Origin of the sequence: Mycobacterium sp. 852002-10029_SCH5224772 (assembly GCF_001667315.1) — a bacterium.
Classification (GTDB): Bacteria; Actinomycetota; Actinomycetes; order Mycobacteriales; family Mycobacteriaceae; genus Mycobacterium.
Genome location: NZ_LZHT01000015.1, coordinates 171,174 through 227,486, shown reverse-complemented (window position 1 = coordinate 227,486; position 56,313 = coordinate 171,174). Strand labels below are relative to the sequence as shown.

Here is a 56,313-nt window from a genome sequence, read left to right as displayed (position 1 = left end):
GCAGGCCCGCCAGTTGGCGTTGGTCCCTGCCGCTCGCTAGCGGGCGGTGTCTGCGATGCTGTCCGGCATGGCAAGAATCGCGATCATCGGTGGCGGCAGCATCGGGGAGGCACTGCTGTCGGGTCTGTTGCGCGCCGGCCGGCAGGTCAAAGACCTGGTGGTGGTCGAGCGGGTTCCCGAGCGCGCCAAGTATCTGGCCGACACCTATTCGGTGCTGATCACCTCGGTGACCGAGGCGGTGGAAAACGCGTCGTTCGTCGTGGTCGCCGTCAAGCCCGCCGACGTCGAGTCGGTGATGTCGGAGGTCGCGCGGGCCGCCGCCGCGGCCGAGAGCGATACCGCCGAGCAGGTGTTCGTCACGGTCGCGGCGGGCGTCACCATCACCTACTTCGAGTCCAAGCTGCCGGCCGGGACGCCGGTGGTGCGGGCCATGCCGAACACGGCGGCGCTGGTCGGCGCGGGGGTCACGGCCCTGGCCAAGGGCAGGTTCGTCACCCCGCCCCAGCTCGAGGGCGTCTCGGCCCTGTTCGACTCCGTCGGCGGCGTGCTGAGCGTCCCCGAGAGCCAAATGGACGCCGTCACCGCGCTGTCGGGCTCGGGTCCGGCGTATTTCTTCCTGATGGTGGAGGCGCTCATCGACGCCGGCGTCGCAGCGGGTCTGAGCCGCGAGGTGGCCGCCGAACTGACCGCGCAGACCATGGCCGGCTCGGCGGCGATGCTGCTGGAGCGGATGGACGCCGATCGCCGATCGGGCGAGGCCGAGGCGCCCGGGATGAGGGTGGACGCCACCGCCACGCAGCTGCGGGCGACGGTGACCTCGCCCGGCGGCACCACCGCGGCCGCCCTGCGCGAGCTGGAACGAGGCGGCCTGCGAGCGGCCGTTGATGCGGCGGTTCAGGCCGCCAAAATGCGCTCTGAGCAGCTAAGAATTACATCAGAGTAATCCAAGTTTTTTGAACTGATTGTCCCCCACCAGTACCAGTAACCCCATTAGTCCCGCTATTCTCCTCTTTGTAAGCACGTGTCGGTGCCAGCGGAGGGGAAGCCGCTGGCATGCGCGTGCCTGACACGATTGGGTTGCGATGACGTCTACGAATGGGCCATCAACGCGAGATTCTGCAGGTAAGCCGCGGGACACCAGTTCCGTCGATGGCCAACAGGGCAGGACGCAATTTCTCACCGTCGCCGAGGTGGCGGCGTTGATGCGGGTCTCCAAGATGACGGTCTACCGGTTGGTGCACAACGGCGAACTACCCGCGGTCCGCGTGGGCCGGTCCTTCCGGGTGCACGCCAAGGCCGTCCACGACATGCTGGAGACGTCGTACTTCGACGCCGGCTGACCTGACACCGGTGGCCGCTCACGGGCGGCGTCTGGCTGCGCGGTTGCGCGGCGGTCAGGCGATGCCGGTTTGGCGTTGGGTATGTCCGGCTGGGTAAAGTGTGCGGGTCCAAGCTTTGAAGCAGGTCTCGGTCAGATAGCGGAGTTCATGGGTTCAGTAATCAAGAAGCGGCGCAAGCGTATGTCGAAGAAGAAGCACCGCAAGCTGCTGCGTCGCACCCGGGTGCAGCGCAGAAAACTCGGCAAGTAACCCCCGCTGCGGCCCGCCTTAAGGCCGTCATAAGGCCGTCGTAAAAACGGCGTAACCGGTCGCGAAGTGCCCGCAAAGTACCCGCAAAGTACCCGCAAAGTACCCGCAAAGTACCGTAGTGCGGCCGTCTCGCCGACCGCTAGGCTGTTCGGGTGGATGCGTCGAATGGGGAGAACACCGGGCCGGACGACACCGCCGGCAACGCGGCGCATTACCCGAAAATCGTGCTGGTCACCGGGGCCTGCCGATTTCTGGGCGGCTACCTGACGGCTCGGCTCGCGCAGAACCCGATGATCAAGGGGGTCATCGCGGTGGACGCGATCGCCCCCAGCAAGGACATGCTGCGCCGGATGGGACGCGCCGAGTTCGTCCGCGCCGACATCCGAAATCCCTTTATTGCCAAGGTGATTCGGAACGGCGACGTCGACACGGTGGTGCATGCGGCGGCCGCGTCGTACGCGCCGCGGTCCGGCGGCACGGCGGCGCTCAAAGAGATCAACGTGATGGGCGCGATGCAGCTGTTCGCGGCCTGCCAAAAGGCGCCCTCGGTGCGCCGGGTGGTGCTCAAGTCGACGTCGGAGGTTTACGGTTCGAGCGCCCACGATCCGGTGATGTTCACCGAGGACAGCACCAGCCGTCGGCCCTTCCGCGACGGTTTTGCCAAGGACAGCCTCGACATCGAGGCCTATGCCCGCGGGTTGGGACGGCGCCGGCCCGACATCGCCGTGACGATCTTGCGGCTGGCCAACATGATCGGCCCGGCGATGGACACCACGCTGTCGCGTTATCTCGCCGGGCCTTTGGTGCCGACGATCTTCGGCCGCGACGCCCGCCTGCAGCTGCTGCACGAGCAGGATGCCCTCGGTGCGCTGGAGCGCGCGGCGATGGCCGGCAAGGCGGGAACGTTCAACATCGGCGCCGACGGCATCATCATGCTGTCGCAGGCGATCCGTCGGGCCGGCCGGATCCCTTTGCCCGTACCGGGTTTCGGTGTCTGGGCACTGGATTCGTTGCGCCGGGCCAACCGCTACAACGAGATCAGTCGCGATCAGTTTGATTATTTGAGCTATGGGCGCGTCATGGACACCAGCCGGATGCGCTCAGAACTCGACTACCAGCCGAAATGGACGACGGCGGAGGCCTTTGACGACTACGTTCGCGGCCGAGGCCTGACTCCCATAATCGACCCACATCGGGTACGCTCCTTGGAAGGTCGCGCCATATCCCTGGCCCAGCGCTGGGGTAGCCGAAATCCAATTCCGTGGGGTGGGGTCAGGTAGGTATCGTGGCGGGTGAAACCAGAGCGAATGTCATTCCGCTGCACACTAATCGGGGCCGGGTAGCAGCGCGCCGGAGAGCCGATCAGAGGGCAGAGGCTGCTCGCCAGCATCCCTCGATGATGTCCGATCCGCGCGGCTCCGCGTCCGCGGAGCAGATCGCCGCGGTGGTTCGCGAAATCGACGAGCACCGGCGTGCCGCGGGGGGATCGTCCGCCGAGGTGCCGCTGAATGAGCTGGCGCAGCGCGTCGCGTCGGTTGCCGGATTCCTCCGCCAGCGGCTGACGGGCGACTACACCGTCGACGAGTTCGGCTTCGATCCGCACTTCAACAGCGCGATCGTCCGGCCGTTGCTGCGGCTGTTCTTCCGGTCGTGGTTCCGCGTCGAGGTCAGCGGGATCGAGAACCTGCCCGCCGACGGCGCCGCGCTGGTGGTCGCCAATCACGCCGGGGTGCTGCCGTTCGACGGGTTGATGCTGTCGGTGGCCGTGCACGACGAACACGCCGCGCATCGCGAGCTGCGACTGCTCGCCGCCGACATGGTGTTCGACCTGCCCGTGGTCGGCGAAGCGGCCCGCAAGGCCGGCCACACCATGGCCTGCACGACGGACGCGCACCGGCTGCTCGCCGCCGGCGAGCTGACCGCCGTGTTCCCCGAGGGGTACAAGGGGCTGGGGAAGCGTTTCGAGGACCGCTACCGGCTGCAGCGGTTCGGCCGCGGCGGATTCGTCACCGCGGCGCTGCGGACCAAGGCGCCGATCATCCCCTGCTCGATCATCGGTTCCGAAGAGATCTACCCGATGCTGACCGACGTCAAGCTGCTGGCACGGCTGTTCGGGCTGCCGTACTTCCCGATCACGCCGCTCTTCCCGTTGGCCGGGCCGATGGGGCTGGTGCCGCTGCCATCCAAGTGGCACATCGCATTCGGTGAGCCGATTTACACCGACGACTACGCGGCGTCGGACGCCGACGACCCGATGGTCACCTTCGAGGTGACCGACCAGGTGCGAGAGACCATCCAGCAGACGCTGTACCGGTTGCTCGCCGGCCGCCGCAACATCTTCTTCGGCTAACGGGGCCTGCGCGGCCGCGCGTAGCACCCAGCGTGGGGGCGCTTTCCGAGCTTTCGGCGCAACAAGCCGACGCTCGGCCTGTGGCGGGCAAGCAAAGCGCCCCGGCGCCAATGGCACCGGGGCGCTAGTGCGCGCGAGCGGCTACTTGACCATGGTGAACTGGCAGACGTTCGTGTACCCGTCACGGAACAGGTCCGAGCAGCCCCGCAGATACTTCAAGTAGATGTCGTAGGTTTCCTGCCCCTTCAGGGCAATCGCCTCGTCCTTATGCGCCTCGAGGGCATCCGCCCAGGCGGTCAGCGTCGGAACGTAGTTCTTGCCGATGAAGTGGTGTCGCTCGATCTTGAAACCCGCGTCGGTGGAGTACTTGTCGACCAGGTCGACCTGGGGCAGCTTTCCGCCCGGGTAGATCTCCTTCAATATGAAGCTGATGAACCGCAGCAGGGTCATGTTCACCTTCAAGCCCATCGCGTTGCCCTCTTCGCGGCTGGGGACCACGATCGAGTGCAGCAGCATGCGGCCGTCGTCGGGCAGCAGGTCGTAATACTTCTTGAAGAAGGTGGCGTAACGCTCGTACCCCGCGTCACCCGCGCCGTCGGCGAAGTGCTCGAATGCGCCCAGCGACACGATCCGGTCGATCGGCTCGTCGTCGTATTCCTCCCAGCCCTGGATCCGCACCTCTTTACGGCGGGGGCTGTCCATCTTTTCGAACTCGGCCACGCAATGGGCGTACTGGTTCTCGCTCAGCGTCAAGCCGATCACGTTGACGTCGTACTCGGCCACCGCGTGGCGCATCGTCGAGCCCCAGCCGCTGCCGATGTCGAGCAGCGTCATGCCGGGCTCGAGGTTGAGCTTGTCCAGGGCAAGCTTGCGCTTGGCGTACTGAGCCTCTTCGAGCGTCTTGGTCAGATTCTGCGGATCCGGATTCTCGTCGAAGTAGCCGCAGCTGTAGGTCATTGACGGGTCAAGCCAAAGCTTGAAGAACTCGTTCGACTTGTCGTAGTGGGATCGCACGGCCTCGACCGGCGGATGCAGCTGCGTTCCCGTTTCCCCCTGTGGTGACATTTACGACGCCCCTAACTTCCCTGCGGATATTGATGCAACTGCCGCGGCCGTTGCTTCGGTCTCGGCCTGATTTGCGGCTTCCCCCAGCATTGTCACAACGCTGGTGACGATCGGCTCTCCATCGGCATCGGTCACTTCGCTGCGGATCTCCGCGAGCACGGTGCCGTGGGACTCAATCACCGAGTCTAGGTAGGTGTCGAAAAAAAGCCTATCGTGCGCCAGGATCGGCCGGTGGAACTTGAACTTCTGGTCGCGGTGGATGACCCTGGCGATGTTGATGGGGATGCTGAACTTGGTAAAGATCTCCAGCTGAACGCGGCGCCCGGCGATAGCGAGGAACGTCAGCGGAGCCACCATCGCGGGGTACCCCGCTTCCGTAGACTCATTCTCGTCGAAATGCGCCGGGTGGTCGTCTTTGATCGCCAGCGCGAACTCACGGATCTTTTCGCGACCGACCTCGAAGTAGTCCGGTGCGCGGTAGTGGCTGCCGATGAGTCCTTCGGCTTCTTTGGGGACTGTCATGCCGCTGTGCTCTCCGCTCGAAGGTGTCTGCGCGGCGCAGCTTATCAGCGTGATTGCCGGCGAGAGGCCACCGCGGCCAGCGCACCACCGGCAGCGCCGAGCGCCAACGCGGATGGCACCCCGATCCGGGCCGCTTTGCGGGCGGTGCGGAAGTCGCGAATCTCCCATCCGCGCTCCCGGGCCAGGGCGCGCAGGCGGGCGTCGGGATTGATGGCGACCGCGGTCCCGACCAGCGACAGCATGGGCACGTCGTTGTAGCTGTCGGAGTAGGCAGTGCAGCGTTTCAGGTTGAGCCCCTCGCGAATTGCCAGCGACCGCACCGCGTGTGCCTTGCCGGTGCCGTGCAGGATGTCGCCGACCAGCCTGCCGGTGAAGACGCCGTCGACCGATTCCGCAACGGTGCCCAGCGCGCCGGTCAGGCCGAGTCGCCGGGCAATGGTTGCGGCGAGTTCGTAGGGTGTGGCCGTGATCAGCCACACCTGCTGGCCGGCGTCCAGATGCATTTGGGTCAGCTCGCGGGTGCCGGGCCAGATCTTGTCGGCGATGATCTCGTCGTAGATTTCCTCGCCCAGGGCCACCAGCTGCTCGACCGATCGACCCTCGATGAACGCGAGCGCCTTGCGCCGGCCCGCGGCGACGTCGTCGCTGTTTTCCTTCCCGAGGACCTGAAACTTGGCCTGGGCGTAGATGAATCCGAGCACATCGCGATAGGTGAAGTAGTTGCGCGTGGCCAGCCCACGGCCGAAGTGGACCGCCGAGGAGCCCTGCACCAGGGTGTTGTCGACGTCGAAGAAGGCGGCGGCGGTGAGGTCGATCGGGGGTTGCGGACGGTCCGGGGCGGCGGCGGCATCTTCGTGCATGCCCTCGATCGCGCGGGCCGCGCTGGCGTCCGCGCCCAGCGACTCCAAGTCAACGTAACCGGTGTGGTCCGCGTTGACCGGGTCAAAGGAAGTCATCGCCCAACCTCCTAGATCGCTGTGCTGCCTGGTGACCCGGCGGGTGCCCGATCCCCAACCCTATCGGGCAGATGGCGTGGGGGCGTTGATGCGTGCCGGGCTGCGTCTCGGGCTGCCGAGTGCGACGCTGGCGTCACGTTCGACGCCGAGTGTGACGGCAGCGTCACAGTCGTGGCTGGACGGCCCGGTTCGAGCAATGCACTCGTCAATTCATCACACGCTAACGCAAGAATTTCCATCCTGGGTTGATATACGGAGGGATGAAAACCCGCAGCGGCTAGCGTCTTCTTCGAGCGGCATCTCGAAGCGTCGATGTTAATCGTTCAACGAGCTCAATCCGCTATGATGGTCTTTATTCGTAGGATCCACACTACTTAAGATCTCCGCCCTTTGAGTCCACTGATTACCTCAGCTGCGTAGTGTCAAAGAGAATACAAATGGCGATTTTCGAGTCGTGTCCGTCGTAAAATCCACGACGCGCGCGATTGACAAGCACAGTCGCGATTGACAAGCACAGTCCTCCGCTCTGGGGAGACCGGCGCGTTCACCCGATGATCTTCAGGCTAAACCAGTCCGGTGGAATTCCTTGACGAAGTATGTCATCGAGCTCTTCGAAACTGAGTACGATCAGATGTGATGCTGCGACGGCGTCGTGTTCCGGCATCCATCCTCTGTCTGTTGATTCGCGATCTACTGTGATGCTGACGCGTCCGGGATAATTTACGGGATCGGGCCTTGTGAGGCTTATCCTCGGGTCCACGCCTTCTTGGTACCAACGATAGCTGGGAGAATCGCTATATCTTCCTGGGCGCGCTTCTTGGCTTATTAAAAACAGCATGTACTTCTCGGCGTCCTCGAATCGCCTAAACATCCAGTAAGTTTTGCGTGAGCCGCGAGACTGCTTGTCGATATAGTATCGATTGTCGTCAATGATCAGATAGTAAGAAAGCTCGTAATCGTCAAGGAAGCGAAGGGTGATGCTATCGGTCATCGTAGGTGGTCTTGTTCCCCAGTCTAGATCCTGGATATTTTTTTGCGCCCCAGAGTCGCTTTGTGGCAGAGGCTTACCCATTTTGCGCAGATAAATTTCTTGCCAGGAGTACCACGACTTCACAATCCGGTGTAGCGGTGGGGGAAACTCGCTCAGGTTAATGTACAAATCGGTCATCCTGTGCTCCTAGCGATAGTATTCCTTTAAGAACCCTGTATCGATAAGTTGTTGGACGCTCGCCTCCGCGCCTTCCGGAGCCAGTATAAGGAGCTGAGGTTCACCGCCTGGGTGGCCAAACCATGGTGCTGCTTTCGAAAATTCGATCTTCCAACCCGCCGGAAGGCCGACAGTCGCATCTACTTTATAAGCGTGATACAGCTTATCGAGACTCGTGTGAGGCAGCGCACGTCCCTCGTACGGGGCACCTTCAAAAGCAAGCCAGTTTCCGGCTGGATGTCCAACACGATCTAGCCATTTTCCGTGCAATGATGCAATTTCGGAGGGCGTAAGGGTGCGGACTGTTCCCGGAATAGCATATGGCTTTGCGGGATCATCAACATCCGGATACCTTAGGTTGCCGTTTTCATCTTCAAAGAGTTCTCGGTATTGCGCTTCGGAAAGGTCGCCGAACTCTTTCGCTTCGGGGAAAACGTCCCTGGCCTTGGGCGGATCATGGTCGCCGCCGTCACCGTGGTGATGATCACCGGGCGTATCGCCGTCATCACCGGGGTGGGGGTCGTGCGGTTGATCGCCGTCGCCAGGGGGATGGCCGCCACCAGGTTGATGGGGCCCGCCACCGTCGCCAGGCGGATGCGAGCCGTTGCCGTCGCCGGGCGGATGGTGAGCCCCGCCATGCGGATCGACAGGATGAGCGGTGGGTTCACCGCCGTGGGGAACCTCACCCAGGCCGGGAGGTGCTTCGGCGGGGATCCCGCCTGCCATGGGAGCAGACGGCGGCGTCGGCAGGTGCGGAGCCGCCGCGGCTGCGGGCGCGGACCCTGGTGGGGGACCGGCGTGGGGAGTCGGCGCAGCCGGAGGTCCGGCGGGAGACGCCGGAACGTGGGCGGGCACGGGCTCGGGTGGTTTTGAATGAGGGACCGAAGCGTCCCCAGCGGGCGAGGGCGCCGGGCGCTTGTCCCCCGACTCTGGCGGGACCGCAATGGGTTTCGGTTCGCCGCTGTGAGGTGTCTCGCCAACGGGCGGCTTGGATTCCGTCGGGCTGTGCGGCAGGGGGCCGTCGGCGGGTCCCTGCGCTGGTTTGCCCGTGGGCGCCGGTTGGCCCGATTCGGGCGGCTTGGGACCGGTAGGTGGCGGCTCGGCCGGAGGCTTAGCGGTGGGGACTTTGGGAATTTCGGGTGGCTTCTTCAAGCCTTTCAGCGCATCCGCCGCGGTGTGCCCGACTTTGCCCAGCTTGGAGAGCGGTCCACCGGGCAAGGCCAGAGTTGCCGCGTCGAAAATCGATTTTCCGAGTGCTTCGGCGGGGTTTTTGCCCCACTCGTCCCAGTGCGTGATGTCCTTACCCAGTGCTTTCCACGACTCGGCGACTCCGGGCCCTCCGTCAGGCCCCAAGCCGACGAGCGTCCCAGCCCCCGCAACCATGCCGCTCATGGTTTCGCCGTAGCCCTTCGGGTCGAGCACCGCGTGGAATTGACTGATCTCGTACACACCTTTGAGGAAATCCCAGCCCTCGACGCCGATTCCTTTGAATGTCTGGCCGACCTGATTGAGTGCCCGCCCCACCGGGGTGCCGTGCAAAAAGTGGTCCCATTCTTTACTCGCCCAGTGAGCCATATCTTCTGTCGTGGCGGCGGCCGCTGACATCGTCGCCTCGATCTGGCCGCCCAGCGTTTCGGCTTCCTGGGAAAAGCTGTCAACCACCGTTTTGATGTCGTCGGCGATCCTTTTGATCTCGTCTTCGTCTTCATCGGTCAGGAGATCCCAGACCTCTTTGATCCCGGTCAGCGGATCGCAGATGCGGGACAACAGATCCAGGATCGCCGCGTGGACCTTGTCGATCTTGGCTGCGTAGCTATTGAGTTGCGCGGCGATCGTTTGGCATTGCCGTGCAACGCTGGTCGTGGCGCCAGACGCATCAGTCAACGCCTTGTTGATGGCGGCGGCCTCGGGAATCTGCTGCGCGGCAATGGCGGCCATCGTGCCTCCGCCTGCCGCGATCTCGGTCGTCATGAAGTTGACGCCCGCAGTCGTCCACGCCGCCGCGGCGGCACGCAACTTCGCCGAATCGCCAGTGGGCCAGATCATTCCGATATACGGCGCGACCCAGCCCCAGCCCGCCGGGGCGCCGCTACCGGCACCGACGGCCGACGGCGGCGAAGCCCCGCCGGTCAACGGGGCCGTGACCGGCGGTGTTGGCAGACCCCAGGCGCGGCCCGTCACATCCGACATCGCCTCGGCGAGCGCATAGTTGTGTGCCGACATCCGCACGCCGTCGCCGATGCTGCACAGCCCGTTGCGGGTACTGGTCATCGCCTCGATCACCTTGGCCGCTGCACCGTTGTAGGCGCGGCCCAGCGCAGCACCGACGGGATCGTCACCGGCCATGCCCGCGCTGCCGGCGAGCGCGGTGGTCAAGGTCGAGATCACCGATCCCAACGAAACGCCGGTGGACAGTACTGTGGCGCCGGCGCGGTCTAGGGCAGTCGGGTCACACGCCAGCGGCGCCATGTATTCACGACCACATACCGAGATTCGTCGACATCGCGCCGGTGTAGTTGCCGTGCGCGGTGGTGGCCACTTTCTCCAGTTGCGCCAGCGCTTCGCGCATCATGGCCTCACCGCGCACCCAGTGCTGATGTGCCTCGGCGTGGGCCGCCGCGGCCTCACCCGTCCACGTCCCGTGCAAACGGGTTACGCGAGAATCGATTTCGGCAATCATGTCTTCGGCGTAGCGTTGAAACGCCGCCATCCGCTGCACCGCGTCGGCCAACGCCTGCGGATCAACCCGAAACGCCTCAGCCATCGCGCACCGACCGCTCCGCCTGGGCGGACCCGGCCTCGTTGCTCTGGTACGCCCCGGCGGCCTGGCCCACCAGATGCGCCAGCATCGACAACCCGAGCTCGACCTCGTGGGCGCCCTTGTGCCACAGCTCCCACGCGGACCCGTATGCGCTGCCTGCCGCGCCCTGCCAACCACCCAACATCTGACCCACCTGGCCGTCGAGCTGGGACAGTTGAGCCGAAAGATGCTCGGCCGCACCGCTCAGCGAGACGGCGGTGCCCTGCATCACCACCGGATCGACCCGCACAGTGTTGTCGGCCATAAACCGGAACATAACTCCTGGTAGGCGGCCCCACAAGTCGCCGATGACACACTGGTGCCCATGACTCAAGCCACCGGCCGGCCGCAAGTGGAGTTGCTGACCCGCGACGGGTGCACCATCTGCGAGCGCATCCACGCCCGGCTGGTCGAACTGGCCGGTGAACTGGGCTTCGACCTGACGACGACCGACGTCGACGCCGCCGCGGCGGCCGGCGACCCCGCGCTGCGGGCCGAGTTCGGTGACCGGCTGCCGGTGATCCGGCTCGACGGCCGCGAGCACAGCTACTGGGAGATCGACGAGCCACGATTGCGCTCGGATCTCGCCCGCTGAGGGGGCGGCCGGGTGGGTGCCGGGCAATTATTTGGTAGCCCAGCTGATAAACGTTTACCGTGGACAGCAGTTCAGTTACTGGAGGAAGCAAGGGAGCTGGCCAGGTGATGCTGCCGTGAGCGTCTTGCTCTTCGGGGTTTCGCACCGCAGTGCGCCGGTCTCCGTCCTGGAACAACTCAGCATCGACGAATCCGATCAAGGCAAGATCGTCGACCGGGTGTTGCAGTCGCCGCTGGTGACCGAGGCGATGGTGCTGTCGACATGCAACCGGGTCGAGGTCTATGCGGTGGTGGACGCGTTCCACGGCGGGCTCGCGGTGATCGGGCAGGTGCTGTCGGAACACTCCGGGATGTCGATGACCGACATCACCAAATACGCCTACGTCCGGTACAGCGAGGCCGCCGTCGAGCATCTATTCGCGGTTGCCAGCGGCCTGGATTCGGCGGTGATCGGAGAACAGCAGGTGCTCGGGCAGGTGCGTCGCGCGTATGCCACAGCCGAGACCAACCGCACCGTCGGCCGCGTCCTGCACGAGCTGGCCCAACGGGCGCTGTCGGTCGGCAAGCGGGTGCATTCCGAAACCGCCATCGACGCCGCTGGCGCCTCCGTGGTGTCGGTCGCGCTGAACATGGCCGAACGCCGGCTGGGCGGGCTGTCAGGCCGGACCGCTGTGCTGGTCGGCGCCGGCGCCATGGGCGCCCTGGCCGCGGCGTACCTGTCTCGCGCCGGCATCGCGCGGGTCCACGTGCTCAACCGGTCGCTTTCCCGGGCGCAGCGCCTGGTCCGCAAGATCCGGGAAACCGGTGTGCGGGCCGACGCGCTGCCATTGGAGCAGCTGGCCGACGTCCTGGCGGACGCCGACGTCGTGGTCAGTTGCACGGGGGCGGTGAGCCCGGTGGTCTCCCTGGCCGACGTGCATCACGCGCTCGCCGCTGCCAACCGCGACGAGGCAAACGACCCGTTGGTGATCTGCGACCTGGGCATGCCGCGCGACGTCGACCCGGCGGTGGCCGGGCTGCCCGGCGTGTGGGTTGTCGACGTGGACCGCGTCCAGCATGAGCCCTCGGCCCACGCCGCGGCCGCGGACGTCGACGCCGCCCGCATCATCGTGGCCACCGAAGTCGCTGCCTACCTGGCCGGCCAGCGGATGGCCGAGGTCACGCCGACGGTGACGGCGCTGCGTCAGCGCGCGGCGGATGTGGTCGAGGCGGAGCTCCTGCGCCTGGACAACCGGCTTCCCGGGCTCGCCAGCGCGCAGCGCGAAGAGGTCGCCCGCACGGTGCGGCGGGTCGTGGACAAGCTGCTGCACGCGCCGACGGTGCGGATCAAGCAGCTCGCCAGCGCCCCCGGCGGTGACAGCTATGCCGAGGCGTTGCGCGAGCTTTTCGAGCTCGACCAGACCGCCGTTGACGCCGTCGCCGCGGGCGAATTGCCGGTCATCTCAAACGGATTCGACGCGGGCACCCCGCAGCAAACCGCCGAGTAGCCGATTGGCGAACGTGATCCGGATAGGCACCCGGGGCAGCTTGCTGGCCACCACCCAGGCCGGGCTCGTCAGGGACGCCCTGATCGCCCTGGGACATCCGGCGGAGCTGGTGACCATCACCACCGCCGGGGACCGGTCGTCGGGGCCCATCGAATCCCTCGGGGTGGGTGTCTTCACCACCGCACTGCGCGAGGCCATGGACGAGGGCCGGGTTGACGCTGCCGTGCACTCCCACAAGGACCTGCCGACGGCCGACGATCCAAGGTTTGCTGTGGCGGCCATACCTGTGCGCAACGACCCCCGTGACGCCGTGGTAGCCCGGGACGGGCTGGTGCTCGGGGAGTTGCCGCCCGGTTCGCTGGTGGGCACCTCCTCGCCGCGCCGGGCCGCGCAGCTTAGAGCATTGGGTCTCGGTTTGGAAATCCGCCCCCTACGAGGCAACCTAGATACCAGGTTGAACAGGGTAAGCAGTGGTGATCTTGACGCGATCGTGGTGGCCCGGGCGGGTCTGGCCCGAATTGGTCGCCTCGATGACGTCACCGAGACGCTAGAGCCGGTGCAGATGTTGCCAGCACCGGCTCAAGGCGCGCTCGCCGTCGAATGCCGTGCCGGCGACAGCTGGTTGGCGGCAGTGCTGGCGGAGCTGGACGACGCGGACACGCGGGCGTCGGTCACCGCGGAGCGAGCCCTGTTGGCCGAACTGGAGGCCGGTTGCTCCGCACCGGTGGGCGCGATCGCTGAAGTGGTCGAGTCCATCGATGAGGAAGGCCGGATCTTCGAAGAGCTGTCGCTGCGTGGCTGCGTGGCGGCGCTGGACGGGTCCGACGTGATCCGCGCGTCCGGCATCGGCACTCCCGGTGGGGCACGAGAGCTTGGGCTTTCGGTCGCCGCGGAGCTGTTCGAGCTTGGCGCTCGAGAGCTGATGCGCGGAGCGCAGCAAGACCCGACGCGAGGAAATTAAGTGCGAGTTTCGTGGGAGCGACAATGACGACGCGAGGGCGTAAGCCGACACCCGGCCGCATCACCTACGTGGGCTCCGGCCCCGGTGACCCCGGACTGTTGACGACCCGGGCCGCCACGGTGCTGACGAACGCCGCTTTGGTGTTCACCGACCCCGACGTGCCTGAGCCGGTGCTGGCGCTGATCGGCAAAGACCTGCCGCCGGTTTCCGGACCGGCCCCGGCGGATCCGGCCGCCTCCAACGGCGACGGCGCCGACCAGGGCCAGGTGCAACCGGCGGTGATCTCCGGCGGCCCCGATATCCGCCCGGCGCTGGGCGAGCCCGCCGAGGTCGCCAAGACACTGACCCACGAGGCGCGGACCGGTGTCGACGTGGTGCGGCTGGTGGCCGGTGACCCGCTGACGGTTGACGCCGTCATCACCGAGGTCAACGCGATCGCGCGGAGCCATCTGCACATCGAGATCGTGCCGGGGCTGGCGCCCACCAATGCGGTCCCGACGTATGCGGGGCTGCCGCTGGGCTCGTCGCACACGGTCGCCGACGTGCGGGGTGACGTGGACTGGGAGGCGCTGGCCGCGGCGCCCGGCCCGCTGATTCTGCAGGCCACGACGTCGCATCTGGCCGAAGCGGCGCGCACCCTGATCGAACATGAGCTCGCCGAGAACACGCCGTGCGTGGTGACCGCCCAGGGCACCACCTGCCAGCAGCGTTCCGTCGAGACGACGCTGCACGGCTTGACCGACTCGGCCGTGCTGGGCGGTACCGACCCCGCCGGCCCGCTGACCGGTCCGCTGGTGGTGACCATCGGCAAGACAGTCTCCAGCCGGGCGAAGCTGAACTGGTGGGAGAGCCGCGCCCTGTACGGCTGGACCGTGTTGGTGCCTCGCACCAAGGACCAGGCCGGCGAGATGAGCGAGCGGCTGACGTCCTACGGCGCGCTGCCGATCGAGGTGCCGACCATCGCCGTCGAGCCGCCGCGCAGCCCGGCCCAAATGGAGCGGGCCGTCAAGGGATTGGTCGACGGCCGGTTCCAGTGGGTGGTGTTCACGTCCACCAACGCGGTGCGTGCGGTATGGGAGAAGTTCGGCGAGTTCGGTCTGGACGCGCGCGCTTTCTCCGGGGTGAAGATCGCCTGTGTGGGCGAGTCGACCGCCGACCGGGTCCGGGCGTTCGGGATCAGTCCCGAGCTGGTGCCCGCCGGCGAGCAGTCCTCGCTGGGTCTGCTCGACGACTTCCCGCCCTACGACAGCGTTTTCGATCCGGTCAACCGGGTGTTGCTGCCGCGCGCCGACATCGCCACCGAGACGCTGGCCGAGGGTCTGCGCGAACGTGGTTGGGAGATCGAGGATGTCACCGCCTACCGGACGGTGCGGGCAGCCCCGCCTCCGGCGGAGACGCGGGAGATGATCAAGACCGGCGGGTTCGACGCGGTCTGCTTCACCTCCAGCTCCACGGTGCGCAACCTGGTCGGTATCGCCGGGAAGCCGCACGCGCGGACGATCATCGCCTGCATCGGCCCCAAGACCGCCGAGACCGCCGCCGAGTTCGGTCTGCGGGTGGATGTCCAGCCCGAGACCGCCGCGGTCGGTCCGCTGGTTGACGCCTTGGCCGAACACGCCGCGCGGTTGCGCGCCGAGGGCGCGCTGCCACCGCCGCGCAAAAAGAGCCGCAGGCGCTAGTGGCGTACCCGCGGCACCGTCCGCGTCGGCTCCGCTCAACCCCGGCGTTGCGCCGTTTGGTCGCGCAAACGTCCTTGGAGCCAAGGCAATTGGTGCTGCCGATGTTCGTCGCCGACGGCATCGACCAACCACGGCCGATCGCCTCGATGCCGGGGGTGGTGCAACACACCCGCGACTCGTTGCGCAGCGCGGCCGCCAGTGCCGTCGCCGCCGGGGTGGGCGGGCTGATGCTGTTCGGTGTACCGCGCGACGAGGACAAGGACTCGGTGGGGTCGGCCGGCACCGACCCCGATGGCATCCTCAATGTCGCCCTGCGCGACTTGGCCAAGGACCTCGGTGAAGCCACGGTGTTGATGGCCGATACTTGCCTGGACGAGTTCACGGACCACGGTCACTGCGGCGTCCTCGACGACCGCGGCCGGGTCGACAACGACGCCACCGTGGCCTGTTATGTGAAACTCGCTGTGGCGCAAGCTGAATCGGGGGCTCACGTGGTGGGTCCGAGCGGGATGATGGATGGCCAGGTCGGCGCGATTCGCGACGGGCTGGACGCCGCCGGCCATACCGACGTGGCGATCCTGGCCTACGCCGCCAAGTTCGCGTCGGCGTTCTACGGCCCGTTCCGGGAGGCCGTCAGTTCCAGTCTGTCCGGAGACCGGCGGACCTACCAGCAGGAAACGGGCAATTCCCGCGAGGCGCTTCGCGAAATCCAGCTCGATCTGGACGAGGGCGCCGACATTGTGATGGTGAAGCCGGCATTGGGTTATCTGGACGTAGTGTCTGCGGCGGCCTCGATTTCGCCGGTCCCGGTGGCCGCCTACCAGGTGTCGGGGGAGTACGCGATGATTTGCGCTGCGGCCGCGAACAATTGGATCGACGAGCGCGCCGCGGCGCTGGAGTCATTGATGAGCATCCGGCGCGCCGGAGCCGATATCGTTCTCACCTATTGGGCCGCGGATGCGGCAGGGTGGCTCTCGTGAGATGGGGCTTGCTTTGACATCAGAGACGACCACAAGCGACACCCCACCGAGGCCGTTGTTCTACGAGCCCGGCGCCAGCTGGTGGTGGGTGGCGTGCGGCCCGGCGGCGGCGGGGGCCATGGTGCTGGTCGAAATCTGGAGCGGTGCCAAGCTGTCGCTCGTGGTGCCCGCGATCTTCTTGGTCCTGGTGTCGGCGTTCGTGGGGTTGCAGGTGAAGGCGGCGCGGATCCACGTCTCGGTCGAGCTCACCGAAGACGCCTTGCGCCAAGGCACCGAGACCATTCTGGTGCGCGAAATCGTCAGGGTGTATCCCGAGCCCGAGAACCACGAGGCCTCCGGCAAGGAGCTGGCACGCTGGCAGTCGGCGCGGGCGCTCGGCGAATTGGTCGGGGTGCCGCGCGGGCGGATCGGTATCGGCCTCAAGCTCACCAATGGGCGCACCGCCCAGGCGTGGGCGCGTCGTCATCGCCAGCTGCGGGCCGCCCTGACCCCACTGGTCCAAGAGCGGGTGGAGCCCACCCGATCCGACGTCATCGACGGCGACCGTGACGACGACAGCGGGCCGGCGCAATGATCGCCAGCTACCGCGCGGTGGTCGAGCTCGTCGTGGCGGTTGCCGCGCTGGCGGGCTCGGGGGTCGGCTGGACGCGCTCGCATCACACGGTGGCCATCGCACCCATCGCAGAGGGGCAGCCCTTCACCGCGTCGGTGGTGTATGACCCGCAGCTGTTGCTGCTGACATTGGTGCTGTTGACGAGCGCCGGGGTGCTGGCGGTCGTCGGAGCGGCCAGGCTGCGGCGTGCGCGCTCTGGCGCTACGACCTCTTCCTGACCAGCGGCAACGCCATCCGGCGGCGAAGCACGATGGCGTCGGCCCGATCGCGCAGCGCCTCGTGAACCGAGCGCATCAGCGGAAAACTGGCGTCATGACCGGTGTCTTCGAGCACCTCGGTGACCGCTGAGCTGGCCACCAGCGTCCAATCCACCCCCGCGGCGCGACAGTCGGCGTCGAACGCGTACAACAGCGAGATAGCGGCCTCAGCAAATTGGCTGACGTCGGCGACGTCGAGGACCAGAGGGTGTTCCCCGAGCGTGAAACGCCGAATGTGGTGACTGAGGCTGTCGACGTTGCCGTCGTCGATTTTGCCGCGGATATGCACCACCGTCGCCAGGTGGCGGTAGTGCGCGCGCACCTGAGCGCCTTCACACTCGAAGACGCAGTTGTCGTGGCGACTCCCGGCGCCTGCGATCGTCATGAGGACCCCTCACTCTCCGTGCCGCTCGCGCTGGCCCTGGGGGCGCCTCCCCGCTCTCCAAAGCTGCCATAAACGCTAGGCCGCAAGCCTAAGGAGACCGGTAGCCGCGCCTAACTCTTTGCTAAGAAGCGAATGAGCTTTGCCGGCCGAGCAAACTTCCATCATTGGCGGTGAGCATTCCGGGCGGCCCTGAAGGCCGTGTGCCACACCACAACCGTCCCCGCATGTCCGCGATTGCGCTGCTAGGCTGCCATGGCTGCCGGTTGCTAGTCGGGGGGCTTGCGAAATGGCGAGATCGCCCGCTCAGCCGGGATTGCAGGAGAACGAAACAGCAGATCCAGACGGGAAGAGCAGCGTGCGCGGCGGAGAGATCCGGGGCGAAATCAAGGCCCTGACGGGACTCCGTATCGTCGCAGCGCTCTGGGTGGTGCTGTTTCACTTTCGGCCGATGCTCGGGGACGCGTCGCCCGATTTCCGCGATGCGCTGGCACCCGTGCTCAACTGCGGCGCCCAGGGCGTCGACCTCTTCTTCATCCTCAGCGGGTTCGTGCTGACGTACAACTATCTCGACCGGATGGGCCGGTCCTGGTCGACCCGTGCCACCCTGCACTTCCTGTGGCTGCGACTCGCCCGGGTATGGCCGGTGTATCTGGTCACGTTGCACCTCGCCGCTCTGTGGGTGATCTTCACCCTGCACGTCGGTCATGTGCCGTCGCCGGACGCCGCTTCGCTCACCGCGATCAGCTACGTGCGCCAGATCCTGTTGGTGCAGTTGTGGTTTGTGCCGTTCTTCGATGACTCGAGTTGGGATGGGCCGGCCTGGTCGATCAGCGCGGAATGGCTGGCGTACGTGCTCTTCGCCCTGATGGTGTTGGTGCTATTGCGGATGAAGCAGGCCACGAGGGCGCGCAGCCTGATGGTGCTGGCGTTCGCGGCGTCGTTGCCGCCCGTGGTGATGCTGCTGGCCAGCGGACACTTCTACACGCCGTGGAGTTGGCTGCCCCGGATCGTCACGCAGTTCACCGCCGGCGCCCTGGCGTGTGCCGCCGTGCGCAGATTGCGGCTGACCGAGCGTGGCCGCCGCGCCGCGGGGTACATCTCGCTGCTTCTCCTGGCCGCCATGGTGGGCGTCCTGTATTGGTTTGGCGCGCACCCGATATCCGGGGTGGTGGAAAACGACAGCGGCGGCGTCGTCGACGTCTTGTTCGTTCCGCTGGTGATCTCGCTGGCCGTCGGGCTGGGGAGCCTTCCGCGGGTGCTGTCGACCCGGGTGATGGTGTACGGCGGCCAGATCTCGTTCTGCCTGTACATGGTTCACGAATTGGTGCATACGTCCTGGGGCTGGACCGTGGAACAGTTCGAGCTCGCAACGCAGGACAACCCGTGGAAATGGAACGTGATCGGCCTGCTCGCGATTGCCGTGGTCCTCTCGATCGTGTTGTATCACGCCGTCGAGGAGCCCGCCCGCCGTTGGATGCGCAAAATGGTCGACGTCAGGGCCGTGCACGCGAGAAGTGATCCCGGCGAATCAACGAATGGCAAGCCGCATCCGATCGACCGTCCGCTGGAAGCGATTTCGGTCCGCGCGGTGTGATGGCCGTTTTGCGCCCGGCCGCGATTCACGGGCAGTATTCGATGAGAACACCGCGGCACCCGACCATGCCGTTGACAGTGGAGGTAGGAGTGAGTCGTCTGGCCACCTTTCTCATTGGGTTGAGTTTTCTGGGGGGCGTGGGCATCGCATACCCGCCGCAGGTGCGCACTTACGAGACGCTGACGCTGGACTTCCGGCTGAATCACCTGGCCGTCATCGGGGATTCGTACACCACCGGCACCAATGAGGGTGGCCTGGGCCCGCGGTCGTGGCCGTCCCGCGCGTGGCAGGCGCTCGGCTCGCGCGGTTCGCGGGTCTCGGCCGATGTGGCGGCCGAGGGCCGCGCCGGTTATGGCATGCCCGGCGACCACGGCAGTATCTTCGAGGACCTGACCGCGAGGGCGGTTCAGCCCGATGACGCGCTGGTGGTGTTCTTCGGCTCCCGCAACGACCAGGGTGTCGATCCCTTGTTGCTGACCGAAAAGACGCACGCCGCTTTGGATCTGGCGCGCCAACTCGCGCCGGCCGCGCACTTGCTGGTGATCGGCCCGCCGTGGCCGACCGCCGACGTCCCGCCCTCGATGTTTCTGGTTCGCGACATCCTCGGCGGGGCGGCCGGGGCCGCCGGAGCAACGTTCATCGACCCGATCGCCGAAGGCTGGTTCGTCGGCAGACCCGACCTGATCGGTGCCGACGGCATACACCCGAACGACGCGGGGCATCAGTACATGGCGGACAAGATCGCACCGCTGATCCGTACCCAGCTGTCGACCTAGGCGTGGCGGGTCGCTTCCCGGGCGAGCTGGACCCGCGATGACACGGCGAGTTTGGCGTAGACGTGCGTCAGATGGGTCTGCACGGTGCGCGGCGAGATGAACAGCCGCGCCGCGATGTCTTTGTTGGGCAATCCCTCGCTGACGAGCCGGATGACGTCGCGTTCGGTGGGCGTCAGCGACTCCCAGCCGCTGGCTGGGCGCCCGCGCGCCCCGCGACCCCGCTGCGCGTAGCCGATGGCCTCGCCGGTGGTCAGCGCGTTACCTTCGGACCACGCGGTGTCAAAGTTTAGTTGTCCCAGGGCTTCTCGGAGGTGTGCCGCCGATGCGTCATAGGCTTTATCAAAGACCTTGAAGCGCACCTCGCCGTGGCGCTGCCGCATGCCGTCGGCCGCGCCGAGAAGCCGCGCGGCATGCTCGGGGTTGGTGTCGGCGGCCAGGGCCGCGAGGCACTCGAGAGCGTCGGGCAGGTGGAGGTGCCCGCCGGTGCGCTCGGCGACCTCGACGGCGTCGTGCAGGTCGCGCTCGGCCTGCTGCTGCTCACCCTGCGCGACGGCGACCCGGGCGCGCGCGATCAGCGCCATCATCCGATGCCAGCCCGGAACGGCCGGGACCGTCTCGTCGGCCCAGCGGCGGGCGGCGGCGAGATCGCCGCAGCCCATGGCGGACTCGGCCATCGGCACCGTGCTTCTGGTCAGCAGCTCCTTCAGCGGATAGGTGTGTCGCCAGGCCGCGTCGCAGGCCTGCTTGGCGGCGACGGCATCGCCTCTGGCAAGCGCGGCATTGGCCACGGCCGCGTATGCCGAGTCCTCGTGGAACCCGCCCAAGGTGGCCCCGACTTCCAGGGCGGCTTCGGCAGCCGTGCTCGCTGCCGCGGGATCGCTGAATGAAAGCACCTGCGCCAATATGATCAAACCGAACGTTTCCATCGGGCGGTCGTGGGCCGCGCGCGCCTCCTCGAGCAGCGAACTGGCTACCAGGTGCCCCTCGGCGAGCTTGCCCTGCGTCGCCAGCGCACCCCCGAGGAACGTCCGGCTGTACCGGGACATGAAGCTGTCGCCGAGTGCGTCGGCGAGGTCTCGCCCCTCCTCGCCAGCGGCCTGCCCAGCGATGGGGTCTCCCGCGGCACCTTCGGCGAAGCTCTGGTAGGCGCGCAGGTGAGACAGCGCGGCAGTATTTCCCGACGCGCGAGCCAGGTCCGTGGCCTCGGCGAGATAGGGGTCCGCCAACTCGGGGTTGCCGATGGCCAGCATGCCGCAGGTCATCAGGATGTGCGCAACGAGTGCCTGGTCTTCGAGTTGGCGGGCGGCGGCGAGCGCCTCGTCGGCTCGCTGCAGGCTGGCCGGGACGGAGAACCATACGGCCAGCAGTCCCGCGTCGGCCACCCCCCGTATCCAGATCTCGGCGGCGACGTCATCGTCGTGGTAACGCTCATCGGCGAACACCGCGTCGAACCCGGCGAGGCCCTCGCGGAATCGCCCGCGCGTCACCCATAGCCGCTGCAACGCCGACACCAGTTGCAGCGCCGGCCCGAACTCCGCGGAATCGCAACTCCAGGCATGCGCCGCCCGCAGGTTGTCCATCTCGAGCTCGGCCCAGGGGATCAACGGCGTTCCGTCACCGCCCGTCTGGGATTCGAGCCTGACCGCGGCGGCGGTGTAGTGGTCGCGGTGGCGGGTCCGCACGACCTCGGCTTCGCCCGATTCAGCAAGCTTTTCCAGGCCGTACTGGCGGACGGTCTCCAGCAGGCGGTAACGCATCATGGCGTCGACTTCCTCGGTGACGATCAGCGACTTGTCGACGAGCAGTCCGAGCAGATCGATGAGCTGAAAGTTCTCCACCTCGGTGTCGGCGCCAACGGCGTAAGCGGCGTCGAGGTCGAAGCCACCCATGAATACCGCCAAGCGGCGAAACAGAATACGTTCCGGCTCGGTGAGCATGGCGTGCGACCAGTCGATGGAGGCGCGCAGGGTCTGTTGACGGCGGACCGCGGTGCGCGCGCCCCCCGCGAGCAGGCGGAAGTTGTGATGGAGACCGTCGACGATCTGGATCAGCGACAGCGTGCGGATCCGCGCGGCGGCCAGTTCGATCGCCAGCGGCATACCGTCCAGGCGTTGGCAGATCTCACCGATCGCAGTCGAATTCTCCTCGGTGAGTTGGAAATCCGGCCTCGTGCGGCGGGCACGGTCGACGAACAACGTGAGGGCGTCGCCGTCCGCCGATAGCGACGGCACCCGCCAGGTCAGCTCCCCGGCGATGCCGATCGACTCGCGGCTGGTGGCCAGCACCGTCACATCCGGGCCGGCGTCCAGCAGGGCGATCGCCAGGGCCGCGCTGGCGTCCAGCAGGTGCTCGCAATTGTCCAAGAGCAGCAACATCTTTCGGTTCGCGACAAATTTTGCCACCGCCTCCATGGTGGAGCGGCCCGGCTGGTCGATAAGGCCCAGGGTGCGTGCCAGGACGACGGGCACGACGACGGGATTGGTGACCGGCGCCAGGTCGACAAACCAGACCCCGCCACCGAACTCCCGTGCCGCTTCGGCGGCGACCTGGATCGCCAACCGGGTCTTGCCGACTCCGCCGGCCCCGGTCAGGGTCACCAACCTGTTCTCTTTCAACAGCTGCGTGATGTCGCCGATCTGCGGGCCGCGGCCCACGAAGCTCGTCAACTGAACCGGAAGATGTGCTCCGGCAACGTTATTAGCAATGCGCAGTGGTGGGAAGTCGTTGCGCAGGTCGGGATGGTTGAGTTGCACGACCCGCTCCGGACGGGGCAGATCCCGCAACGGGTGCTCACCCAACTCGGTCAGCCACGCATCGGCCGGTAGCCGGTCGATCACCAACGGCTCGGTCGCGCCGGACAGCACGGTCTGCCCGCCGTGGGCGAGGTCGCGAAGTCGCGCTGTCCGGTTGATGGTGGGCCCGGCGTAGTTGCCGGCGTCACGCAACTGGACCTCTCCGGTGTGTACGCCGATGCGCAGTCTGATGGGCGCCAGCGCGGCCAGCTGCAGCCCCAGCGCGCAGGCGACGGCGTCGCTGGCGCGGGCGAACGCGAGCACGAAGCTGTCGCCCTCGCCCTGTTCGACCGGCCGCACCCCGCCGTGCGCGACGACCAGGTCGTCCACGGTGCGATTGAGGTGCTCGAGCGCGGTCGCCATGACCTCGGACTGTGTTTCCCACAACCGCGTGGAGCCTTCGACGTCGGCAAGCAGCAACGTCACGGTCCCAATCGGCAGCTCGCTCACGCTTTGCTCGCTCCAGTCCACCAGCGGCGTATCGATCTCGCTCATGTTAGCCAGCATGCGGACACGCCGAGGCCCAAAACATCGGCATAAGTGCGTAGACCGCGACCGCGACCGCGCGCATTTACCGCCTGGGGATCCCGGGGGGTCAGTCTTCCGCGTGCCGCTCGTAGTCCCATCGCTCCAGGCGCGCCTGCAACTGCATGAGGCCGACGCCGGCGACGGGCGCGACGACTGCGATGCAGGCCAGCAGCAGCGGAGACATGTCTAAGACCTCCAAAAACCCTTCACTGATCTGACGTTCGTTCGCCGCAAGAAGTTCATCGCCGTTCACCCGTCCGCCAGGGCGCGGTCGGCCAGCGCACCCATCAGCGGTGTCACCAACTGCGCATACTCGGTCGTCACGTGGTTGTCGTCGCGGAACACGAGGGTGTTGCCGACGATCAGCGGGCAGCGGTCGGGAGAGCAGAACAGGTCGGTCAGGTCGGCGTAGCGCCCGCCGTTGCCCGTCGTCGCCGTCTGCTCGGCGGCGATCCCGTCACCGTTTACCGCCGCGGATCTTGTTGGCGCACAAGCGGTTGCGTCATCGAGGTGGGCGGACAGGCAGATCGGCGCGGACGCATGCGGATCGGCGGCGGGCCCCAGCACCAGGACGGTCGCGCCGGTGCCGCGCAACTGCGCCACGGTGCGCCCCAGGGTGTCGATCCAGGCCGGGTCGTAGGAGGTGAAACCGAAGTCCCCGCCGTAGCGCCGGCTCATGTCCAGCACGATCAGCCGCGGGTGTTCGGCGTTCATCCGGCCCACGATCTGGGCGCGCCACTGTTCGCATTCGGTGTACTCGCGGCCCAGATAGGGGCTCACGATGTGCAGGTCTTGCAGTGGGCAGGTCACCTTGGCCAGCGTCTCCAGCCGCCAGTGCCGCTGCTCGGCAAGCTGCTCGAACGCCGGGTTCCACATGGCCGCGTGCGAGTCACCGATCAGGGCGACCGTGGTCGGCGAGGCGATGTCGCCGGTCGCGCACTCGCTTTGGCCGACGTCGCGCCAAGACCGCACGCAGCCGTTGACGAACACCGCGGCCTTGTCGGCCGGCGCCTTGGCGAGGGGCGGGTCGAGGTTCGACGGGACAGCGCCCAGCCCGGCGGCCGCAGCGAGGATGACGCGCGCCTGGTCGAAGGCCTGACGGACCGCCGCCTCCTGGGGGCTGAGCGCGGGGACGCCGGTCGGGGCCGCCGCGACGATGTTGGCCCGCGGGGCGGCAACCCCGTGGCCGACGGGCGCGGGGATCACGTTGAGCAGCAGCATGCATGCGCAGGCGGTGGCCGCGCTGGCCCCACCCGCCACGGCGATGCTGACCTTCGCCGATCGGCGCAGCGCCGCGGCGAAGCGGCCGGGGTTTTCCACCAGATGCAAGGTGATGACGGCCAGCCCGGCGGAGACGGCCGTCGCGCTCAACCGGGCCGGCAGTCCTGCCGGCTCGCCGAGCAGCGCCGGCATCAGCAGCAGCACCGGCCAGTGCCACAGGTACCACGAGTAGGAGATCCGGCCGATGGCGCGCATTGCCGGGCGGCACAGCAGGCGGCCGGCCCCGAGGCCGCCGGTGACGGCGCCGCCGCCGATGATCAGCGCGGTGCCCAGCACGGGCAGCAGCGCCTCGACGCCGGGGTACGGGGTGTGGGCGTTGAGCTGGGTGCAGGTCAGCAGGATCAACGCCAGGCCGCCCCAGCCGGCGATCGACGCGGTCAGCAGCGACAGCCGGCGCCACTGCTGGATCGACAGGGCCACCAGGCCACCGGCCGCCAGTTCCCAGGCCCGGGTGGGCAGCGAGAAGAACGCCCACGACGGCGACGTGTGGGTCCACAGCGCGCCGGCGGTCAACGACGCGGCGGCGACCACCGCGAGGACCGCGGCGTACGGTGCTGCGCGCTTCGCGGTGCCGCGCAGGATCGGGATGCGCTGGATCAACCACGCGGTGGCGATGATCAGCACCGGCCACGCGAGGTAGAACTGCTCCTCGACGCCCAGTGACCAGTAGTGCTGGAACGGCGACGGCGCGTCGGCGGTCAGGTAGTCGGTGCGGTGCAGGGCGAACCGGTAGTTGCCGACGTACAGGGCGCTGGCGATGCCGTCGAGGAACACGCTGCGGGCCTGCAGCGGCGGCAGCACCGCGGCGGCAGCGATGGCGGTGACGGTGCCGACGATGGCCGCAGCCGGCAGCAGCCGCCGGGCACGCGCACCGTAAAACCGGCTCAGCGCAACGGTATTCGTGTCGGCCGCTTCCCGAAAAAGCAGCCCGGTGATGAGGAAACCGGAGATGACGAAGAAGACATCGACCCCGATGTAGCCGCCGCTGACTCCCGGGATGCCGGCGTGGTAGAGCACGACGGCGATCACCGCGACGGCGCGCAACCCCTCGATGTCAGGCCGGAATCCCCTTCGGGAAGTCCGCCGCTCCACCTGGTGTGGGCTGCTGGCGACTGATTCCTCCCGAATGGTCATCGTCGTGGGCTCAGGTCGCCATCCAGGCCAGTTCGCCGGGTAGTTGGCTGCGCCAGTAGGCGACGTCGTGTCCGCCGAGCGAGAAGCTGCCCGCCGGTTGCGTCTTCAACTGGTAGATGAATTGCTTTGTGGCGAAATAGAAGCGATCGAAGTTACCGCAGTCCACGCGCAGCGGAATCGAATTCAGCGCCGGCAGACCCATCACGCTGTTCTGCACGAAGTCCTCGTTGCTGTCGAACGCGCCCGGGGCGCTCGTCGCGTACGAGGTGTACAGGGCGGGGCTGATCGCGCAGATACCGGCGGTCCGTGACGGCCCCAGCTTGGCGCCCAGGCGAAGCGCCCCGTATCCGCCCATTGACCACCCCATGAAACCGACCCGGGAGGTGTCGAAACCCATCGTGGACAGCATCGGCAGCAGCTCGTCGAGCACCATCGCACCGGAGTCCTCGCCGGAAGTCCTTTTGTGCCAGTAGGTGTTGCCGCCGTCGACGCCGACGACGGCGAACGGCGGCTTGCCCTCCTTGGCCAGTCGGGCCAGGCCGTCCGGGACGCCCAAGTCGATCATCTGGTTGGCGTCACCGTCCACACCGTGTAGCGCGATCACCGGACGCAGCATCCCGGTCTGGCCGGGTGGCATGGCGATCACATAGTTGGTCTTGATGCCCCCGCGGGCGGCTGACACGAATGATCCGGTGCGCCTGCTCGGCAGGGCGCTGCCCGCCGTCGGCGGCTCGAACGGGGCGGGAGTCTGCGGCAACGTCGCGGCGCGCGACGTGTCCGGAGCCAGCAGCGAGCTGAATGCGAACACGCCGGCGGCTCCGAGGCTGGCACCGGCGCCCATCCGGAGCACCGCCCGGCGTGTGAGGTCAGGCATGATCGCAATGATGCCGCGTTGAGCGGGTATTACCCGCCGAGCCACGCCGTATTGGAAGCATTGTGTGATCTGGCGTGACCATTCGGTCACGAAGCGGTGACCTTGTCGGGCGCCGGGTTGTGACGTCGCTCGAGATCGGTACACATCGTAGCGCCGGCGGCGCTGGTCGCCACAATCCAAAGCATTGCGATCGTATTGCCTTCTGGCGCAGCCGGAGACATCACGGGGCCGTGATGTTCGCCGGGGATGCAATCTCGAAGGTTTCAACCCTCGCCCGTCGGCGGCCGATTAACAACGATGGAGCTTGCTGTGTACAGAGCCGAAAGAGGATTTTGAATTGAGTCTGGCATTCCATTGGTTCCTGCCGACCTATGGCGATTCGCGGAACCTGGTCGCGGGCGGGCACGGCACGCCAATGTCCGGCGACCGCCCCGCCACGCTGCGGTATCTGCACCAGATCTGTACGGCCGCCGAAGACAACGGTTTCGAAGCGGTTCTCACCCCGACCGGATTATGGTGTGAGGACGCGTGGTTGACGACGGCGATGCTGGTCGAATCGACCGAAACCCTGAAATTTCTGGTGGCCTTTCGTCCCGGCCTGCTCAGTCCCACCCTGGCGGCCCAGATGGCCGGGACCTTCCAGCGGCACTCGGACGGACGACTGCTGCTCAATGTCGTCACCGGTGGTGAACCGCACGAGCAACGGGCCTACGGGGATTATCTGCACAAAGAGGCTCGGTATGCGCGCACCGCCGAGTTCTTGCATGTGGTGCGGCAGCTGTGGACCTCGAAGGAGCCGGTGACGTTTGCCGGGGAGCACATCCGAATCGAGGGCGCGCAGCTGAACAACCCGCCCAACCCCGTACCGGCGGTGTTCTTCGGCGGGTCGTCGGAAGCCGCCGGGCCGGTGGCGGCCAAGCACGCCGACGTGTATCTCACCTGGGGCGAACCGCTGACCGCGGTCGCCGAGAAGCTGGACTGGGTCTGTGGGCAGGCCGTCGACGCCGGCCGAATTCTGCGGTACGGCTTGCGGATTCACGTGATCAGCCGTGATACGGCCGCGGAAGCGTGGGCCGAGGCCGACCGGCTGCTGTCCGCGATCGACCCGGCCGACATCGAACGGGTCCAGGACAGTCTGGCGCGCAGCGAATCCGAGGGCCAGCGCCGCATGCGGGAGCTGCACGGTGGCGACAGCAGCAAATTGCTGGTCGCGCCGAACCTGTGGGCCGGCGTGGGTCTGGTGCGCGGGGGAGCGGGCACCGCCCTGGTCGGATCACACGCCGAGGTCGCCGAGCGGCTGGCCGAATACGCGAAATTGGGGATCACCCACTTCATCTTGTCGGGCTATCCGCATCTGGAAGAGGCCTACTGGTTCGGCGAGGGTGTGCTGCCGATTTTGGAGCGAATGGGTTTGTGGCAACACCCCAACCGTCAGTCGCACCCGGGCGGGGCGACACCCTTCGCGATCGCCTCGGCGCACTGACGGCCATGGCAGCCACGTTGCCGGCATCGGCGCCCGCCGCCCGGGTGGCCGAGACGTATGCGGTCGAGGAAAGCTCCGAACAGCGGCGCCGTCGGCTGCGCATCGTCGTCGCCGCAAGCCTTTTGGGCACCACGGTCGAGTGGTATGACTTCTTCCTGTATGCCACCGCTGCCGGACTGGTCTTCAACAACGTGTTCTTCCCCAACGAGAGTTCTTTGGTGGGAACATTTCTGGCGTTCGCCACATTTGCGGTCGGGTTTGTCATGCGGCCCATCGGAGGCCTGGTGTTCGGCCACATCGGGGACCGGATCGGTCGCAAACGCAGCCTGGCGCTGACCATGCTCATCATGGGCGGCGCGACGGCGTTGATCGGCGTGTTGCCCACGGCCGCACAGATCGGGGCGTGGGCGCCGGTACTGCTGTTGGTGTTGCGCGTACTGCAGGGCTTTGCGCTCGGCGGCGAGTGGGGCGGTGCGGTGCTGCTGGCCGTCGAACACAGCCCCGACGACCGGCGCGGTCGCTACGGGGCCATCCCACAAGTGGGGTTGGCGCTCGGGCTGGCGTTGGGCACGGGAATATTCGCGGTCCTGCAGATTGTGTTGGGGCCGACGCGGTTCCTCGCCTACGGGTGGCGCATCGGCTTCCTGCTGAGCCTGCTGTTGGTCGTGATCGGCATCGTGGTGCGGTTGCGGGTCGACGAGACACCGGCATTTCGGGAGCTGCGCGACCTGCAGGCCGCATCCACCGTGCCGATTCGGGACATCGTCCGCGAGCCCCGTTCGCGGCGGAACACGGTGCTCGGCTTGCTGTCGCGGTGGGCGGAAGGGTCGGCGTTCAATACCTGGGGCGTTTTCGCCATCAGTTATGCGACCGGCGCGTTGGGACTGAATCGGGTGTCGGTCCTGGTCGCCGTGACCATCGCCGCGTTGCTCATGGCGGTGCTGCTGCCGATCTCGGGACGTTTGACCGAACGCTTCGGCGCGCGGCGGGTGTATCTGATTGGCATTGCCTGCTACGGCCTGACGGCCTTTCCCGCCTTCGCCCTGTTCGGCACCAAGAACCTGCTGTGGTTCGGGCTGGCGATGATCATTGTTTTTGGCGTCGTGCATGCCCTTTTCTATGGTGCTCAGGGCACGCTGTACTCCGCGCTGTATCCCACGAGCACCCGCTATACCGGGCTGTCGTTCGTCTACCAGGTCTCGGGCATCTATGCCTCCGGGGTCACACCGATGATCTTGACCGCGCTGATCGCGGCGCTCGGTGGTACGCCGTGGCTGGCCTGCGGGTATCTGGTTGCGACAGCGGTCATTAGCGTGATCGCCACGGCGTTGATCCGCGACCGCGACTTGTATCTCTAGGGAGTGCCGAGGGCGCAGAGAAGCGATTGAGGTCCGCGGATGGCCGGGTTGTCGCGCCATATCGGTATGCCGCGCAGCGCAGCTCCGCGGGCCAGGATGTGTTGCAGCGCAGTGCGGATCTCGAGCCGGGCGAGCGCGGCTCCGAGGCAGTAGTGCGCGCCGTAGCCGAAGGAGAGCGGGGCCGGGCCTGCCCGGCCCGCTTGGAATTGGCTGGCCTCGCGGAAGATAGCTGGATCCCGGTTGGCGGCGGCGAGCACGACCAAGACCGGTTCGCCGGCGCGAATCGTGGTGCCGTCAAGGACGTGGTCCTGGGTGGCGGTTCGTGTGACGGCCTGGACCGGGCCGTCGAGGCGCAGCAGCTCGGTGACCAGTCCGTCGTCGACGGCATCGATGAGGTCGATCGGCCGAACACCGTCCGGCGCCGGCGCCAGGAGCCGAACCATGGCCGCGCCGAGGAGGTTTGCGGTGGTTTCATGTCCGGCGATGGCGATCACGATCGCGGTGATGACGACGTCGTCGAGCTCTAGGTTTGGGTCGGCGCTGATGAAACTCAATAGGTCGTCGCCTGGATGGCGGCGACGGTCGGCCGCGAGCGGAAGGAATTCGGTCAGCAGGGCCGCCACGGCGGCCGTTCCCGCCTCGACGGCATCGACATCGTTGAAATCACCCAGCATTGCGCTGATCGCCGGTGATTCCGCACGCAACAGTCGCGTCGAGTCAACGTCCAAGCCGAGCCACGCCGCCGCTACCGCGATCGGTAATGGCAGCGCGACCTCGGTCATGAAGTCGAAATCTGCTCCGGCGGTGAGGGGATCGATGGTTTGGGCGGCAATGGCATCGACGCCCTGCTCGAGTCCGCTGATGAATGATCGCGTGAAGACGTCGCGGACGGCGCCGCGTAGCCGGACGTGGTCTACGCCGTCGGTCAATAACATGTTGCGCCGCAGCATGTCCGGGTCGGCGGACCGGGCACCGGCGGGGGCGTTGGGGTTCGCCAGGGGGTCGCTCGTCCAGCCCGTCCCGCCGAGAATCTGCCCTGCGAGATGGTAGCCGAGAACAAGCCATGCCTTAAGCGAGTCATCCCACACGACGTCGCCCTCCTGCCGCCGCCGCTCGTAATAGGGAAAGGGGTCGGTGGCATCCCACGGTAGCCGTTGGGCCGATTGGATTTCAGGGGTGGTCATGATGGTCCAAAGCACCGGGGAGACCACGCTCGCGCACCCAGGCGTGGTGCAGCTTGCCCAGTTCGGTGATGGGCTCGGCGACGCCGTCCATGTCGTCGTAGATGGCCCGAATCGGCAGCGTTGCGTGCAGACCGGCCGCGATGCTGTTGAAGGCGAGAATGATCCGGGAGGTGAAAACGTGCTCTGGGGGCAAAGTCACCTTGGCCGCCGGATGGTCGCGGCCGCGGACATCGAAGAATCCGCCGACGATCCGCGAGACCGCGTCGGGAGTGAACGTCACCGGTTGCGGCATGGTCATCGGATAGTTTGTGTACGAGACCCATTGCTGCAGTTCATCGGTGGTCAGTGTTGAGTCGGCTGCGATGAATCCCAATTGGATCAACAGCTCGCGGCTGTCGCTCACGCGTCCGTCGATGGCTGCGCGTAGACAGGCCACCCACAACCATCGCTGTCTCTCGGGAAAAATGGTGGCGCAACCAAAGTCGAGAAAGCCCACAGTGCCGTCAGCGTTGAAGCGATAGTTGCCCGGGTGGGGATCGGCATGCACCAGGTTGGCGTGCCGGAAATTGCCATTTGAGAACCGCGCCGTCACCTCGGCCCAGGTGTTCTTCAGGTCCTGGTCGGCTCCGTGCGCGGCGGCGTAATCCAGCCCGTCGAGATAGGTCATCGTCAGCACCCGGTCGCTGGACGCCTCCGGGATGGCCCGGGGGATACGGATGAATGGGTGACCGCGGTAGAGATCGCTGAACGCGGTGATGGTGGCCGCTTCGTGGCGGTAGTCAACTTCCTCGGCAATCCGTGCTGACGCTTCGCGCGCCAGGCATTTGATGTCGACCTTCATTCCTGCCGCCGCAACCATGAACCTCAGAAACGTCGCGACCAGCTCGGTGTTGGCCAAATCGTCGCGGATCGCCTGGGCTACACCGGGATACTGAATTTTCACGACAACCTCGCGGCCATCGCGCAATACCGCCCGATGTACCTGTCCGACGGATGCCGCTGCCATCGGCTCATCGCAGAGATCCGCGAAGTGCCCTACCGCGCAACCGAGTTCGTCGCGCAAGACCTTTCGCACCAGCGAAGCGCGCATCGGCGGTGCATCGGCCTGCAGCCGGGCCAAAGCCTTCTGATAGGGCCAGAACCCGCCGGTGCCGAGTGCGCGGGCATCGACCATCGACAAGATCTGCCCGGCCTTCATCAGCACGCCCTTGGAATGCCCCAGCAATTCGGCATAGCGTTCGGCGGTGCGCTCGTGGAATTGCTCCACCGCGCCGCCGTTGCCGGCCTTCTCCCGCATTCCGGCCACCAGCCGGCCGCCTGCGGCGCGGGCGGTGAAGCCGGCCAGCGGCATCGGGCGCCGGATACGCCCGCGTGGGACGTCAGAGTTGGTCATGATGGTCCAAGGCTCCGGGGAGACCACGCTCGCGCACCCAGGCGTGGTGCAGCTTGCCCAGCTCGGTGATGGGCTCGGCGACGCCGTTCATGTCGTCCCAGATGGCCCGGATCGGCAGGCAGGCTTGCAGGCCGGCCAGCACGCTATTGGAGGCGAGCGTGATCCGAGTGCTGAAGACGAACTCTGGCGGCACCGTCATCTGGGCGAGCGGGTGATCTACATCGCGTACATCCAAGGACCCGGCGATCGTGCGGGCGACGGTGTCCGGTGTGAACGTGACCGGTTGAGGCAGGTTCATCTCATGGACAAAGCCCGAGATCCACTGTTGCAGATCGTCGGCGCTCAGTGGTGAATCGGCAGTCATGAAGGCCAATTGGGTCAAGAGTTCGCGGCAGTCGTCGAAACGACCCTCGATGCCAGCGCACTGAAACGACACCCACAGCCAGCGTAGCTTCTCGGGAAAAGTCGTGGTGCAGCCGAAATCCAGGAATCCGACGCTGCCGTCGGCATTGAAGCGGTAATTACCCGGATGGGGATCGGCATGCACCAGGTTGGCGTGTCGATAACTGCTATTGGTGAACCGGGTGATCGCCTCGGCCCACGTGTTTTTCAGGTCATGATCGGCAAGTTGTGCGGCCGGGTAATCCATGCCGTCCAGGTAAGTCATCGTCAGCACGCGATCGCTCGACGCTTCGGGTATGACGTCGGGGATGCGAATAAAGGGGTGATCACGGTAGAGCTCGCTGAACGCGGTGATGGTCTCCGCTTCGTGGCGGTAGTCGACCTCCTCGGCAATGCGCGCGGCGGCCTCGCGAGCGAGAGTCCGGATGTCGAGCTTGATCCCTGAGGCCGCCGTGACAAACCGCATGAACGTCGCCAGCAGCTCGGTGTTGGCCAGGTCGTCTCGGATCGCCCGCGCGACACCGGGATACTGAATCTTGACGACAACTTCACGGCGGTCCGACAGCACCGCCCGGTGCACCTGACCGACCGACGCCGCGGCCATCGGCACCTCGGAGAACTCAGCGAAATGCCGTACGGCAGAACCCAATTCCTCGTCGAGGACTTTGCGAACCAGCGTCGGATGCATCGGCGGTGCGTCCGCTTGCAATCGGGCCAAGGCCTTTTGATACGGCCAATAGCCTCCGGTGCCCAGCGCCCGGGCGTCGACAACCGACAGGATCTGGCCGGCCTTCATCAGCACGCCCTTGGAGTGGCCGAGCAGTTCGGCATAGCGCTCAGCGGTGCGCTCGTGGAATCGCTCGACCGCGCCGTCGTCGCCCGCCTTGTCCCGCAGCCCGGCCACCAGCCGACCCCCTGCCGCACGGGCGGTGAAGCCCGCCAGCGGCATGGTCCGGCGGATGCGCCCGCGCGGCACGGAGCCGTCGTGCTGCGACATCCAGTCCTCCCGCGTGGTCAGGGCCGTAGTAAAGTGTTATCTTGCTAAATGTAAGTGATCACTTTGGAGAGGTCAATGACTGCACCGGCGCGTACCCGGGAACGGCTGGTCGTCGAAGCAATGCGGCTGTTCAGCGCCAAAGGATTTGAGGCGACCAGCGTGTCGCAGATCGAAGCGGCGGCCGGGTTGGCGCCGGGCTCGGGAGCGCTGTATCGCCATTTCAAATCCAAGGACGCGTTGCTCGACGCGGGCATCGACCGGCAACTGGACCGTCGCAGCGCCATGCGTGACATCCGCGCACTGTTCGCCGGGCTGGGCGACCTGCGCGCAGAACTGACCGCGTTGGGGCGCTACCTACTCAGCGTGGTCGACGAAGAAATCCAACTGCTCCAGATCGCCGCCCGCACGCCTGCGGGTCAGTCGACCCGTCTCGATACGGCCTACGCCGCACTCATCGACGGGCTCAATGCGGAACTGGCCGACTGGATCGCCGCCTGGGCGCCGACGCTGCCCGAGCAGGACTGCGCAGTGCTGGCTGCGCTCGGCGTCAACGGCATCCTGGGAGCGCGGTTGCCATCCAGGCTGTTTCACCAGCCGGAGGGCCGCCTGGCCGACGACCGGTACCTCGCGGAATGGACGGCGCTGCTCGCCGGCCGCATCGAAGCGCTCTGATCGCGCCCCGGCTGGTGTCCCGGCGCCCGATGTGCTGTGGTTGATGACCAACACCGGATGCGCTCAGGGGGTGGCTGGTCATGGCTGGCACTTCGCAACTGCGCCAAGGGCTGTCGCAGCGCCAACTCAGCATGATCGCCCTCGGCGGTGTGATCGGCGCCGGCTTGTTCGTCGGGTCCGGAGTGGTGATCAAAGACACCGGCCCGGCAGCATTCCTCACCTATGCCCTCTGCGGGCTGCTCATCGTGCTGGTGATGCGGATGCTGGGCGAAATGGCGGCCGCGAACCCGTCCACGGGATCGTTCGCCGATTACGCGGCCAAGGCCCTGGGCGGCTGGGCGGGGTTTTCGGTCGCGTGGCTCTATTGGTACTTCTGGGTGATCGTGGTGGGCTTCGAGGCGGTCGCCGGCGGAAAAGTGCTCACCTACTGGTTTCACGCCCCGCTGTGGCTGCTGTCGCTGGGCCTGATGCTGATGATGACCGCGACCAACCTGTTCTCCGTATCGTCCTTCGGAGAGTTCGAATTCTGGTTCGCCGGAATCAAAGTCGCGGCCATCGCGATCTTCCTGGCCGTCGGCGCTGCGTATGTCATCGGCTTGATGCCGGGCCACCACGGCGGGCTGGCCAACCTGAGCGCACACGGCGGATTCTTTCCGCACGGTGTGGGTGCGGTGTTCGCCGCCATCGTGGTGGTGATCTTCTCCATGGTGGGCGCCGAGATCGTCACCGTCGCCGCGGCGGAAAGCCGCGACCCCGAGCTCGCGGTCCAAAAGGCGACCAGGTCCGTGGTGGCCCGCATCGGCATCTTCTTCGTCGGCTCGGTCTTTCTGCTCGTCGTGATCCTGCCGTGGGACTCGGTACAACTCGGCGCCTCGCCGTACGTGGCCGCGCTCAAGCACATGGGGCTGCCCGGAGCGGATCAGGTGATGAACGCGATCGTCCTCACCGCGGTGCTGTCCTGCTTGAACTCCGGGCTTTACACGGCGTCGCGCATGCTGTTCGTCCTCGCCGACCGGGGCGAAGCACCGATGCGGTTGGTCAAGCTGAGCGGCCGCGGCGTTCCCTACCTCGCGATCTTGTGCTCGTCGGCCTTCGGGTTCGGGTGCGTCATCATGGCGCGGGTCGCGCCCCACACGGTATTCCTGTTCCTGCTCAACTCATCTGGCGCCGTCATCTTGTTCGTCTACTGGCTGATCGCGCTGTCGCAGATCGTCTTGCGCCGCCGCACGCCCGCGGAAAAGCTGACGGTGAAGATGTGGTTCTTCCCGGCGCTGTCCGTCCTGACCCTGATCGGAATCACCGCGGTGCTGGTGCAGATGGCCTTCGACCACAGGGCGCGCAGTCAGCTGTGGCTCAGCCTGCTGTCCTGGGCGGTGGTGATTGGAATTTACTCCGTGGCCCGCGGACGCACTCGGCTCCGCAACGGGCTACCACTTTCTGAAAAGCACTAGCGCATGCGCTATTAACTGTCTGACCCGCATGGTGGCGCGCTCACCGAGGCTGCTGTGACAGCTGTCACGGCGAAAGCCCGGCTTGATCAGTCCCACTGCCGTTCGATCGACTTGATCAAGGCGGTCAGCGTCGCATTCACCGGGGCGGGCACGCCGACCCGCGCGCCCTGGCGTGGCACCGCGCCGTTGATGACGTCGATCTCGCTGACGCGGCGTGCCTCGTGGTCCAGCAGCGCCGACGGTTTGGCGTCGGGCATCTGCGCGCCGAAGGCGCGAACGTGGGCGACGGGGTCGGTGACGGCCACCGCGATACCGGAGGCGCGGGCGACCGTCCACGCTTCGGTCGCGGCGGCCTGGCTGACCGGCGCCATCTCCGGGTCTTCCATCACCTGCCCGACGGTCATGCCGGTCAGCGCGCACGGCGCGCTGTAGGCCACGTTGCAGATGAGCTTCTCCCACTGCATGGCGGCGATGTCGGTGACCGCGGCGGCGTCGAATCCGGCATCGGTCCAGGCCCGCGCGATCGATTCGAGCGTCGCATGCGGCAGCGACGCGTAGGCGCCGAAGCGCATCGCCCGCATCGCGTTGTGATGCACGTGGCCGGGGGCCACGCGGGAGGCGCCGAACCCGCTGGCGATCCCGACGGCGACCCGCTCGGCGCCGACGATCCCGGCGACGGTCTCCGCCGACCCTAGACCGTTCTGGATGGTCAACACCGGTGTGGCCGGACCGAGCATCGGAAGAGCTTGCTGCGCACCAACTGTCACGTCGGCCGCCTTGACGGCCAGCACGATCAGATCCATCGGCTCGTCCGGCGCGGTGGTGCGCGCCTGTAGCGCCATCACCTGGTCGTAGTCCGGACCGGTGACCCGCAGCCCGTCGCGGCTGATCTGTTCGATGCTGGGCCGGTGGCGGTCGATGGCCAGCACGTCGTTACCCGCGGCCGCCAGCCTGGCGGCATAGATGGAACCCATTGCACCGCAACCGATTACCGCGATCTTCACCTGCATCCTCCGGTCAGCTCGGCGATCAGTTCGGCAAGACCCGTCTTCTGCTCGAGCCCGAACCCCGCGGCGTCACTCGGTGCGATCCGGCCCGCCGAGACCACGCAGGCATCGGAATAACCGCCGAACGGCGCGAACACTCCGGGGTAAGCCTCACACCCACCCAGGCCGAGCCCGGCCGCAACGTGCAGGTTGATCAGGTGCCCGCCGTGCGGGAACGCGAAGCGCCGATCAAACCCGTGAGCTTCCAGGACGTCGAGCATCCGCATGTACTCGCCCAGCCCGTAGCTCAGGCCCGGATCCATCTGGAAGACATCACGATCCGGCCGCATGCCCCCGTAACGAACGAGATTCGTCACGTCCGGCACCGAGAAAAGGTTTTCGCCGGTGGCCACCGCGCCGCCATAGCAGTCCGTCACCGCCTGGTGCAGCGCGTAATCCAAGGGATCGCCCGGCTCCTCGTACCAGCGCAGGCCGTAGGAGGCCAGCGCGGCCGCCCAGCGGGTGGCCTCGGCCCGGTCGAACCGGCCGTTCGCGTCCACGGCGACCCGTCCCGCGTCACCGACGATGTCGACGACGGCATCGATCCGCCTCAGGTCCTCTCCCAGGGTGTCTCCGCCGATCTTCATCTTCACCGCGTCGTAACCGAGATCGAGGTACCCGCGCATTTCCCGGCGCAGCCGATCGGTGCCGCCCTGGGCGTAGTAGTAGCCGCCCGCCGCATACACCGGCACCGCGGGTGCGGGTTCTCGTCCGGCGTGGCGGGCGATAGTCACGCACGCGGGCTCGTCGCGCAGTTTGGCGTTCAGGTCCCAGCACGCCAGCTCCAGCGCGGCCGCCGCCGCGGCCCGGTCCCCATGACCACCGGGCTTCTCGTCGGTCAGTGCGCAGGCCACGACCGCGGCCGGGTCGAGGAACCCAGACGCATCCAGCAGCGCATCGGGGGACGCGGCCAGCACCCGCGGAATCATCCGGTCGCGCAGGATCCCGCTCTGGGCAAACCGCCCGATCGAGTCGAAGGCCACGCCCACCACGGGCCGCCCGTTGCGGATCACGTCGGTGATCACCGCGACCAGCGAGACCGTGTGGTGGGAGAAGTCGACCACCGCATTGGCGGGGCCGCCGCGTCGACCGCTGTCGAGGCCGACCGCCCGCTCGACGATCGCCGCGATCCGCATCACCGCGATTTCAGGCGGTCCGGGTGAGCAACACCGCTTGCTCGAACGGCAGCCTGGCGAAAACCCGTCGCGCCCCGCGCGTGACGTGCGCCGCCGCCTCGGCCTTGGAGACCACGCGCGGATCGGCGATGCCGACGGTTTTGCTCCTGCTGCGCAGGCGCCCGCCGCCCGCCGCGGTCAGATTCTTCAGCCAGTCCCGGTCGGGGCCGTAGCTCAGCAGGATCGCCACCCCGGGTTTGCCGTCGATCTCGGTCTTGAACACGTTGACTGGTGTGCGGTACGGCTTGCCCGAGCGCCGCCCCACGTGCTCCACGATGCCGAACGACGGGAGCCAACCGGCCCACATCCGCTGAACCGGGTTGGTGACGTGACGGTTGAATCGGGCAAGTCCTTGTGGGAGCTGCATGCTCCCATCCAACTCGCAGGCGCCGGGCCGAGACAACCCCGATAGTCCCCTTCTGCTACACCCTGTAGTTGGATGGCCCGCGAAGGCTGGGACACTGGTCGTCATGGGAAGCAGTGATCGGGCGACCGCGCACGCCACCGGCACCGCCCGGGCCACGGCGGTGTCGGCGCGGTTGTTCGAGGACGCCTGCGCCGTCATCCCCGGCGGGGTGAACTCTCCCGTCCGAGCATTCACGGCGGTGGGCGGGACGCCGCCGTTCATCACGCAGGCGCGCGGGTGCTGGCTGACCGATGCCGACGGCAACCGGTATGTGGATCTGGTCTGTTCGTGGGGGCCGATGATCCTGGGTCACGCCCACCCCGCCGTCGTCGACGCCGTCGCCAAGGCCGCCGCCTCGGGGCTCTCGTTCGGGGCGCCCACCCCGGCGGAGAGCGAGCTGGCCGCCGAGATGATCGGGCGGGTGGCACCGGTCGACCGGATCCGGCTGGTCAACTCCGGCACCGAGGCCACCATGAGCGCGGTGCGGCTGGCCCGCGGCTTCACGGGCCGGGCCAAGGTCGTCAAGTTCTCCGGCTGCTACCACGGCCATGTCGACGCCTTGCTCGCCGACGCGGGCTCCGGGGTGGCGACGCTGGGTCTGCCGTCCTCACCGGGTGTCACCGGGGCCACGGCGGCCGACACGATCGTGTTGCCCTACAACGACATCGACGCCGTGCAAGGGACCTTCGCCCGGTTCGGCGACCAGATCGCCGCGGTGATCACCGAGGCCAGCCCCGGCAACATGGGGGTGGTCCCGCCCGCGGCCGGCTACAACGCGGCGCTGCGCGCGCTCACCGCCGAACACGGCGCGCTGCTGATCATCGACGAGGTGATGACGGGCTTCCGGGTCAGCCGAAGCGGTTGGTACGGAATCGATCCGGTCGACGCAGACCTGTTCACCTTCGGCAAGGTGATGAGCGGTGGCTTGCCGGCCGCCGCCTTCGGGGGGCGGACCGAGGTGATGGAGCGGCTGGCGCCGTTGGGACCGGTGTATCAGGCCGGCACCCTGTCGGGAAACCCGGTGGCCATGGCCGCCGGGCTGGCGACGCTGCGCAACGCGGGCGCCGACGCCTATGCCGCGCTGGACGCCAACGCGGATCGCCTGTCCGGGCTTTTTTCCGAGGCGCTGGTGAAAGCCGGTGTGCCACATCAAATTCCGCGGGCGGGCAACATGCTCAGCGTGTTCTTCTCGGACACCCCGATCACGGACTTCGCGTCCGCGCGGGCCAGCCAGACCTGGCGTTATCCACCGTTCTTTCACGCGCTGCTGGACGCGGGCGTCTACCCGCCGTGCAGCGCCTTCGAGGCGTGGTTCGTCTCGACCGCGCTGGACGACGACGCGTTCGACCGCATCGCCGACGCCCTGCCGGCCGCGGCTCGGGCCGCCGCCGAAGCCGAGGAGGGGACATCCTGATGGCCGAGCAGACCCGGGTGCACGTCGTGCGGCACGGCGAGGTGTACAACCCGAGCGGCATCCTCTACGGACGGCTGCCCGGGTTTCACCTGTCCGAGGCGGGGCGGGCGCAGGCGGCCGCGGTGGCCGACGCGCTCGCCGAGCGCGACATCGTCGCGGTGATCGCCTCGCCCCTGCAGCGCGCCCAGGAAACCGCCGCGCCCATCGCCGCCACGCACGGCCTCCCCGTCGACAGCGACCCGGACCTGATCGAGTCCGCCAACTTCTTCCAGGGCCGCCGTGTCAGCCCCGGTGACGGCGCCTGGCGCGACCCGAGGGTGTGGTGGCAGTTGCGCAACCCTCTCCGGCCGTCCTGGGGTGAGCCCTACGCCGAGATCGCGGCCCGCATGGAGACGGCGGCCGACAAGGCCCGCGCCCGCGGCACCGGCCACGAGGTGGTGTGCGTCAGCCACCAACTGCCGGTGTGGACGCTGCGCCTGCACCTGACCGGTCAGCGGCTGTGGCACGACCCGCGGCGGCGGCAATGCGGCCTCGCGTCGGTGACGACCCTGATCTACAACGGCGACCGGCTGGCCGGCGTCGAGTACTCCGAGCCGGCGGCGCCATGATCACCTGGCGACAGGCGACGGTCGGGGCCGCGCTGGCGGCCCTGCTTCCCGGCCTGCTCGCCGGCTGTTCCTCCGGACATGACGCGGTCGCGCAGGGCGGCACCTTCGAATTCGTCTCGCCCGGCGGCAAGACCGACATCTACTACGACCCGCCGTCCAGCCGCGGCCGCCCGGGCCCGCTGTCGGGGCCCGACCTGGCCGACCCCGCCCACACGCTGTCGCTGGACGATCCGATCTTCGCCGGCCGGGTCGTGGTCATCAACATCTGGGGGCAGTGGTGCGGACCGTGCCGGGCCGAGGTCGGCCAGCTCCAACAGGTGTATGACGCCACCCGCGGCACCGGGGTGTCTTTTCTCGGCGTCGACGTCCGCGACAGCAACCGGCAGGCGGCGCTGGACTTCGTCAACGACCGCCAAGTCACGTTCCCGTCGATCTACGACCCGGCCATGCGCACCCTGATCGCGTTCGGCGGCAAGTACCCCACCACCGTGATTCCGTCCACGCTGGTCCTGGACCGCCAACACCGCGTCGCGGCTGTCTTCCTGCGCGAAATGCTGGCGGCCGACCTGCAGCCCGTCGTGCAGCGAATGGTCAAGGAATGACCGGCTTCACCCAGATCGCCGCCGCCGGGCCGCTCCTGGTGGCGCTCGGCGTGTGCCTGCTGGCCGGGCTGGTGTCGTTCGCCTCACCCTGCGTGGTGCCGTTGGTACCCGGCTACCTCTCGTACCTGGCCGCGGTCGTCGGCGTTGACGAGCAGCCGGCCGCGGGTGCGGTCAAAGCCCCGCCGGGCGCGCGGTGGCGGGTCGCCGGGTCGGCGGCACTGTTCGTCGCCGGGTTCACCACGGTGTTCGTCCTGGGCACCGTCGCCGTCCTCGGCATGACGACCACGCTGATCACCAACCAGCTGCTGCTGCAGCGGGCCGGCGGCGTGCTGACCGTCGCGATGGGTCTGGTGTTCGTCGGGCTCGTCCCGGCCCTGCAGCGGCAGGCCCGCTTCAGCCCGCGGCAGCTGACGACGGTCGCCGGGGCGCCGGTGCTGGGTGCGGTGTTCGCGTTGGGCTGGACGCCGTGCCTGGGGCCGACGCTGGCCGGCGTCATCACCGTCGCCTCGGCGACCGACGGCGCCAGCGTGGCGCGCGGAATCGTGTTGGTGATTGCGTACTGCCTGGGCCTGGGAATCCCGTTCGTGCTGTTGGCGTTCGGCTCGGCCGGCGCGGTGGCGGGGCTCGGTTGGCTGCGCCGGCACACCCGGGCCATCCAGGTGTTCGGCGGCGTGCTGCTGATCGCGGTCGGCGCCATGTTGGTCACCGGCGTGTGGAACGACTTCATCTCCTGGCTGCGCGACGCGTTCGTGTCCGACGTGAGGCTGCCGATCTAGTGGCGCTAACAGACGCAAAAGACCCCAAAATGGCCCATTTTGGGGTGCTTTCGCGTCTGCTCGCGTGGGGTCGCAACACCTGGCGCGCGCTGACCTCGATGGGCACCGCGCTGGTGCTGTTGTTCCTGCTCGCGCTCGGCGCCATCCCCGGCGCGCTGGTGCCGCAGCGCAGTCTCAACGCCGGCAAGGTCGACGACTACCTGAAGGCCCACCCGGTGATCGGGCCCTGGCTGGACCGGCTGCAGGCCTTCGACGTGTTCTCCAGCTTCTGGTTCACCGCCATCTACGTGTTGCTGTTCGTGTCCCTGGTGGGCTGCCTCACCCCGCGGATGATCGAGCACGTCCGCAGCCTGCGGTCCACCCCGGTCGCCGCCCCGCGCAACCTGGCCCGGCTGCCCAAGCACACCACCCACCAGATCCAGAGCGGCGCCGAAGAGCTGAACACCCTGGCGAACGCGATCACCGACCGGCTGCGCGGCTGGCGCACCGCGATCCGCCACGAGGACGGCGCCGACGCGAACACGGTCGAGGTGTCCGCCGAGAAGGGCTACCTGCGCGAATTCGGCAACATCGTCTTTCACTTCTCGCTGCTGGGTCTGCTGGTCGCGGTGGCCGCCGGCAAGTTGTTCGGCTACGAGGGCAACGTGATCGTCATCGCCGACGGCGGCCCAGGATTCTGCTCGGCGTCGCCGGCCGCGTTCGACTCGTTCCGGGCCGGCAACACCGTCGACGGCACCTCGCTGCACCCGCTGTGCATCCGGGTCGACGACTTCGTGGCGCACTACCTGCCGTCCGGGCAGGCCACCTCGTTCGCCGCGCACATCGACTACCAGTCCGGCGAGGACCTGAGCGCCAACACCTGGCGGCATTACCGGCTGGAGGTCAACCACCCGCTGCGGCTCGGTGGCGATCGGGTGTACCTGCAGGGACACGGCTACGCACCCACTTTCAGCGTCACCTTCCCGGACGGGCAGATCCGCACGTCGACCGTGCAGTGGCGGCCCGACAATCCGCAAACCCTGCTCTCCTCAGGTGTGGCCCGGATCGATCCGCCGGCCGGTAGCTACCCCAACGCCACCGAGCGCCGCCGGCACCAGATCGCCATCCAGGGACTGCTGGCGCCGACCGAGCAACTGGACGGCACGCTGCTGTCGTCGCGCTTCCCGGCCCTGAACGCCCCCGCGGTGGCCGTCGACATCTACCGCGGCGACACCGGCCTGGACACCGGGCGGCCCCAATCGCTGTTCACGCTCGACCCCCGACTGATCGAGCAGGGCCGGCTGACCAAGGAGAAGCGGGTCAACCTGCGCGCGGGCCAGGCGGTCCGCATCGACCAGGGCCCGGCGGCCGGCACCGTGATCCGCTTCGACGGCGCCGTGCCGTTCGTCAACCTGCAGGTCTCCCACGATCCCGGCCAGACCTGGGTGCTGGTGTTCGCCATCACCATGATGGGCGGTCTGCTGGTGTCGCTGCTGGTGCGTCGCCGCCGGGTGTGGGTCAGGCTCACTGCGGCCAATGGCGCGGCGGCCGGTACGGTGAACGTCGAACTGGGCGGGCTGGCGCGCACCGACAACTCCGGCTGGGGCGACGAGTTCGAGCGATTGACCGAGCGGTTGCTGGACGGACTGGGTGAGCCAGGCACGGCCGGCCGCGCCGAGACGCCTCCCGCGCCCCGAAGGAGTTCTCAGGTGGACGTCAAATGAACACGCTGCACGTCAACATCGAGCTGGCCCGCTACTCCGACTGGGCGTTCACGTCGGCCGTCGTCGCGCTGGTCATCGCGTTGCTGCTGTTGGCCTTCGAGCTGGCCTACGCCGGCGGGCGCCGCGCGGATCAGCGCGCCCGGGTGCTGGCCGGTGCGGTCAGCGCCGACTCCGCGACCCCGGGCGTGGTCGAGGAGGCGCCCGAGCGCCCGATCGACGAGCGCGTCGGGCGGGCCGGGTTGTCCGTGGTCTATCTGGGCACCGGGCTGCTGCTGGCGTGCCTGGTGCTGCGCGGCCTGGCCACTGTGCGGGTGCCGTGGGGCAACATGTACGAATTCATCAACCTGACCTGCCTGTGCGGGTTGATCGCCGGGGCGGTCGTGTTGCGCCGCCCCCAATACCGCCCGCTGTGGGTCTTCCTGCTGCTGCCGGTGCTGATTCTGCTCACCGTGTCCGGGCGCTGGCTCTACACGAATGCCGCGCCGGTGATGCCCGCGCTGCAGTCCTACTGGCTGCCCATCCACGTGTCGGTGGTCAGCCTGGGGTCCGGGGTGTTCCTGGTCGCCGGGATCGCCAGCATGCTGTTCCTGCTGCGCACCTCGCGGCTGGGCGATCCTGATGCCGACGGCGCGCCGGCCCGGCTGGTGCGGCGCTTCCCCGACGCGGAGACCCTGGACCGCATCGCCTACCGCACCACGATCTTCGCGTTCCCCGTGTTCGGATTCGGGGTCATTTTCGGGGCGATCTGGGCCGAAGAAGCCTGGGGCAGGTATTGGGGCTGGGACCCCAAAGAGACCGTGTCCTTCGTCGCGTGGGTGATTTACGCCGCCTACCTGCACGCCAGGTCGACCGCCGGATGGCGGGACCGCAAAGCCGCCTGGATCAATGTCGCGGGGTTTGTGGCCATGGTCTTCAATTTGTTCTTCGTTAATCTGGTTACTGTCGGCCTGCATTCTTATGCGGGCGTGGGGTGAGGGTGAACAACCACCCCGAATAATGCACAAAACGAAATAGCGCACACCAGGGGCGCATAACAAGCACCAGGGGCGCACAACAAGGGGGAATGCAGTGTCCGAGCATCCAACGGCCGGCGTGGGGGCGCCCGAACAACCAACCACCCAAATTCCCCCACAGACGTCATCGGCGGGCGGCCAGCAGGACGCCGCCGAACCGCAATCGGGTTCGGGCGGGGACGCCCCCACTCGCGCCTTCGCCGGGTTCCGCACCGAACGCCGCGTCCCCGGATCGGAGCACCAGCAGGCGGCGCCGCCCACCGCGCCCCGACCCGGCATGCCGCCGTGGGACTCCACGCCGGTCACCGGCATCCCGCGCGTCGACCCGACGGCCTACGGTGCCTACTACACCGGGCCCGACGCCCCGCCCACCCAGATGCAGGGAGCGCCGCCGCGTCCCGAGCACCTGCCGCACACGCCGTATCCGGAACTATCGACCGGCATGTTGTTGCGGCCGGTCCAGCCACCGCCCTCGGACGGATGGCGCCTGCTGCTGTACAAGATGTCCGGCGGACTGATCAACCTCGGCGAAAGCCCGCGCGCCAGCCGGTACAACAACCTGGTCGCCCAGGTGAACCGGCCCTTGCGGGGCTCCTACCGGGTGGCGTTCCTGTCGCTGAAGGGCGGCGTCGGCAAGACGACGATCGCCGCGACGATGGGCACCACCTTCGCCTCCATTCGCGGTGACCGGGTGGTGGCCGTGGACGCCAACCCCGACCGCGGCACGCTGAGCCAGAAGATCCCGCTGGAGACCGCCGCGACGGTGCGTCAGCTGCTGCACGACGCCGGAACCATCGAGCGCTACAGCGACGTGCGCCGCTACACCTCGAAGGGCCCCAGCGGTCTGGAGGTGCTCGCGTCGGAGACGGATCCCGCCATCTCGGAAGCATTCAGCGCCGAGGACTACGCGCGGGTTTTGGACATCCTGGAACGGTTCTACGGGCTGGTGCTCACCGACTGCGGTCCCGGACTGTTGCACTCGGTGATGACGTCGGTGCTGGAGAAGGCCGACGCCCTGGTGGTGGTCAGCTCGGCGTCGATCGACGGCGCGCGCAGCGCCTCGGCCACGCTGGACTGGCTGGACGCCCACGGTCACGAAGACCTGGTCCGCAATTCGATCGCGGTCATCAACGGGGTGCGCCCGCGCCCCGGCAAGATCGACATGAACAAGGTGATCGAGCACTTCTCCCGGCGCTGCCGCGCGGTCCAGCTGGTGCCGTTCGACCCGCACCTGGAGGAGGGCGCCGAGATCGACCTGGACCGGTTGCGCCGGCCGACCCGCGAAGCGCTGACCGAGCTGGCCGCGATCGTCGCCGACGGCTTCCCCGGCGACCAGCGCAACCCGGGCGTCTTGGGCTAGCGGCGGGCCGCCGCCATCGGGCTAGCTAGCGCGGGTTGTTGTCGCCGTGGCCCAACCGCCGCAGGAAATCCGGATCGTCGTCGGGCCCGATGACGCGCGTCTTCGGCCGGTGGACCTGCGACCGCGCGGCACGCCAGCCGACGTAGATCAGCGTTCCCAAAATCACGACGAGCAGCAGGTAGAGCACGCGACACCTCCTTCGGGCGAATATACCCGCGCCGTAGGCTTTGGCTGTGTCACAAGAAGGTAGCGACCACAGCACTGGCGGCCCGGCAAACGACGCCGGCGGCGAACGCGCCGGAAACCACGTCGTCGTTCCCGTCTTGGCATACATGGCGGCGCGGTTGCTGCTGGCGGTGGTGCTCACCGCCGTGATCTACGGCGTCGCGCGCCTGGCGGGCATCACGCAGTTCCCCCTCGTGGTGGCAGCGCTGTTCGCTCTGGTCATCGCGATGCCTTTGGGCATCTGGGTGTTCGCCCCGCTGCGCCGGCGCGCCACCGCCGCGCTGGCCATCGCCGGCGAACGGCGCCGACGGGAGCGTGAGCTGCTGCAGGCCCGGCTGCACGGGGACGCGGCGCCCGACGAGGCACGCGACGACGGGTGACGGCTCAGCCGTTGGGCAGCCGGACCACCTGGGCGGCATAGCTCAGGCCGGCGCCGTAACCGATCAGCAGGGCCAGGTCGCCGCCCTTGGCGGCCCCCTTCGCCAGCACCTCGGCCATGGCCAGCGGGATGGACGCCGCGGAGGTGTTTCCGGTGTGTTCGATGTCGTTGGCGAGCACCGCGTCCGGCCGCAACTCGAGGCTCTTGGCCAAAATCTCATTGATTCGGCTGTTGGCTTGGTGCGGCACGAAGACGTCGATCTCGTCGGGCCGGACCCCCGCCGCGTCCATGGCCTGCTGGCCGACTTTGCCCATCTCGAAGGCCGCCCACCGGAAGACCGCGCTGCCCTCGAGCCGCAGGTAGGGGCGCGGGCCGGTGGGATTCTCCAGGTAGTCGAGCCAGTCGATGTCCTGGCGGATGGCGGCGGCCTGGTTGCCGTCGCTGCCCCAGACGGTCGGCCCGATGCCTTGGGCGGGTGTCTCGCCCACCACCACTCCGGCCGCGCCGTCGGCGAAGATGAAGCAGTTGGTGCGGTCTTGCATGTCGATAGTGGGGGACAGCTTCTCCGAACCCAGGACCAACACCTTGGCGGCGGTCCCGCCGCGAATCATGTCCGCCGCGACACCCAGCGCGTAGCCGAACCCGGCGCATCCGGCCGAGACGTCGAAGGCGGGCACGCCGGTGGCGCCCAGCGCCGCGGCGACCGCCGGGGCGCACGCCGGGGTCTGCAGCAGGTGGGTGCTGGTGGCGACGATGATGCAGTCGATGTCGGACGCCTCGAGAGAGGCCTTGTCGATCGCCTCCCGCCCGGCCTCGGTCGCCATCGAGGCGGCGGATTCATCGCGGGCGGCGAAGCGCCGCGTCTTGATCCCGGTCCGCGAATAGATCCACTCGTCGGAAGAGTCGATGTTTTCGCAGAGCTCGTCGTTGGTCACCACCCGTTCCGGGCGGTATGACCCGACGCTGAGCAGGCCGATGTTGGTGGGCCCGCTGGTCGCGGAAATCTGCTTCATTGCGGTCCTTCGCTATCCCCGAGCAGACGCAAAAGTACCCCAAAACCGTGGTTATCGGGGGCCGTTTCGGCTGCTCGCACTTTAGGTACCCACCGTCAGCGCCGCGGCCACCGCGATCGCCCACACCACCATCGCCAGGCCGGTGTCGCGCAGCACCGGGATCAGCTCCGGGCCGCCGCGGCCCGATCGCACCGGGGCCATGGCGCGCAGGGCCAGCGGCGTGGCCACCAGCCCCGCGGCGCACCACGGTGTGGCGACCATGAGCACCAGCGTCAGCGCTGCGGCGGTGCCCAGCAGCGCCTGATACAGAATGCGGGTGCGGGCGTCGCCCAACCGCACCGCCAGGGTGATCTTGCCCGACCGCGCGTCGGTGGGGATGTCGCGCAAGTTGTTGGCCACCAGCACCGACGAGGACAGCGCCCCGATCGACACCGCCAGCACCAGGCCCACCCAGTCCACCCGCAACGCCTGGGTGTACTGGGTGCCGAGGACGGCGACGAGGCCGAAGAACAGGAACACCGCGACCTCGCCAAAACCGGCGTAGCCGTAGGGTTTCGAGCCGCCGGTGTACAGCCACGCCCCGGCGATGCACGCCGCGCCCACGACGATCAGCCACGGCGCGCTGAACAGCGCCAGCACGATCCCCGCGAGCGCGCCGATCGTCAGGCTCGCGACCGCGGCGCTCAGCACCGCCCGCGGGGCCGCCAGCCGCGAGCCGACCAGGCGCACCGGGCCGGCCCGATCGTCATCGGTGCCGCGGATGCCGTCGGAGTAGTCGTTGGCGTAGTTGACGCCGACGATCAGCGCGAGCGCGACGGCCAGGGCCAGCAGCGCCTTCCACCACACCGCGGAGTGCAGCCAGGCCGCGGCGCCGGTGCCGGCGACAACCGGCGCCACCGCGTTGGGCAACGTCCGCGGCCGCGCACCGGAAACCCACTGCCCGAGATTGGCCACAACGCCATCCTGCCAGCAAGCGGGCCCCGCACCCGCAGTCACACCCGCGTCATGCACCACAATGGTCGGATGCTCGGAGTCATCGGCGGCAGCGGCTTCTACACCTTCTTCGGATCCGACGCCGACGACGTCACGGTCGACACCCCCTACGGACAGCCCAGCGCCCCGGTCACCGTGGGCGCCATCGGCGGACACGACGTCGCGTTCCTGCCCCGCCACGGCGCCAAGCACGAATTCTCCGCGCACACCGTGCCGTACCGGGCCAACATGTGGGCGCTGCGCAAGCTCGGGGTGCGGCGGGTGCTCGCGCCGTGCGCGGTCGGCAGCCTCAAACCCGAACTCGGCCCCGGCGCGATCGTGGTGCCCGATCAACTGGTCGACCGCACGCGCGGCCGCGCCGACACCTATTTCGACTCCGGCGGGATCCACGTCGACTTCGCCGACCCGTACTGCCCAATGCTGCGCGCCGCGGTCACCGACCTCCCCGACGTGATCGACGGCGGCACCATGGTGGTGATCCAGGGGCCGCGCTTTTCCACCCGCGCCGAAAGCCGGTGGTTCGCCTCCGCCGGGTTTTCGCTGGTGAACATGACCGGATACCCGGAGGCGGTGCTCGCCCGTGAACTCGAAATCTGTTATGCAGCAATAGCGTTGGTTACCGACCTGGACGCGGGTGTGAGCACGGGCGAGGGCGTGAAGGCCGTCGATGTGTTCGCCGAATTCGAAAGGAACATCGAGCCGTTCAAGGCCTTGGTGCGTCAGGCCATCGGCCGGGTCGCCGCCGACCGCGCCTGCACGCACTGCCTACCCCACACCGGCGTGACGCTGCCCGTCGAACTCCCATGAGGGTGCTGTTGACCGGCGCGGCCGGTTTCATCGGTGCGCGAGTGAGCGCCGCGCTGCGGGCCGGGGGCCACGACGTCGTCGCCGTCGACGTTCTGCTGCCCGCCGCGCACGGGCCAAACCCGGTGTTACCGAACGGGTGTCACCGAATCGACGTGCGCGACGCCGACGCCCTGGCCCCGCTCCTGGCCGGGGTGGACGTGGTGTGTCACCAGGCGGCGATGGTGGGTGCGGGTGTGGACGCCGCCGACGCGCCCGCCTACGGCGGCCACAATGATCTGGCCACCACGGTGTTGCTGGCGCAGATGTTCGCCGCCGGGGTGCGGAGCCTGGTGCTGGCGTCGTCGATGGTGGTGTACGGGCAGGGAAACTATCACTGCCCACGGCACGGACGCGTGGACCCGTTGCCGCGTCGGCGCGTGGACCTCGACGCCGGGGTCTTCGAGCACCGGTGTCCGATCGGCGGGGAGGAGCTGGCCTGGCGCCTCGTCGACGAAGACGCCTGCCCGCGGCCACGCAGCCTGTACGCGGCCAGCAAGACCGCGCAGGAGCATTACGCGCTGGCCTGGTCGGAGGCGACCGGTGGCTCGGTGGTGGCGCTGCGCTACCACAACGTGTACGGCCCCGGCATGCCGCGCGACACGCCCTATTCGGGGGTGGCCGCGATCTTCCGGTCATCACTGGAAAAGGGCGATCCGCCAAGGGTTTTCGAGGACGGCGGTCAGATGCGCGACTTCGTCCACGTCGATGACGTGGCCGCCGCCAACGTCGCGGCGTTACAGCACAACGAGGGTTTCCTCGCAGCCAATGTCTGCTCGGGACAACCCATTTCAATCTTGGAAGTGGCCGGCGCGCTGTGCGACGCGCGTGGGGGTTCGCTGGCCCCGGTTGTCACCGGCCAGTACCGCAGCGGCGACGTGCGCCACATCGTCGCCGACCCGTCCCGGGCCGCCGAGGTGCTGGGGTTTCGCGCGGTGATCCCGCCGGGCGACGGGCTGCGCGAATTCGCGTTCGCGCCGCTTCGGTGAACCTCTAGTTCTGCGGCGGACGGTAAATCTGGGGCTCGCGAACCGGTATCTGCCGCGTCCCGGAGTCGTCGCCGCGAAAGATCCTGGGCGAGTCCGCCAGCGGCGGTATCTCCGCGGTGGGCGGGTCGTTCTCCGAGCCGGGGCCACCGGTGGGGATGCGGGTCGTCGCCGCGGAAGACGGCCCGGTGGCCTGACCGACGCGGACCCGGGTGGTCGGTGCGGCCGCGTTCGCGTCGGCAGCGCGCTTACGGGCGGCGCGGCGAGCCAGGCGTCGCCCGCTGAGTTGCTCGGCCATGATGGCGGCCACCAGGATGCCCAGGGCCAGCCCGCACAGCGTCACGTCGAAGGTGCTGGTGATCTGCTGGGCGAGGTCGTTGCCGTAGACCGGGTGCTGCGCAGGCGAATTGGGCGATTCCGCGAACCGCGGCGCCAGAGCGATGCCGACGACCACGCGGGCGACGCTGAGGGCGGCGACCAGCCCACACAGTGAGGAGACCAGTCGCGCGGAGAGGTTGGCCAGGCTGCGGCGCAGCCAGATCGCCAGGGCCGCGGTCATCAGATCGAACGCGGCCAGCACCAGGCTGTCGTACCGGGAGAACGGATAGTCCAGGATGATGCCGACCACAAGGTCGGTGATCCTCATCGCGATCGACCCCACGGCCCACACGGCGATGAGCAGCAAGCCATTTCGGGTCGTCGCCCGCCACGCTGATTCCTCGGTCGGCGACGGGTTTCGGTGACCGAACAGCACCCGCGGCGCGAAGAGGGCCGCGCCGGCCGCCCACGCCAGGTAGCCCTCGAACCCGACCCCGGCGGTCGAGGTGTTCTGTGCGATGCCATGGAAGGCGTCGAGGTCGCGACCGCCGGGCAGGAGCCACACCAGGATCCCCGCGACCAACGTCGACGTGCCGAGCGCGACCGTGGTCAACCGGCTCGCCCGGGTGCGGTGCAGCAGCCACCTGGTGGCGACGAGGACCGCGACCAGCGCCACCACCCCGTAGACCACCGCGGTGGCGATCACCGCGATGTTTTGTTTGCCGAATTCCGCTGCGCCGCCAGTGCTTTGCAGCGCGTAGCGAACCCGCCAGTACAGGTTGAAACCGAAGCTGAGCACCGCCGCGAGCATCGCCACCGCGCCGATGATCCGGGCGGAGCGGTGCCAACCGGTGTAGTCGTCGCCCGGGGGGACCGGGCCGGGAAGCGCGCCGGCCGGCACCGCCTGGGCGCTCAACAGCGAGCCGGCGACGCCGACCCACGCCCCCGGTCCCACACCGCCCGGCACGTTGACCGTGCCGCCGAGCCGGACGGTCTCGTACGCGTCGAACACGACGAAGGCGAGCACCAGCAGCAGGTAGGGGACGTTGAGCGCCAACCGAAGCCGCGCCGCCCCGGCCGGGTTGAACCGCGCGCCGGACGACCTCCAGGAACCGGCCACGGCGACGCCGGCGATGGCCAGCACCGTGACCGCGACCAGCATCGCGAACAGCGCCGGGCTGCTGTCGGGAATCCCGACACCGAAGTACAAGTTCCACGGCAGGAACACGGCGACGACGAGCAGCATCACCGCGGTCACGTCGCTGACGAGGGGCCAGCGCCGACCCGTCCCCCCGGGGCTGGCCGCGGTGGCGCCGGTGGCGTGCGGGCGGATGATGCGGGGCGCGGGCGCCTGCTGGACCTGGCCGCCGATGGGGCCGGTCGGCGTGTCGTCACTGCTCTGGCTCACCATGCCCCCCGGGATTCAAGGACCACTACTTTCGGCGCAGTTGCGGCCGCCCGGCGGGGGAATACCCTGCCGAGCCGTGTGCACTGCTTCCTTGCGAACATATTCTCCGTTCGGATGCCGTGACAGTGGCCGGGACCGGCCGCGGGGCGGCGTGATTCCGCGGCGACCGTCCTGTCGTTCGAAAAGCTGGTTACGCTGCGCTAGTAGGCGAACCTTGTCGCCGAATGACTGACACTGCCGACGGTATTGCAAGTGTAATGATGCCGGGACATTGGTGGCTGCGGGGTAGCCGGGGTGAAGGAGAAGCGGGATGGACGTCGTTTTGGGGGTCGCGGTCACCGGCCCCGTCGCCCGCTTGGCGCTTCTCGGGTCGGACGCCCAGGGCGCCGACGTGATCGACCAATCCGTCGTCGACCTCGCCGACAATCCCATCGGCACGCTCACCGAGACGGTGGTCGGAACCAATCGGCTGCTGGCCGAAGAGAACCACCGGTTGGTCGGCACCCGGCTGTGCTGGACCGACGATCCGCGGGCCGACCAGTTGAGGCGGGCGCTGGAGGATTCCGGCGTTCACAACGTGGCGGTGCTTTCGGAGTCGCAGGCGGTGGCCGCGCTGATGCGCGCTGCCGGGCGGCCCGGCGCCGCGCTGGTGATGGACGACGCGACGGCCACCCTGTCGGTGGTGGGTTCGGGCACCGGCGATCCCGACGTGCCGCCGACCGTGTTGGCCAGCCAGCCGCTGGCCGCCGCCTCGGGCGCCTCGGGCGGCGACGTGACCGCCGCGTTCCAGGCGATGATGGCGAACCTGAGCGCGCAGCCGGATGCGCCGGAAGAGGTTTATCTCCTGGGGGCCTCGCCCGACCTCAACCGGGTCGCCGATGAACTGCGCGACGCGTCCACCATGCGGGTGCAGGTCGCCGACGATCCCACGTTTGCGCTTGCCCGCGGTGCCGCGATCGCCGCGGCGGCCTTGTCCGCCGGGGATGCGACGGCCATGGCACCCGCGGTCGGCCTGACCGGTGACGCCACCGCGATGGCGCCCGCGGTCGGGGAGGCGACCGCGATGGCACCCGCGGCGGGGCTCACCGGCGATGAGACGACGGTCGTGCCCGCGCCGGACGCCGAGGAACCGCAGCTGGCGTATTCGATGCCCGACGAGGGCGGGGTCTATCCGGGCGAGATGGACGAGTACGACCCCGAATTCGACGACTACGACTACGGCCCCGAATTCGGCGACTACGCCGATGCCGACGAGGCCGCGCCGTCGAAGCTGTCGCGGCGATCGTTGGTGATCGGCAACGCCGTCATCGCGTTCGCGGTCATCGGATTGGCGTCGCTGGCCACCGCGATCGCGGTCGCCGTTCGCCCGACCGCCGCCCAGCAGCCGGTGGTGGGGGTCCAGAATGGCACTCCGGGCAAGTTCATGCCGATCCTGCCCAGCCAGCAGCAGGCGCCGCTGCCCCCGCCGCCGGCCGACCAGCCCAACGCCGGGTTCCAGGGCGGCACCGTCCCGGCCCCTGAGCACATGGCGCCCCCGCAGGTCGCTCCCGTTCCCGAAGCCCCGGCCAACCCCGATCCGGGTTGGGCACCGCGCCCGAATCCTATTGTGCCGGTTCCTATTCCGATTCCCATCCCGATCCCGGGCTGGAACCCGCCCTGGAACCCGCCGTACAACCCGACGACGCCCTACACGCCGCCGACGACCACCCCGTCGCAGCCGCCGACGACCACGTATTCGCCGCCGACGACCACCCCGTCGCAGCCTCCGACGACGACGTATTCGCCCCCGACAACGACCCCGTCGCAGCCTCCGACCACGTATTCGCCCCCGACGACCACGTATTCGCCTCCGACGACGACGTATGCGCCGCCGAGCACCAAGCAAACCACCCAGGCGCCGACGCAGACACACACTCAGCAGACCGCGCCGCCGACGCATTCGCAGCAGCCGCTGGTCCCGCAGGAACCCCGCACTCACCGCGGATTCTGACGCGTGCCCGACACCGACGGCCTGGTCACGGTGGTCCTGCCCTGCCTCGACGAGGAGGAGTCGCTGCCGGCGGTACTGGCCGCCATTCCGGCCGGCTACCGGACGCTGGTGGTCGACAACAACAGCACCGACGACACGGCCGGTATCGCGAGGCGGTACGGCGCCCAGGTCGTCACCGAACCGCGGGCCGGGTACGGCTCGGCCGTGCACGCGGGCGTGATGGCCGCGACGACCCCGATCGTGGCGGTCATCGACGCCGACGGCTCTATGGACGGCGGCGAACTGCCACGGCTGGTTGCCGCGCTCGAGCAGGGCGCGGACCTGGTGACCGGCCGGCGCCGGCCGGTGCCCGGGCTGCACTGGCCGTGGGTGGCGCGCATCGGCACCGTCGTCATGAGCTGGCGGCTGCGCACCCGCCACGGCCTGCCGGTGCACGACATCGCGCCCATGCGGGTGGCCCGGCGCGAGGCGCTGCTGGGGCTGGGGGTCGCCGACCGCCGATCGGGTTATCCGCTGGAACTTTTGGTGCGCGCCGCGGCCGCCGGCTGGCGCGTCGTCGAACTCGACGTCAGCTACGGCCCGCGCACGGGCGGCAAGTCGAAGGTCAGCGGATCGCTGCGCGGCAGTATCACCGCGATCCTCGACTTCTGGAAGGTCATCTCGTGACTGCTCTGCCGGTGACCCTGCTGGTGGTCGCCAAGGCACCGGAGCCGGGCCGCGCCAAGACGCGGCTCGCGGCGAGCGTCGGTGACAAAGCGGCTGCCGAGATCGCGGCCGCCGCACTGCTCGACACGCTGGACGCGGTGGCCGACGCGCCGGTGGCGGCGCGGGTGGTGGCGCTCACCGGGGATTTGGACGGCGCGGCGAGCGCCGCCGAAATCCGGCGGCGACTGGGGTCCTTCACCGTGATCGCCCAGCGCGGCGACGATTTCGCCGCCCGGCTTGCCAACGCGCACGCCGACGCGTCGTCGGACGGGCTGCCGGTGCTGCAGATCGGGATGGACACCCCGCAGGTGACCCCCGATCTGTTGACCGGCTGCGCGCGCCGGTTGCTCGACGCGCCGGCCGTGCTCGGGCCGGCCCGTGACGGGGGTTGGTGGGTGCTGGGCGTGGGCGCGCCGGCGATGGCCCAGTGCCTGCGCACGGTTCCGATGTCGGCGCCCGATACCGGGGAGCTGACGTTGAAGGCGTTGCGCGACACGGGTATTGATGTCGTGACCGTCCAGATGCTGGCGGACGTCGACGTCGTCGACGACGTCGCGGTGGTGCGCCAGGCCTGCGGACCCGACAGCCGCTTCACCCGGGTCACCCGCGCGGCCGGCCTGTAGCCGGCCCTACCAGTTCGTCAAGATGATCGTGTTGAGCGCCACGGCGCCGACGGCGTTGAGCGCCAGCCAGATCCGGTGCGACCGGATCGGCAGCAGTGCGGCCGCCGCGGTCAGCCAGACGGTGAACGGCAACCAGATGCGTTCCACCTCGGCCTTGCTGAGCATGCTCAGGTCCGCGCACACGATGGCGGCCAGCACGGCCAACAACACCAGGTGAAAACCGGAGCGGCGGCGGATCGCGGCCCAGTCGAACACCCGGCCGAGCCCGGCGACCCCACCCAGCCCGATCGCGCACACCACGCACGCCAGGTTGGCCCAGCTCCAATATTGGAACGGCCGGTCCTTCGCGATGCCCTGCCAATAGCGTTGCTGCACAAGGCTATAGCCATCGAACCAGTAGAACCCGGCGATGGCGAAGGCCACCGCCACCGCGATCGCGGCCAGCGCCGCCGGGCCCAGGGCCCGCAGGATCGCGCGCCAGTGGGTCCAGCCCCCGCGCGGAGGCTTCTGGGCCGACGCCAGCACCGCCAACGCCGGCAGCCCCATCAACATCAGGCCGTAGTTACAAAACACGCCCCAGCCCAGCAGCAGCCCGGCGCCGGTGGCCGTCAGCGCGGGGAACCGGACCGGGCGGTGCACCGCCACGGCCAGCAGCGCGATGCCCCACGCCGCCACCCCGGCGAAGTATCCGTCGGCGGAGACCGCCACCCAGATCGCCGTCGGCGCCAGTGCGACGAACGGGGCGGCCCGCCGCGCCGTCGGCTCGTCCGCCAGCGCGCGCACGGCGATCACCACGGCGGCCGCCGCGCTCGAGCCGACCAGCAGGCACAGCAGCCCGGCCCAGGCGCCACCGTGCAGGCCGATCCGGTCCAGCCAGACGAATGTCAGCAGTGCGCCGGGCGGATGCCCCGACACGTGGGTGGTCCACGAATGCGGTTGGTAGTCCACGATCCGGCTGGCGAAGGTGCGCAGTGTGGCCGGGATGTCGGTGATGCCGGGCACCTGCGACAGGTATTCGTCCCGGGTGGTCAGCCGGCCGGCGAAGCCCCGCTGCCAGCCATCGATCATCGCCAGCGCGAACCCCCATCCCCCGGCGACTGCCCAGCTGCCCAGCGTCAACGCCCGCCACGAAAGCCGTTGCGCCAGAATCGGTCCCCACGCGATAACGGCGACGGCGAGGGCGATGGCCGGGCCGGTTCCCCAGCCGGCATGGATCAGCCACTCGCCGAAGATCGGCGCGGCGCCGGCGTGGGTGGCGAACTGTTCTCGCCCGACATCGACGCGCGGCCGCACCCCCAGGTTCATCCGCGGCAGCAGGAACGCCGCCGCCACCAGCGCCGCCCCGACCGCGACCGCCGCCACA

Annotated in this window: 55 protein-coding genes (2 of these 55 running past the window's edge); 32 read left to right on the top strand and 23 right to left on the bottom strand. The window is 68.1% G+C overall.

The genetic code is table 11. The features are described 5' to 3' along the window. The 6 genes from A5775_RS05770 to A5775_RS05750 form a co-directional block, all read left to right on the top strand. Positions 1-40, top strand: partial view of a thioesterase family protein gene (locus A5775_RS05770; RefSeq protein ID WP_067248885.1) — the end only. Its footprint begins 803 nt before the window's first position; the window shows 40 of its 843 coding nt (coding positions 804-843); its start codon lies off the left edge, out of view; its stop codon occupies positions 38-40. Positions 41-67: 27 nt separating this feature from the next. Continuing rightward, positions 68-943, top strand: coding sequence for a pyrroline-5-carboxylate reductase (proC, locus tag A5775_RS05765; RefSeq protein ID WP_197512366.1), 876 nt, complete (start codon positions 68-70; stop codon positions 941-943). A gap of 139 nt (positions 944-1,082) precedes the next feature. Beyond that, positions 1,083-1,340: a cell division/environmental response transcriptional regulator gene (locus A5775_RS05760; protein WP_067164836.1), complete on the top strand. Its 258-nt coding sequence runs from the start codon at positions 1,083-1,085 to the stop codon at positions 1,338-1,340. 147 nt (positions 1,341-1,487) lie between these two features. Beyond that, complete coding sequence (locus A5775_RS24645; RefSeq protein WP_003402602.1) at positions 1,488-1,589, top strand: 30S ribosomal protein bS22; 102 nt, start codon at positions 1,488-1,490, stop codon at positions 1,587-1,589. A 152-nt stretch (positions 1,590-1,741) separates the two neighbouring features. Beyond that, entirely contained in the window at positions 1,742-2,869 is a 1,128-nt protein-coding gene (locus A5775_RS05755) for an SDR family oxidoreductase (RefSeq protein WP_067248879.1), read from the top strand. Beyond that, positions 2,851-3,939: a lysophospholipid acyltransferase family protein gene (locus A5775_RS05750; protein ID WP_197512364.1), complete on the top strand. Its 1,089-nt coding sequence runs from the start codon at positions 2,851-2,853 to the stop codon at positions 3,937-3,939. The genes A5775_RS05755 and A5775_RS05750 overlap by 19 nt, the downstream gene beginning before the upstream one ends. A 141-nt stretch (positions 3,940-4,080) precedes the next feature. Here A5775_RS05750 and A5775_RS05745 read toward each other — a convergent pair whose 3' ends face one another. From A5775_RS05745 to A5775_RS05720, 7 genes are all read right to left on the bottom strand, one after another. After that, on the bottom strand, positions 4,081-5,004 hold the full coding sequence (locus A5775_RS05745) for a cyclopropane mycolic acid synthase family methyltransferase (RefSeq protein ID WP_067248876.1): 924 nt from the start codon (positions 5,002-5,004) through the stop codon (positions 4,081-4,083). Next, positions 5,005-5,526: a MaoC family dehydratase N-terminal domain-containing protein gene (locus A5775_RS05740; protein ID WP_067248872.1), complete on the bottom strand. Its 522-nt coding sequence runs from the start codon at positions 5,524-5,526 to the stop codon at positions 5,005-5,007. 44 nt (positions 5,527-5,570) lie between these two features. Then, positions 5,571-6,482: an HAD family phosphatase gene (locus A5775_RS05735; RefSeq protein ID WP_067248868.1), complete on the bottom strand. Its 912-nt coding sequence runs from the start codon at positions 6,480-6,482 to the stop codon at positions 5,571-5,573. 544 nt (positions 6,483-7,026) lie between these two features. Continuing rightward, a complete protein-coding gene (locus A5775_RS25305; protein ID WP_156660576.1) occupies positions 7,027-7,650 on the bottom strand; it encodes a hypothetical protein in 624 nt (207 codons plus the stop codon). A 9-nt stretch (positions 7,651-7,659) separates the two neighbouring features. After that, entirely contained in the window at positions 7,660-10,158 is a 2,499-nt protein-coding gene (locus tag A5775_RS05730) for a TNT domain-containing protein (protein WP_067248865.1), read from the bottom strand. A 4-nt stretch (positions 10,159-10,162) separates the two neighbouring features. Then, positions 10,163-10,453 carry a WXG100 family type VII secretion target gene (locus A5775_RS05725; RefSeq protein WP_067248861.1) on the bottom strand — a complete coding sequence of 97 codons (291 nt, stop codon included), beginning with the start codon at positions 10,451-10,453 and terminating at the stop codon, positions 10,163-10,165. Beyond that, on the bottom strand, positions 10,446-10,754 hold the full coding sequence (locus A5775_RS05720) for a WXG100 family type VII secretion target (protein WP_067249041.1): 309 nt from the start codon (positions 10,752-10,754) through the stop codon (positions 10,446-10,448). The genes A5775_RS05725 and A5775_RS05720 overlap by 8 nt, the downstream gene beginning before the upstream one ends. Before the next feature lie 60 nt (positions 10,755-10,814). On the opposite strand from A5775_RS05720, the gene A5775_RS05715 reads away from it, so the two are divergent. From A5775_RS05715 to A5775_RS05685, 7 genes are all read left to right on the top strand, one after another. Continuing rightward, complete coding sequence (locus A5775_RS05715; RefSeq protein ID WP_067248858.1) at positions 10,815-11,084, top strand: glutaredoxin family protein; 270 nt, start codon at positions 10,815-10,817, stop codon at positions 11,082-11,084. Between the two features lie 115 nt (positions 11,085-11,199). Beyond that, complete coding sequence (locus tag A5775_RS05710) at positions 11,200-12,570, top strand: glutamyl-tRNA reductase (protein WP_067248855.1); 1,371 nt, start codon at positions 11,200-11,202, stop codon at positions 12,568-12,570. A 13-nt stretch (positions 12,571-12,583) separates the two neighbouring features. Then, positions 12,584-13,531, top strand: coding sequence for a hydroxymethylbilane synthase (gene hemC, locus A5775_RS05705; RefSeq protein WP_067249039.1), 948 nt, complete (start codon positions 12,584-12,586; stop codon positions 13,529-13,531). 23 nt (positions 13,532-13,554) lie between these two features. Further along, entirely contained in the window at positions 13,555-15,210 is a 1,656-nt protein-coding gene (locus A5775_RS05700) for a uroporphyrinogen-III synthase (protein WP_067248852.1), read from the top strand. Then, positions 15,210-16,190 carry a porphobilinogen synthase gene (hemB, locus tag A5775_RS05695; RefSeq protein ID WP_082952889.1) on the top strand — a complete coding sequence of 327 codons (981 nt, stop codon included), beginning with the start codon at positions 15,210-15,212 and terminating at the stop codon, positions 16,188-16,190. Before A5775_RS05700 ends, hemB begins: the two co-directional genes overlap by 1 nt. Before the next feature lies 1 nt (position 16,191). Then, entirely contained in the window at positions 16,192-16,764 is a 573-nt protein-coding gene (locus A5775_RS05690) for a DUF3093 family protein (RefSeq protein WP_231995114.1), read from the top strand. Then, positions 16,761-17,021: a hypothetical protein gene (locus tag A5775_RS05685; RefSeq protein WP_067248843.1), complete on the top strand. Its 261-nt coding sequence runs from the start codon at positions 16,761-16,763 to the stop codon at positions 17,019-17,021. The genes A5775_RS05690 and A5775_RS05685 overlap by 4 nt, the downstream gene beginning before the upstream one ends. On the opposite strand, the gene A5775_RS05680 is transcribed toward A5775_RS05685, so the two are convergent. After that, entirely contained in the window at positions 17,005-17,445 is a 441-nt protein-coding gene (locus A5775_RS05680) for an STAS domain-containing protein (protein WP_067248839.1), read from the bottom strand. The two genes, A5775_RS05685 and A5775_RS05680, sit on opposite strands and share 17 nt — an antisense overlap. 355 nt (positions 17,446-17,800) lie before the next feature. Between A5775_RS05680 and A5775_RS05675 the strand changes: the two genes are divergently transcribed. Then, positions 17,801-19,039 (top strand): acyltransferase, encoded by a 1,239-nt coding sequence (locus tag A5775_RS05675; protein WP_067248835.1) that lies wholly within the window; start codon positions 17,801-17,803, stop codon positions 19,037-19,039. Between the two features lie 89 nt (positions 19,040-19,128). After that, positions 19,129-19,815, top strand: a complete 687-nt coding sequence (locus A5775_RS05670; protein WP_067249032.1) for a GDSL lipase — start codon at positions 19,129-19,131, stop codon at positions 19,813-19,815. Here A5775_RS05670 and A5775_RS05665 read toward each other — a convergent pair. The 4 genes from A5775_RS05665 to A5775_RS05650 all read right to left on the bottom strand — a co-directional run bounded on the left by A5775_RS05665 (position 19,812) and on the right by A5775_RS05650 (position 26,424). Further along, complete coding sequence (locus A5775_RS05665) at positions 19,812-23,114, bottom strand: LuxR C-terminal-related transcriptional regulator (protein ID WP_082952888.1); 3,303 nt, start codon at positions 23,112-23,114, stop codon at positions 19,812-19,814. The two genes, A5775_RS05670 and A5775_RS05665, sit on opposite strands and share 4 nt — an antisense overlap. An 88-nt stretch (positions 23,115-23,202) precedes the next feature. After that, positions 23,203-23,388, bottom strand: a complete 186-nt coding sequence (locus A5775_RS05660) for a hypothetical protein (RefSeq protein ID WP_067248832.1) — start codon at positions 23,386-23,388, stop codon at positions 23,203-23,205. Next, on the bottom strand, positions 23,385-25,508 hold the full coding sequence (locus tag A5775_RS05655) for an acyltransferase family protein (RefSeq protein ID WP_082952887.1): 2,124 nt from the start codon (positions 25,506-25,508) through the stop codon (positions 23,385-23,387). Before A5775_RS05655 ends, A5775_RS05660 begins: the two co-directional genes overlap by 4 nt. Positions 25,509-25,560: 52 nt before the next feature. Beyond that, entirely contained in the window at positions 25,561-26,424 is an 864-nt protein-coding gene (locus A5775_RS05650) for an esterase family protein (protein ID WP_197512362.1), read from the bottom strand. Between the two features lie 337 nt (positions 26,425-26,761). On the opposite strand from A5775_RS05650, the gene A5775_RS05645 reads away from it, so the two are divergent. Both A5775_RS05645 and A5775_RS05640 read left to right on the top strand, forming a co-directional pair. Continuing rightward, on the top strand, positions 26,762-27,907 hold the full coding sequence (locus A5775_RS05645; RefSeq protein ID WP_067248821.1) for an LLM class flavin-dependent oxidoreductase: 1,146 nt from the start codon (positions 26,762-26,764) through the stop codon (positions 27,905-27,907). Between the two features lie 5 nt (positions 27,908-27,912). Beyond that, positions 27,913-29,265, top strand: coding sequence for an MFS transporter (locus A5775_RS05640; RefSeq protein ID WP_067248818.1), 1,353 nt, complete (start codon positions 27,913-27,915; stop codon positions 29,263-29,265). On the opposite strand, the gene A5775_RS05635 is transcribed toward A5775_RS05640, so the two are convergent. Genes A5775_RS05635 through A5775_RS05625 form a run of 3 tightly spaced genes read right to left on the bottom strand, consistent with a single transcriptional unit; the run spans position 29,262 to position 33,241 of the window. Next, entirely contained in the window at positions 29,262-30,449 is a 1,188-nt protein-coding gene (locus A5775_RS05635; protein WP_067248815.1) for a cytochrome P450, read from the bottom strand. The two genes, A5775_RS05640 and A5775_RS05635, sit on opposite strands and share 4 nt — an antisense overlap. After that, complete coding sequence (locus A5775_RS05630; RefSeq protein WP_067248812.1) at positions 30,436-31,842, bottom strand: AarF/ABC1/UbiB kinase family protein; 1,407 nt, start codon at positions 31,840-31,842, stop codon at positions 30,436-30,438. The genes A5775_RS05635 and A5775_RS05630 overlap by 14 nt, the downstream gene beginning before the upstream one ends. Further along, positions 31,829-33,241, bottom strand: a complete 1,413-nt coding sequence (locus tag A5775_RS05625; protein ID WP_231995113.1) for an AarF/ABC1/UbiB kinase family protein — start codon at positions 33,239-33,241, stop codon at positions 31,829-31,831. Before A5775_RS05625 ends, A5775_RS05630 begins: the two co-directional genes overlap by 14 nt. Positions 33,242-33,316: 75 nt before the next feature. On the opposite strand from A5775_RS05625, the gene A5775_RS05620 reads away from it, so the two are divergent. Both A5775_RS05620 and A5775_RS05615 read left to right on the top strand, forming a co-directional pair. After that, complete coding sequence (locus A5775_RS05620) at positions 33,317-33,913, top strand: TetR/AcrR family transcriptional regulator (protein WP_067248808.1); 597 nt, start codon at positions 33,317-33,319, stop codon at positions 33,911-33,913. Between the two features lie 80 nt (positions 33,914-33,993). Beyond that, positions 33,994-35,364, top strand: a complete 1,371-nt coding sequence (locus A5775_RS05615; protein WP_067248805.1) for an amino acid permease — start codon at positions 33,994-33,996, stop codon at positions 35,362-35,364. An 86-nt stretch (positions 35,365-35,450) separates the two neighbouring features. On the opposite strand, the gene A5775_RS05610 is transcribed toward A5775_RS05615, so the two are convergent. Genes A5775_RS05610 through A5775_RS05600 form a run of 3 tightly spaced genes read right to left on the bottom strand, consistent with a single transcriptional unit; the run spans position 35,451 to position 37,952 of the window. Further along, positions 35,451-36,368 carry a ketopantoate reductase family protein gene (locus A5775_RS05610; RefSeq protein ID WP_067249025.1) on the bottom strand — a complete coding sequence of 306 codons (918 nt, stop codon included), beginning with the start codon at positions 36,366-36,368 and terminating at the stop codon, positions 35,451-35,453. After that, positions 36,365-37,546: an enolase C-terminal domain-like protein gene (locus A5775_RS05605; RefSeq protein ID WP_067248802.1), complete on the bottom strand. Its 1,182-nt coding sequence runs from the start codon at positions 37,544-37,546 to the stop codon at positions 36,365-36,367. The genes A5775_RS05610 and A5775_RS05605 overlap by 4 nt, the downstream gene beginning before the upstream one ends. 10 nt (positions 37,547-37,556) lie before the next feature. Beyond that, positions 37,557-37,952: a nitroreductase family deazaflavin-dependent oxidoreductase gene (locus A5775_RS05600; RefSeq protein WP_067248797.1), complete on the bottom strand. Its 396-nt coding sequence runs from the start codon at positions 37,950-37,952 to the stop codon at positions 37,557-37,559. Positions 37,953-38,055: 103 nt separating this feature from the next. Here A5775_RS05600 and hemL point away from each other — a divergent pair, with 103 nt between their 5' ends. From hemL to A5775_RS05565, 7 genes are all read left to right on the top strand, one after another. Continuing rightward, positions 38,056-39,405 carry a glutamate-1-semialdehyde 2,1-aminomutase gene (hemL, locus tag A5775_RS05595; protein ID WP_067248794.1) on the top strand — a complete coding sequence of 450 codons (1,350 nt, stop codon included), beginning with the start codon at positions 38,056-38,058 and terminating at the stop codon, positions 39,403-39,405. Next, on the top strand, positions 39,405-40,013 hold the full coding sequence (locus tag A5775_RS05590) for a histidine phosphatase family protein (protein WP_067248790.1): 609 nt from the start codon (positions 39,405-39,407) through the stop codon (positions 40,011-40,013). The genes hemL and A5775_RS05590 overlap by 1 nt, the downstream gene beginning before the upstream one ends. After that, a complete protein-coding gene (locus A5775_RS05585; RefSeq protein ID WP_067248786.1) occupies positions 40,010-40,615 on the top strand; it encodes a TlpA disulfide reductase family protein in 606 nt (201 codons plus the stop codon). The genes A5775_RS05590 and A5775_RS05585 overlap by 4 nt, the downstream gene beginning before the upstream one ends. Then, entirely contained in the window at positions 40,612-41,391 is a 780-nt protein-coding gene (locus tag A5775_RS05580; RefSeq protein WP_067248783.1) for a cytochrome c biogenesis CcdA family protein, read from the top strand. The genes A5775_RS05585 and A5775_RS05580 overlap by 4 nt, the downstream gene beginning before the upstream one ends. A 29-nt stretch (positions 41,392-41,420) precedes the next feature. Continuing rightward, positions 41,421-43,094: a cytochrome c biogenesis protein ResB gene (locus A5775_RS05575; RefSeq protein WP_067248780.1), complete on the top strand. Its 1,674-nt coding sequence runs from the start codon at positions 41,421-41,423 to the stop codon at positions 43,092-43,094. Continuing rightward, a complete protein-coding gene (ccsB, locus tag A5775_RS05570; protein ID WP_067248776.1) occupies positions 43,091-44,068 on the top strand; it encodes a c-type cytochrome biogenesis protein CcsB in 978 nt (325 codons plus the stop codon). Before A5775_RS05575 ends, ccsB begins: the two co-directional genes overlap by 4 nt. 94 nt (positions 44,069-44,162) lie before the next feature. After that, complete coding sequence (locus tag A5775_RS05565) at positions 44,163-45,467, top strand: MinD/ParA family protein (RefSeq protein ID WP_067248773.1); 1,305 nt, start codon at positions 44,163-44,165, stop codon at positions 45,465-45,467. A gap of 25 nt (positions 45,468-45,492) precedes the next feature. On the opposite strand, the gene A5775_RS25300 is transcribed toward A5775_RS05565, so the two are convergent. Then, positions 45,493-45,654 (bottom strand): hypothetical protein, encoded by a 162-nt coding sequence (locus A5775_RS25300; RefSeq protein ID WP_156660575.1) that lies wholly within the window; start codon positions 45,652-45,654, stop codon positions 45,493-45,495. A gap of 46 nt (positions 45,655-45,700) precedes the next feature. On the opposite strand from A5775_RS25300, the gene A5775_RS05560 reads away from it, so the two are divergent. Continuing rightward, a complete protein-coding gene (locus tag A5775_RS05560) occupies positions 45,701-46,072 on the top strand; it encodes a DUF4229 domain-containing protein (RefSeq protein ID WP_067248770.1) in 372 nt (123 codons plus the stop codon). Between the two features lie 4 nt (positions 46,073-46,076). On the opposite strand, the gene A5775_RS05555 is transcribed toward A5775_RS05560, so the two are convergent. Next, positions 46,077-47,084: a beta-ketoacyl-ACP synthase III gene (locus A5775_RS05555; RefSeq protein WP_067248766.1), complete on the bottom strand. Its 1,008-nt coding sequence runs from the start codon at positions 47,082-47,084 to the stop codon at positions 46,077-46,079. A gap of 81 nt (positions 47,085-47,165) precedes the next feature. Further along, the gene (locus A5775_RS05550; protein WP_067248763.1) at positions 47,166-48,038 is read right to left on the bottom strand and encodes a 1,4-dihydroxy-2-naphthoate polyprenyltransferase; all 873 of its coding nucleotides are present in this window, start codon (positions 48,036-48,038) and stop codon (positions 47,166-47,168) included. Positions 48,039-48,107: 69 nt separating this feature from the next. Between A5775_RS05550 and A5775_RS05545 the strand changes: the two genes are divergently transcribed. After that, complete coding sequence (locus tag A5775_RS05545) at positions 48,108-48,884, top strand: S-methyl-5'-thioadenosine phosphorylase (RefSeq protein ID WP_067248759.1); 777 nt, start codon at positions 48,108-48,110, stop codon at positions 48,882-48,884. Next, positions 48,881-49,909, top strand: a complete 1,029-nt coding sequence (locus tag A5775_RS05540; RefSeq protein WP_067248755.1) for an NAD(P)-dependent oxidoreductase — start codon at positions 48,881-48,883, stop codon at positions 49,907-49,909. The genes A5775_RS05545 and A5775_RS05540 overlap by 4 nt, the downstream gene beginning before the upstream one ends. Positions 49,910-49,913: 4 nt before the next feature. Here the strand turns inward: A5775_RS05540 and A5775_RS05535 are convergent, their stop codons facing one another. Next, positions 49,914-51,635, bottom strand: a complete 1,722-nt coding sequence (locus tag A5775_RS05535; protein WP_067248751.1) for a hypothetical protein — start codon at positions 51,633-51,635, stop codon at positions 49,914-49,916. A 307-nt stretch (positions 51,636-51,942) separates the two neighbouring features. Here A5775_RS05535 and A5775_RS05530 point away from each other — a divergent pair, with 307 nt between their 5' ends. From A5775_RS05530 to A5775_RS05520, 3 genes are read left to right on the top strand one after another with little or no spacing between them, the layout of a single operon-like run. Further along, positions 51,943-53,622 (top strand): hypothetical protein, encoded by a 1,680-nt coding sequence (locus tag A5775_RS05530; RefSeq protein WP_067248747.1) that lies wholly within the window; start codon positions 51,943-51,945, stop codon positions 53,620-53,622. Positions 53,623-53,625: 3 nt separating this feature from the next. Further along, positions 53,626-54,288, top strand: coding sequence for a glycosyltransferase family 2 protein (locus A5775_RS05525; protein WP_067248743.1), 663 nt, complete (start codon positions 53,626-53,628; stop codon positions 54,286-54,288). Beyond that, positions 54,285-54,950 carry a DUF2064 domain-containing protein gene (locus tag A5775_RS05520; protein ID WP_067248741.1) on the top strand — a complete coding sequence of 222 codons (666 nt, stop codon included), beginning with the start codon at positions 54,285-54,287 and terminating at the stop codon, positions 54,948-54,950. Before A5775_RS05525 ends, A5775_RS05520 begins: the two co-directional genes overlap by 4 nt. A 6-nt stretch (positions 54,951-54,956) precedes the next feature. Here A5775_RS05520 and A5775_RS05515 read toward each other — a convergent pair whose 3' ends face one another. Beyond that, positions 54,957-56,313, bottom strand: partial view of a hypothetical protein gene (locus tag A5775_RS05515; RefSeq protein WP_082952884.1) — the 3' portion only. The gene runs 8 nt beyond the window's last position; 1,357 of the gene's 1,365 nt are visible here — the last part of the coding sequence; its start codon lies off the right edge, out of view — the gene reads right to left on this strand; its stop codon occupies positions 54,957-54,959.

What these genes read in the sequence shown, in the direction of transcription:
- proC (WP_197512366.1), top strand. Translation starts at nt 68, where the DNA reads ATGGCAAGAATCGCGATCATCGGTGGCGGCAGCATCGGGGAGGCACTG.
- A5775_RS05760 (WP_067164836.1), top strand. Translation starts at nt 1,083, where the DNA reads ATGACGTCTACGAATGGGCCATCAACGCGAGATTCTGCAGGTAAGCCG.
- A5775_RS24645 (WP_003402602.1), top strand. Translation starts at nt 1,488, where the DNA reads ATGGGTTCAGTAATCAAGAAGCGGCGCAAGCGTATGTCGAAGAAGAAG.
- A5775_RS05745 (WP_067248876.1), bottom strand. Translation starts at nt 5,004, where the DNA reads ATGTCACCACAGGGGGAAACGGGAACGCAGCTGCATCCGCCGGTCGAG.
- A5775_RS05740 (WP_067248872.1), bottom strand. Translation starts at nt 5,526, where the DNA reads ATGACAGTCCCCAAAGAAGCCGAAGGACTCATCGGCAGCCACTACCGC.
- A5775_RS05735 (WP_067248868.1), bottom strand. Translation starts at nt 6,482, where the DNA reads ATGACTTCCTTTGACCCGGTCAACGCGGACCACACCGGTTACGTTGAC.
- A5775_RS25305 (WP_156660576.1), bottom strand. Translation starts at nt 7,650, where the DNA reads ATGACCGATTTGTACATTAACCTGAGCGAGTTTCCCCCACCGCTACAC.
- A5775_RS05730 (WP_067248865.1), bottom strand. Translation starts at nt 10,158, where the DNA reads ATGGCGCCGCTGGCGTGTGACCCGACTGCCCTAGACCGCGCCGGCGCC.
- A5775_RS05725 (WP_067248861.1), bottom strand. Translation starts at nt 10,453, where the DNA reads ATGGCTGAGGCGTTTCGGGTTGATCCGCAGGCGTTGGCCGACGCGGTG.
- A5775_RS05720 (WP_067249041.1), bottom strand. Translation starts at nt 10,754, where the DNA reads ATGGCCGACAACACTGTGCGGGTCGATCCGGTGGTGATGCAGGGCACC.
- A5775_RS05715 (WP_067248858.1), top strand. Translation starts at nt 10,815, where the DNA reads ATGACTCAAGCCACCGGCCGGCCGCAAGTGGAGTTGCTGACCCGCGAC.
- A5775_RS05700 (WP_067248852.1), top strand. Translation starts at nt 13,555, where the DNA reads ATGACGACGCGAGGGCGTAAGCCGACACCCGGCCGCATCACCTACGTG.
- A5775_RS05690 (WP_231995114.1), top strand. Translation starts at nt 16,192, where the DNA reads ATGGGGCTTGCTTTGACATCAGAGACGACCACAAGCGACACCCCACCG.
- A5775_RS05685 (WP_067248843.1), top strand. Translation starts at nt 16,761, where the DNA reads ATGATCGCCAGCTACCGCGCGGTGGTCGAGCTCGTCGTGGCGGTTGCC.
- A5775_RS05680 (WP_067248839.1), bottom strand. Translation starts at nt 17,445, where the DNA reads ATGACGATCGCAGGCGCCGGGAGTCGCCACGACAACTGCGTCTTCGAG.
- A5775_RS05665 (WP_082952888.1), bottom strand. Translation starts at nt 23,114, where the DNA reads ATGCTGGCTAACATGAGCGAGATCGATACGCCGCTGGTGGACTGGAGC.
- A5775_RS05650 (WP_197512362.1), bottom strand. Translation starts at nt 26,424, where the DNA reads ATGCCTGACCTCACACGCCGGGCGGTGCTCCGGATGGGCGCCGGTGCC.
- A5775_RS05640 (WP_067248818.1), top strand. Translation starts at nt 27,913, where the DNA reads ATGGCAGCCACGTTGCCGGCATCGGCGCCCGCCGCCCGGGTGGCCGAG.
- A5775_RS05635 (WP_067248815.1), bottom strand. Translation starts at nt 30,449, where the DNA reads ATGACCACCCCTGAAATCCAATCGGCCCAACGGCTACCGTGGGATGCC.
- A5775_RS05630 (WP_067248812.1), bottom strand. Translation starts at nt 31,842, where the DNA reads ATGACCAACTCTGACGTCCCACGCGGGCGTATCCGGCGCCCGATGCCG.
- A5775_RS05625 (WP_231995113.1), bottom strand. Translation starts at nt 33,241, where the DNA reads ATGTCGCAGCACGACGGCTCCGTGCCGCGCGGGCGCATCCGCCGGACC.
- A5775_RS05620 (WP_067248808.1), top strand. Translation starts at nt 33,317, where the DNA reads ATGACTGCACCGGCGCGTACCCGGGAACGGCTGGTCGTCGAAGCAATG.
- A5775_RS05615 (WP_067248805.1), top strand. Translation starts at nt 33,994, where the DNA reads ATGGCTGGCACTTCGCAACTGCGCCAAGGGCTGTCGCAGCGCCAACTC.
- A5775_RS05605 (WP_067248802.1), bottom strand. Translation starts at nt 37,546, where the DNA reads ATGCGGATCGCGGCGATCGTCGAGCGGGCGGTCGGCCTCGACAGCGGT.
- A5775_RS05600 (WP_067248797.1), bottom strand. Translation starts at nt 37,952, where the DNA reads ATGCAGCTCCCACAAGGACTTGCCCGATTCAACCGTCACGTCACCAAC.
- hemL (WP_067248794.1), top strand. Translation starts at nt 38,056, where the DNA reads ATGGGAAGCAGTGATCGGGCGACCGCGCACGCCACCGGCACCGCCCGG.
- A5775_RS05590 (WP_067248790.1), top strand. Translation starts at nt 39,405, where the DNA reads ATGGCCGAGCAGACCCGGGTGCACGTCGTGCGGCACGGCGAGGTGTAC.
- A5775_RS05585 (WP_067248786.1), top strand. Translation starts at nt 40,010, where the DNA reads ATGATCACCTGGCGACAGGCGACGGTCGGGGCCGCGCTGGCGGCCCTG.
- A5775_RS05580 (WP_067248783.1), top strand. Translation starts at nt 40,612, where the DNA reads ATGACCGGCTTCACCCAGATCGCCGCCGCCGGGCCGCTCCTGGTGGCG.
- A5775_RS05575 (WP_067248780.1), top strand. Translation starts at nt 41,421, where the DNA reads ATGGCCCATTTTGGGGTGCTTTCGCGTCTGCTCGCGTGGGGTCGCAAC.
- ccsB (WP_067248776.1), top strand. Translation starts at nt 43,091, where the DNA reads ATGAACACGCTGCACGTCAACATCGAGCTGGCCCGCTACTCCGACTGG.
- A5775_RS05555 (WP_067248766.1), bottom strand. Translation starts at nt 47,084, where the DNA reads ATGAAGCAGATTTCCGCGACCAGCGGGCCCACCAACATCGGCCTGCTC.
- A5775_RS05545 (WP_067248759.1), top strand. Translation starts at nt 48,108, where the DNA reads ATGCTCGGAGTCATCGGCGGCAGCGGCTTCTACACCTTCTTCGGATCC.
- A5775_RS05540 (WP_067248755.1), top strand. Translation starts at nt 48,881, where the DNA reads ATGAGGGTGCTGTTGACCGGCGCGGCCGGTTTCATCGGTGCGCGAGTG.
- A5775_RS05535 (WP_067248751.1), bottom strand. Translation starts at nt 51,635, where the DNA reads ATGGTGAGCCAGAGCAGTGACGACACGCCGACCGGCCCCATCGGCGGC.
- A5775_RS05530 (WP_067248747.1), top strand. Translation starts at nt 51,943, where the DNA reads ATGGACGTCGTTTTGGGGGTCGCGGTCACCGGCCCCGTCGCCCGCTTG.